50 protein-coding genes (2 of these 50 only partly in view) are annotated in these 56410 nt (G+C 71.5%); 26 read left to right on the forward strand and 24 right to left on the reverse strand.

Annotation, left to right across the window (positions count from 1 at the left end; genetic code table 11):
• Positions 1-1474: the 5' portion of an MMPL family transporter gene (locus AB0Q90_RS14375; RefSeq protein WP_363165154.1), read on the reverse strand. It extends 728 nt beyond the left edge of the window; the window shows 1474 of its 2202 coding nt (coding positions 1-1474); its start codon is at positions 1472-1474; its stop codon lies beyond the left edge, outside the window.
• A 264-nt stretch (positions 1475-1738) separates the two neighbouring features.
• Here AB0Q90_RS14375 and AB0Q90_RS14380 point away from each other — a divergent pair, with 264 nt between their 5' ends.
• Both AB0Q90_RS14380 and AB0Q90_RS14385 read left to right on the forward strand, forming a co-directional pair.
• The gene (locus tag AB0Q90_RS14380) at positions 1739-2692 is read left to right on the forward strand and encodes a hypothetical protein (RefSeq protein ID WP_363165153.1); all 954 of its coding nucleotides are present in this window, start codon (positions 1739-1741) and stop codon (positions 2690-2692) included.
• 133 nt (positions 2693-2825) lie between these two features.
• Positions 2826-2993, forward strand: a complete 168-nt coding sequence (locus AB0Q90_RS14385) for a hypothetical protein (protein ID WP_363165152.1) — start codon at positions 2826-2828, stop codon at positions 2991-2993.
• 7 nt (positions 2994-3000) lie between these two features.
• On the opposite strand, the gene AB0Q90_RS14390 is transcribed toward AB0Q90_RS14385, so the two are convergent.
• Complete coding sequence (locus tag AB0Q90_RS14390) at positions 3001-5889, reverse strand: tetratricopeptide repeat protein (protein ID WP_363165151.1); 2889 nt, start codon at positions 5887-5889, stop codon at positions 3001-3003.
• A gap of 59 nt (positions 5890-5948) precedes the next feature.
• Positions 5949-6398, reverse strand: coding sequence for a hypothetical protein (locus tag AB0Q90_RS14395; RefSeq protein ID WP_363165150.1), 450 nt, complete (start codon positions 6396-6398; stop codon positions 5949-5951).
• A 154-nt stretch (positions 6399-6552) separates the two neighbouring features.
• On the opposite strand from AB0Q90_RS14395, the gene AB0Q90_RS14400 reads away from it, so the two are divergent.
• From AB0Q90_RS14400 to AB0Q90_RS14410, 3 genes are all read left to right on the forward strand, one after another.
• Positions 6553-7281, forward strand: a complete 729-nt coding sequence (locus AB0Q90_RS14400) for a hypothetical protein (protein WP_363165149.1) — start codon at positions 6553-6555, stop codon at positions 7279-7281.
• The gene (locus AB0Q90_RS14405) at positions 7268-7924 is read left to right on the forward strand and encodes a Fic family protein (RefSeq protein ID WP_363165148.1); all 657 of its coding nucleotides are present in this window, start codon (positions 7268-7270) and stop codon (positions 7922-7924) included. The genes AB0Q90_RS14400 and AB0Q90_RS14405 overlap by 14 nt, the downstream gene beginning before the upstream one ends.
• Before the next feature lie 174 nt (positions 7925-8098).
• The gene (locus AB0Q90_RS14410; RefSeq protein ID WP_363165147.1) at positions 8099-9421 is read left to right on the forward strand and encodes a lipase family protein; all 1323 of its coding nucleotides are present in this window, start codon (positions 8099-8101) and stop codon (positions 9419-9421) included.
• Here AB0Q90_RS14410 and AB0Q90_RS14415 read toward each other — a convergent pair.
• The gene (locus AB0Q90_RS14415) at positions 9410-9928 is read right to left on the reverse strand and encodes a hypothetical protein (protein WP_363165146.1); all 519 of its coding nucleotides are present in this window, start codon (positions 9926-9928) and stop codon (positions 9410-9412) included. The two genes, AB0Q90_RS14410 and AB0Q90_RS14415, sit on opposite strands and share 12 nt — an antisense overlap.
• A gap of 97 nt (positions 9929-10025) precedes the next feature.
• Positions 10026-10622 (reverse strand): CGNR zinc finger domain-containing protein, encoded by a 597-nt coding sequence (locus AB0Q90_RS14420; RefSeq protein WP_363165145.1) that lies wholly within the window; start codon positions 10620-10622, stop codon positions 10026-10028.
• Positions 10623-10710: 88 nt separating this feature from the next.
• Between AB0Q90_RS14420 and AB0Q90_RS14425 the strand changes: the two genes are divergently transcribed.
• Positions 10711-11487 carry an MBL fold metallo-hydrolase gene (locus AB0Q90_RS14425; RefSeq protein WP_363165144.1) on the forward strand — a complete coding sequence of 259 codons (777 nt, stop codon included), beginning with the start codon at positions 10711-10713 and terminating at the stop codon, positions 11485-11487.
• Positions 11488-11524: 37 nt separating this feature from the next.
• On the opposite strand, the gene AB0Q90_RS14430 is transcribed toward AB0Q90_RS14425, so the two are convergent.
• A complete protein-coding gene (locus AB0Q90_RS14430) occupies positions 11525-11974 on the reverse strand; it encodes an FxLYD domain-containing protein (RefSeq protein ID WP_363165143.1) in 450 nt (149 codons plus the stop codon).
• 164 nt (positions 11975-12138) lie between these two features.
• On the opposite strand from AB0Q90_RS14430, the gene AB0Q90_RS14435 reads away from it, so the two are divergent.
• Both AB0Q90_RS14435 and AB0Q90_RS14440 read left to right on the forward strand, forming a co-directional pair.
• Positions 12139-12678, forward strand: coding sequence for a hypothetical protein (locus AB0Q90_RS14435; protein ID WP_363165142.1), 540 nt, complete (start codon positions 12139-12141; stop codon positions 12676-12678).
• A gap of 147 nt (positions 12679-12825) precedes the next feature.
• A complete protein-coding gene (locus AB0Q90_RS14440) occupies positions 12826-15123 on the forward strand; it encodes a LuxR C-terminal-related transcriptional regulator (RefSeq protein ID WP_363165141.1) in 2298 nt (765 codons plus the stop codon).
• Positions 15124-15355: 232 nt separating this feature from the next.
• On the opposite strand, the gene AB0Q90_RS14445 is transcribed toward AB0Q90_RS14440, so the two are convergent.
• Positions 15356-15733 (reverse strand): DUF6479 family protein, encoded by a 378-nt coding sequence (locus tag AB0Q90_RS14445; protein WP_363165140.1) that lies wholly within the window; start codon positions 15731-15733, stop codon positions 15356-15358.
• 67 nt (positions 15734-15800) lie between these two features.
• On the reverse strand, positions 15801-16613 hold the full coding sequence (locus tag AB0Q90_RS14450) for a carboxypeptidase regulatory-like domain-containing protein (RefSeq protein ID WP_363165139.1): 813 nt from the start codon (positions 16611-16613) through the stop codon (positions 15801-15803).
• A 234-nt stretch (positions 16614-16847) separates the two neighbouring features.
• Here AB0Q90_RS14450 and AB0Q90_RS14455 point away from each other — a divergent pair, with 234 nt between their 5' ends.
• Complete coding sequence (locus AB0Q90_RS14455) at positions 16848-18944, forward strand: reprolysin-like metallopeptidase (protein ID WP_363165138.1); 2097 nt, start codon at positions 16848-16850, stop codon at positions 18942-18944.
• Between the two features lie 26 nt (positions 18945-18970).
• Here the strand turns inward: AB0Q90_RS14455 and AB0Q90_RS14460 are convergent, their stop codons facing one another.
• Positions 18971-19159 carry a DUF397 domain-containing protein gene (locus AB0Q90_RS14460; RefSeq protein WP_363165137.1) on the reverse strand — a complete coding sequence of 63 codons (189 nt, stop codon included), beginning with the start codon at positions 19157-19159 and terminating at the stop codon, positions 18971-18973.
• Positions 19156-20001 carry a helix-turn-helix transcriptional regulator gene (locus AB0Q90_RS14465; protein ID WP_363165136.1) on the reverse strand — a complete coding sequence of 282 codons (846 nt, stop codon included), beginning with the start codon at positions 19999-20001 and terminating at the stop codon, positions 19156-19158. The genes AB0Q90_RS14460 and AB0Q90_RS14465 overlap by 4 nt, the downstream gene beginning before the upstream one ends.
• A gap of 140 nt (positions 20002-20141) precedes the next feature.
• Here AB0Q90_RS14465 and AB0Q90_RS14470 point away from each other — a divergent pair, with 140 nt between their 5' ends.
• On the forward strand, positions 20142-20582 hold the full coding sequence (locus AB0Q90_RS14470; protein WP_363165135.1) for an ATP-binding protein: 441 nt from the start codon (positions 20142-20144) through the stop codon (positions 20580-20582).
• Here the strand turns inward: AB0Q90_RS14470 and AB0Q90_RS14475 are convergent.
• Positions 20579-21544 carry a nucleoside hydrolase gene (locus AB0Q90_RS14475; RefSeq protein WP_363165134.1) on the reverse strand — a complete coding sequence of 322 codons (966 nt, stop codon included), beginning with the start codon at positions 21542-21544 and terminating at the stop codon, positions 20579-20581. The genes AB0Q90_RS14470 and AB0Q90_RS14475 overlap by 4 nt on opposite strands.
• A gap of 169 nt (positions 21545-21713) precedes the next feature.
• Here AB0Q90_RS14475 and AB0Q90_RS14480 point away from each other — a divergent pair, with 169 nt between their 5' ends.
• Entirely contained in the window at positions 21714-22499 is a 786-nt protein-coding gene (locus AB0Q90_RS14480; RefSeq protein WP_363165133.1) for a hypothetical protein, read from the forward strand.
• Positions 22500-22516: 17 nt separating this feature from the next.
• On the opposite strand, the gene AB0Q90_RS14485 is transcribed toward AB0Q90_RS14480, so the two are convergent.
• The 6 genes from AB0Q90_RS14485 to AB0Q90_RS14510 all read right to left on the reverse strand — a co-directional run bounded on the left by AB0Q90_RS14485 (position 22517) and on the right by AB0Q90_RS14510 (position 28801).
• A complete protein-coding gene (locus AB0Q90_RS14485; protein WP_363165132.1) occupies positions 22517-23443 on the reverse strand; it encodes an LAETG motif-containing sortase-dependent surface protein in 927 nt (308 codons plus the stop codon).
• Between the two features lie 350 nt (positions 23444-23793).
• The gene (locus AB0Q90_RS14490; RefSeq protein ID WP_363165201.1) at positions 23794-24435 is read right to left on the reverse strand and encodes a GAF and ANTAR domain-containing protein; all 642 of its coding nucleotides are present in this window, start codon (positions 24433-24435) and stop codon (positions 23794-23796) included.
• 223 nt (positions 24436-24658) lie between these two features.
• Positions 24659-25372 (reverse strand): TIGR03943 family protein, encoded by a 714-nt coding sequence (locus tag AB0Q90_RS14495; RefSeq protein WP_363165200.1) that lies wholly within the window; start codon positions 25370-25372, stop codon positions 24659-24661.
• A complete protein-coding gene (locus AB0Q90_RS14500; RefSeq protein ID WP_363165131.1) occupies positions 25369-26361 on the reverse strand; it encodes a permease in 993 nt (330 codons plus the stop codon). Before AB0Q90_RS14500 ends, AB0Q90_RS14495 begins: the two co-directional genes overlap by 4 nt.
• 71 nt (positions 26362-26432) lie before the next feature.
• Positions 26433-27776, reverse strand: a complete 1344-nt coding sequence (locus AB0Q90_RS14505) for a helix-turn-helix transcriptional regulator (RefSeq protein WP_363165130.1) — start codon at positions 27774-27776, stop codon at positions 26433-26435.
• A 251-nt stretch (positions 27777-28027) separates the two neighbouring features.
• Complete coding sequence (locus tag AB0Q90_RS14510) at positions 28028-28801, reverse strand: helix-turn-helix domain-containing protein (RefSeq protein ID WP_363165129.1); 774 nt, start codon at positions 28799-28801, stop codon at positions 28028-28030.
• 225 nt (positions 28802-29026) lie between these two features.
• Here AB0Q90_RS14510 and AB0Q90_RS14515 point away from each other — a divergent pair, with 225 nt between their 5' ends.
• From AB0Q90_RS14515 to AB0Q90_RS14540, 6 genes are all read left to right on the forward strand, one after another.
• Positions 29027-29692, forward strand: coding sequence for a DUF4097 family beta strand repeat-containing protein (locus AB0Q90_RS14515; RefSeq protein ID WP_363165128.1), 666 nt, complete (start codon positions 29027-29029; stop codon positions 29690-29692).
• A 22-nt stretch (positions 29693-29714) separates the two neighbouring features.
• Positions 29715-30671, forward strand: coding sequence for an ATP-binding cassette domain-containing protein (locus AB0Q90_RS14520; protein ID WP_365733160.1), 957 nt, complete (start codon positions 29715-29717; stop codon positions 30669-30671).
• Positions 30668-31453 (forward strand): ABC transporter permease, encoded by a 786-nt coding sequence (locus AB0Q90_RS14525; protein ID WP_363162679.1) that lies wholly within the window; start codon positions 30668-30670, stop codon positions 31451-31453. Before AB0Q90_RS14520 ends, AB0Q90_RS14525 begins: the two co-directional genes overlap by 4 nt.
• A 137-nt stretch (positions 31454-31590) precedes the next feature.
• On the forward strand, positions 31591-32832 hold the full coding sequence (locus AB0Q90_RS14530) for an amidohydrolase (protein ID WP_363162680.1): 1242 nt from the start codon (positions 31591-31593) through the stop codon (positions 32830-32832).
• Positions 32833-32899: 67 nt separating this feature from the next.
• Positions 32900-33310, forward strand: a complete 411-nt coding sequence (locus AB0Q90_RS14535) for a MerR family transcriptional regulator (RefSeq protein ID WP_363162681.1) — start codon at positions 32900-32902, stop codon at positions 33308-33310.
• 76 nt (positions 33311-33386) lie between these two features.
• Positions 33387-34223, forward strand: coding sequence for a carboxymuconolactone decarboxylase family protein (locus tag AB0Q90_RS14540; protein ID WP_363162682.1), 837 nt, complete (start codon positions 33387-33389; stop codon positions 34221-34223).
• Positions 34224-34253: 30 nt separating this feature from the next.
• Here the strand turns inward: AB0Q90_RS14540 and AB0Q90_RS14545 are convergent, their stop codons facing one another.
• Together AB0Q90_RS14545 and AB0Q90_RS14550 are read right to left on the reverse strand one after the other, a co-directional pair.
• Positions 34254-35321, reverse strand: coding sequence for a hypothetical protein (locus tag AB0Q90_RS14545; RefSeq protein ID WP_363162683.1), 1068 nt, complete (start codon positions 35319-35321; stop codon positions 34254-34256).
• 158 nt (positions 35322-35479) lie between these two features.
• Positions 35480-36703 (reverse strand): PP2C family protein-serine/threonine phosphatase, encoded by a 1224-nt coding sequence (locus AB0Q90_RS14550; protein ID WP_363162684.1) that lies wholly within the window; start codon positions 36701-36703, stop codon positions 35480-35482.
• Positions 36704-37040: 337 nt separating this feature from the next.
• Between AB0Q90_RS14550 and AB0Q90_RS14555 the strand changes: the two genes are divergently transcribed.
• The gene (locus AB0Q90_RS14555) at positions 37041-37484 is read left to right on the forward strand and encodes a hypothetical protein (protein WP_363162685.1); all 444 of its coding nucleotides are present in this window, start codon (positions 37041-37043) and stop codon (positions 37482-37484) included.
• Positions 37485-37544: 60 nt separating this feature from the next.
• Here AB0Q90_RS14555 and AB0Q90_RS14560 read toward each other — a convergent pair whose 3' ends face one another.
• The gene (locus AB0Q90_RS14560) at positions 37545-38120 is read right to left on the reverse strand and encodes an SH3 domain-containing protein (protein WP_363162686.1); all 576 of its coding nucleotides are present in this window, start codon (positions 38118-38120) and stop codon (positions 37545-37547) included.
• Between the two features lie 153 nt (positions 38121-38273).
• Between AB0Q90_RS14560 and AB0Q90_RS14565 the strand changes: the two genes are divergently transcribed.
• From AB0Q90_RS14565 to AB0Q90_RS14575, 3 genes are read left to right on the forward strand one after another with little or no spacing between them, the layout of a single operon-like run.
• Complete coding sequence (locus AB0Q90_RS14565; protein WP_363162687.1) at positions 38274-39122, forward strand: hypothetical protein; 849 nt, start codon at positions 38274-38276, stop codon at positions 39120-39122.
• 24 nt (positions 39123-39146) lie between these two features.
• The gene (locus AB0Q90_RS14570; RefSeq protein WP_363162688.1) at positions 39147-40115 is read left to right on the forward strand and encodes an endonuclease/exonuclease/phosphatase family protein; all 969 of its coding nucleotides are present in this window, start codon (positions 39147-39149) and stop codon (positions 40113-40115) included.
• A gap of 7 nt (positions 40116-40122) precedes the next feature.
• Complete coding sequence (locus AB0Q90_RS14575) at positions 40123-42066, forward strand: FUSC family protein (RefSeq protein WP_363162689.1); 1944 nt, start codon at positions 40123-40125, stop codon at positions 42064-42066.
• Between the two features lie 29 nt (positions 42067-42095).
• Here AB0Q90_RS14575 and AB0Q90_RS14580 read toward each other — a convergent pair whose 3' ends face one another.
• Entirely contained in the window at positions 42096-44165 is a 2070-nt protein-coding gene (locus AB0Q90_RS14580) for a PhoX family protein (protein WP_363162690.1), read from the reverse strand.
• Between the two features lie 225 nt (positions 44166-44390).
• Between AB0Q90_RS14580 and AB0Q90_RS14585 the strand changes: the two genes are divergently transcribed.
• The 3 genes from AB0Q90_RS14585 to AB0Q90_RS14595 all read left to right on the forward strand — a co-directional run bounded on the left by AB0Q90_RS14585 (position 44391) and on the right by AB0Q90_RS14595 (position 48391).
• Positions 44391-46040, forward strand: a complete 1650-nt coding sequence (locus AB0Q90_RS14585) for a VWA domain-containing protein (RefSeq protein WP_363162691.1) — start codon at positions 44391-44393, stop codon at positions 46038-46040.
• A 144-nt stretch (positions 46041-46184) separates the two neighbouring features.
• On the forward strand, positions 46185-47903 hold the full coding sequence (metG, locus tag AB0Q90_RS14590) for a methionine--tRNA ligase (protein WP_363162692.1): 1719 nt from the start codon (positions 46185-46187) through the stop codon (positions 47901-47903).
• Positions 47904-48025: 122 nt separating this feature from the next.
• On the forward strand, positions 48026-48391 hold the full coding sequence (locus AB0Q90_RS14595) for a PH domain-containing protein (protein WP_363162693.1): 366 nt from the start codon (positions 48026-48028) through the stop codon (positions 48389-48391).
• A 17-nt stretch (positions 48392-48408) separates the two neighbouring features.
• Here AB0Q90_RS14595 and AB0Q90_RS14600 read toward each other — a convergent pair whose 3' ends face one another.
• The 3 genes from AB0Q90_RS14600 to AB0Q90_RS14610 are packed head-to-tail and all read right to left on the reverse strand — an operon-like array spanning position 48409 to position 51541.
• A complete protein-coding gene (locus AB0Q90_RS14600) occupies positions 48409-50199 on the reverse strand; it encodes a carbohydrate-binding domain-containing protein (protein WP_363162694.1) in 1791 nt (596 codons plus the stop codon).
• Positions 50196-50960 carry a polyphosphate polymerase domain-containing protein gene (locus tag AB0Q90_RS14605; protein ID WP_363162695.1) on the reverse strand — a complete coding sequence of 255 codons (765 nt, stop codon included), beginning with the start codon at positions 50958-50960 and terminating at the stop codon, positions 50196-50198. Before AB0Q90_RS14605 ends, AB0Q90_RS14600 begins: the two co-directional genes overlap by 4 nt.
• A complete protein-coding gene (locus tag AB0Q90_RS14610) occupies positions 50957-51541 on the reverse strand; it encodes a DUF4956 domain-containing protein (protein WP_363162696.1) in 585 nt (194 codons plus the stop codon). The genes AB0Q90_RS14605 and AB0Q90_RS14610 overlap by 4 nt, the downstream gene beginning before the upstream one ends.
• Before the next feature lie 231 nt (positions 51542-51772).
• Between AB0Q90_RS14610 and AB0Q90_RS14615 the strand changes: the two genes are divergently transcribed.
• Positions 51773-53284 (forward strand): polysaccharide pyruvyl transferase family protein, encoded by a 1512-nt coding sequence (locus AB0Q90_RS14615; RefSeq protein ID WP_363162697.1) that lies wholly within the window; start codon positions 51773-51775, stop codon positions 53282-53284.
• Positions 53285-53379: 95 nt separating this feature from the next.
• A protein-coding gene (locus AB0Q90_RS14620) for a VCBS repeat-containing protein (protein WP_363162698.1) crosses the window boundary here: on the forward strand, positions 53380-56410 show its 5' portion. The gene runs 71 nt beyond the window's last position; only the first 3031 of its 3102 coding nucleotides appear in the window; its start codon is at positions 53380-53382; the stop codon falls past the right edge of the window.

Consider the following 56410-nt stretch of genomic DNA (forward strand, 5'->3'; position numbering starts at 1 on the left):
GCCGCTCGCCGCGGATCGTCGACACCAGGTCCTTGGTCTGCTCGTCGGTCGGCGCGGTGGTCGGTACGACGGAGAAGACGGCGGTGTCACCGGCCTCGTTGAAACGGGCGGGCGAGACGGAGACGACCCCGTCCGTGGCGCCGATCTCCTTGGAGATGGTGGCCGCGGCGGCCTCCGGGTCCTCGGCCCCCTTCGCGTCGACGACGACGGTCAGCGGCCCGTTGAACCCGGGTCCGAAGCCCTCGGCGAGCGCGTCGTAGGCCCGCCGCTCGGTCGTGGACGTGGCCTTGGCCTCGTCGCCGGGCATGCCCAGCTGGAGGTCCGTCATCGGCACGGCGAGCGCCCCGAGCCCGACCACGCCGAGCAGCAGCACGGGGACGGGACGGCGCAGCACGAACCGGGCCCAGCGGGTGCCGCCGTTGTCCTTGCCGGTCTCCTCGATACGGCCGCGGCGGCGGGACTTGCGCGAGAGCACGGCGTTCGGCCAGAAGCCGAGGAGGGCCGGGACGAGCGTCAGCGCGATCAGTACGGCGACGACGACCGCGCCCGCGGCGGCGAGCCCCATCTTGGTGAGCATCGGGATGCCGACCACCGAAAGACCGGCGAGCGCGATGACGACGGTGAGTCCGGCGAAGACGACCGCGGACCCGGCCGTACCGGCGGCGAGCGAGGCGGCCTCCTGCGGTGCCACCCCCTTGGCCCGCTCCTCCCGGTACCGCGAGACGACGAACAGGGCGTAGTCGATGCCGACCGCCAGGCCCAGCATCATGGCCAGCGTGCCGGTGGTCGTGGACAGTCCGAGGGCGCTGGCCAGTGCCGTGATCGTGGCCATGCTCACGGCCACGCCGATGATCGCGGTCAGCAGCGGCAGCCCGGCGGCGGCCAGCGAGCCGAAGGTCACCAGCAGCACGACGGCGGCTATGGCGACACCGATGATTTCGGCGGCGCCGCCCGGCCCGCCCTCCTCGCTCACGGCGTCCCCGCCGGCCTCGACGGTCAGCCCCGAGTCCTCGGCCCCGTGGAGGGCGTCCTCCAGGTGCGTCCTGCTCGCGTCGGTGAGGTCGGCCGGGACGACCTTGTAGGTGACGGTCGCGTACGCCGTGGAGCCGTCCTCGCTGACGGCACCCGTCTTGAAGGGATCGGCGGCGCTCGCGACCTGCGACCCGTCGCCGAGCTCGGCCACCGCCGCCTCGATGGCCTCCTTGTTCTCGGTGGCGGTGACCTTCTCACCGCCGGGAGCGACGAACACGACGCGGGCGGTGGCACCGTCGGCGGTGGTCCCGGGGAACCGCTCCTCCAGCAGGTCGAACGCCTTCTGCGACTCGATGCCCGGCATCGAGAACTCCTCGTCGGCGGCGCCCGGCGCCTTGGCGGCCCCCAGTCCCACGGCGGCCAGGACGGCCGCCCAGACCAGGGCGACGTACCAGCGTCGCCGGAAGGCCAGACGGCCCAGTCGGTAAAGGAAAGTAGCCACGGCAGGAGGTCTCCACGTGTGGGTCGGCCGGATGCCGAACGTCCCCTCCAGGCTGTCCGGGACCCCCCTGCCCTGTCGTCGTCCGGCTGCCGACACTCTCCGGTACTGAGAACGCAGTACGACGCGTCCGACGAGTCCCCCTCCGGTACTACGGAACGGGCACTCCCGTCACCCTCCCCGAGGAGAACGTTTCTTCGCTCCCCGAAAGAGTGATCCCATCCCATAGGCCGGAGACCTGGCTCGTGGTGGCTCTACGTTCCCCGCATGGTCACATCACCACATGAGGCCTCGCACCGGATCTTCCAGGACCGGCCCGAGCTCCTCACCCCCGTCTTCAAGGTGCTGGACATCCCGCTTCCCGAGAAGGGCACCTTGGACGTCATCACGTTCCCCGCCGACGCGACGGAACACCGGCCGCTCGTACGCCATGTGGACAGCGTGCTGCGGGTGGGCCCGTCCGACGGGGAGCCGTTCCTGGTCGCCGTCGAGACGCAGTTACGACGAGAGTCGGGGAAGGAGTCGAGCTGGCCGTACTACGTGGCGTATCTGCGCGCGAGATACAAGCTGCCGGTGCTGCTGCTCGTCGTGTGCCACGACCGTGCCACGGCGAAGTGGGCAAGCGGGCCGCACGCACTGGGAGCCCGCGGCTGGGTCGCCCAGCGGACGTACCCCCTCGTCGTCGGACCGGACAACCTGCCGGTCGTCACCGACGAAAGGACGGTCGAGGAGAACGTCGCCATGGCCGCCTTCTCCGCCATGGCACATAGCAGAAGCCCTCAAGGGCTGGCCATACTGGAGCCGTTGGCCCGCGTGCTGGCGGGGATGGACAACAAGAAGGCCGCCAACTACTTCTACGACATCCTGGACCAAGGCCTGGGGAAAACCCGCGCCGGGGCCAAGTGGAGGGAAATCATGAGCTTCGTCAGCTACTTCCCCGGGCGGGGCACTGTGCGCGAGACGGCGTACCTCGAAGGCAAGACCGAGGGCGAGGCGAAGGGAGAGGCGAAGGGAGAGGCGAGGGGCGAGGCGAGGGGCGAGGCAAAGTCCGTCCTGCGGAATCTCACCAACCGCGGCATCCCTGTCTCCGAAGACGTCCGCGCACGCATCTCCTCCTGCACCGACCTCGACCTCCTGGACACCTGGCTGGACCGGTCGGTCACGGTGACACGGGCGGAAGAGCTCTTCGCCGACGACTCGGAGAGCGACGGCACCGCATAAATCAGAGGCGGAGAGGTCGGTTCAGGCAAAAGCACGGAGGCAAACCATGGGTTTCGTCAGCTACTTCCCCGGGCGGGGGACCCTACGCGAAACGGCGTACCTCGAAGGCAAGGCCGAAGGCAAGGCGAGGGGTATGGCGAAGTCCATCCTGCGGGTTCTCACCGCACGCGGCATCCCCGTCCCCGACGACACCCGCGACCGCGTCACCACCTGCACCGACCTCGACCTCCTCGGCACCTGGCTGGACCGGTCGATCACCGTGGCACAGGCCGAAGACCTCTTCGCCGACGGGCAGCCCTGACCCCTCCTCACTTGTCCGGCGGGCCGGGAGGCTCCGTGCTCTCAAGTCGGCCGAGTCGGCGGCTTGTTCGTGCCAGGTCGATCAGCATGGACGTGAGGCTCGACCTGGCCTCGGGCACCAGCCGCATGTACTCGACCGCCTGCTGGTAGGCGGTGTGCGCGTCGTACAGATTCTCCCGGGCCTTGTGCATGTCGCCGATCTTGGACAGCACGGTGGCGTACGCGCCGGCGTCGGCCTTGGCGTCGAGTCGGGACAGCGAGGCGTTGAAGGCTTCCATCGCCGCGTCGTAGGCGCTTTGGTCGCCGGCCTTGCCGAGCCTCTCGTAGGCCAGGCCCACGTTGTGGAACTGCGTGGCGGCCTGCTCGCCCGCCGCCGCCCCGGCGAGTACCTGCATGCTCTCCTCCAGTTGGGCGCGTGCCTCGGGCGCCCGGCCGCAATCGAGGAAGCAGTGCGCGAGGTCGACCATGGTGATGACCAGGTTGACGGGGTTGTTCTCGTTCCTCTCGTACGGGATCACCTGCTGGTAGTAGTCGATCGCCTTCACCGGGTCGTTCGCGGCCCGGTACGTTTCGGCGAGGTCGTACAGAATGAAGCTGTACGACTTCGGCGACTTCTCGGGATCCGTGAGGTCCCGCGCCTCCTTGAAGAGGTCGATGGCCTCTGCGAACCATCGGTGTGGGCTGGTGCTGTTGTCGTCCGGCATGGCGGAAACCCCCTTGATGAGCTTTCGGGCGCGGTCCTGCAACTCGTAGGCGAGGTTGTCGCGGGTCACCAGGGTGTCGCTGTGGTCGGGGCCGAGCACTCGCTCGAAGTCCGACAGCAGTTGGCGGTACGCCTCGATGGCACGTGCCTTGTCCCCGGCCTCCGACCACCAGTACGCCAGGCGGTGCCGGGTCCTCAACGTGTCGTGATGGTCGAGGCCCAGTACGCGCTCCCGGATCACCAGCATCTGTTCGAGGTCGGTGAGGACACCCCGCACGTCCTGCGAGGCCGCCCGGGCATCCACGAGCGACTCCCTGATGAAGAGCATGTCGATGCTGTCGGCCCCGAGCACCCGCTCCGCCTCCGGGAGCATCCGCTCGAACTCCGCTACCGCACCGGACAGGTCCCCGGTCTCTCCCCGGTACCGAGCGAGATTGCGCCGCGTGGTGAACACATCGGGATGCTCCTGGCCCAGAACCCGGATGCGGTCCGGGAGCAGCTGTTCCAGGGCCAGCACGGCACCTTGCGGATCGCCTGCGGCGGCCCACCACACGGCGAGGCCCCCGCGGGCGTCCAGGGTCTTGCGGTGCTCCGGTCCCAGTACTCGTTCGTTCACGACCAGCAGCTGCTCGAACCCCGTGAGCGCCCCGAGCAGGTCACCCGCCAGAGCCCGTACATAGGCGAGTTCCTCCCTGACGGCCAGGGTGTCGGTGTGCTCCGGCCCGAGCACGCGTTCCGACTCCGCCAGCAGGTCTTCGAGGCCGGTGATCACCTCGGCCGGATCGCCGGACTGTGCGCGCAGATCTGCCCACCGCCTGCGGGCGATGAGCGTGTCGGGGTGGCAGCGTCCGAGCCGGAAGTGGGCCAGGTCCCGCAGTTCCGCAAAGTAGTCGGTGCCGGCCGAGAGTTGGCCCCAGTTCTCCAGGCTGTCGCCCGCGCGGAACAGCACCGGATGGACGCCGGACGCCCAGAGTGCGTCGCCCGAAACCGAGCGCAGCGTCGCGGTGTTGGAACGCAGGGACTGCCCGAGGTCGACGTCCCGTTCGGCCTCGGGCCACGCCGCCGCCAGCGCGTCCGCCGCCGTCCGGACGGTGCGACGCCGTTCGTCCTCCGGCTTGGACTCGTGGACAGCCCGCTGGACGAGCTGATGCGCCCGGACGGCTCGATGTGCGGTAGTGGGTGAGTAGTTGATCAGACTCAGGTCGTGCAGGGTGCGCAGGACGGCGATCGCCTGTGTCTCGGACACGGGCGAGCGGTTCCGGCCGAGGTGAGCGAGGGCGGGCCCGCCGGTCAATACGGACTGCGGTATGCCGCCCGGATCCAGCACCGAGATGATCTCGAACATGGTGCGTGCGAGACCGGTCGGAGGGGTGTTGTCGGCACAGTCGAACGACAGCGACCAGGCTGTTGCCACGGTGGCGCGCTGATGGTCGGGCAGCCAGCCGTGCCGGCCGAACAGCGCCGCGAACTCGCCCGCCACATGGTCGGCCAGCTGCCGCCGGTACCCCACGCAGCTGACTCCACCGCCGCCCAGCATGTAGGCGCCCGCCTGGGACAGGGCCAGCGGCAGGTACCCGAGGTCCCGGGCGACACCGGCGATCTCGTCGTCGGTGTCGCCGCGCCCGGCCAGGATCTTCTTCAAGTAGGCGACGGACTCTTCCTCGGTGAACGTCCCGACCTCGATACTGTGGCGCCCGAAAACCGGGCTGGTCAGGACGGGGTTGCGGCTACGCGTCGTCACCAGAGTCCGGCCGACGGGGCTGGCCGGAGGCCACAGGCCGTCCATGTCGACGGGCCTCCCCTGGTCGTCCAGCTCGTTCAGGTCGTCCAGCACGATCAACCACCTTGTGGGTACGTCCCCTTCGCCCGCCGGTGACGGCCGCTGCGGCGACGAACGCAGCCAGGAAAGGAAGTCGGCCGCGGCCGATTCGGCGTCCCCGGTCACGGTTCCGTAGATGGTGGCCGCGGCCTGGGCGTAGAGCGCGACGATCGCGGGGCGGCTGGTTGCGGTGATCCACACCAGGAGATCGAGTTCGCCGCTGTTCCACAGCGCGGTGGCGTAGTGCGTGGCGATCTGGGTCTTCCCGACGCCACCCATGCCCGTCACGACCTGCGTGAGTACGGCCGTACCGCCTTGAGCCATGGCCACCGCCAGCCGTCGGCTCTCCTCGCGCTCCATGAACGTATGGGACACCGGTGGCAGCGTGCCGACCGGACTCGACCACCCGAGCGGGCTCAGATGCGCCGGACCAGTCAGCCCTGGTTCTGGTCCGGCGGCCGAGGGACCGGGTGGTTGTGGATGGTCACGGGCCCGTTGACCGTCCCCATGGGCGAACTCTGGGGCCCCGAACTCCAGGCGGCCGACCATCCGGCCCTGCCCCGGCCCCACTCGGCGTCGAGCCGGCGCAACCTGTCCACCGCCGCGCGGCGCTCCTCGACGCCGAGCGACTCCAGCCAGCGCACGAAGAGAGTTGTCAGGGCCTGCGTCTGAGCGGCCCGGATCCGCTCGGCCTCCGCGAAGTCGCCGAACCTCAGCGCGCTTCTGGCCTGGTCCAGCTGCACGAGCTCCGTAAGCTGATCACCCCCGCGCCCGAACCAGCCCGCCACCCGTTCCCGTACGGCAGTCCATCCGTCCGTGGCCGCTGCCCCGACCACCGCCGCCCCGCCCGCCGCGGCAAGTTGCATCAAGACCTGGTCGAGCATCCCCCGTCCCCCCCCTTCGCGCGAAGGTTCCGTGCCACGAAGGTAGCGCTTCGCCCCCGGGCCTGAACACGGCTCGGTCGCAAGGCAGTTGGACGTATCGATTCACCGCAAAAATAGGGGGTGGAGACAGCGGTCCGGACGGAAGAATGATCCAGTGCAGAACTGGCTCGAACACACACTGACCTGGGACCAGGTCGACCCGGCCCGGCATCCGTTCCCCTGGGACGCGGACGAGGAACGGCAAGTCCTCCTGCTGGCCGGGGAAGTTCTGCCGGTTCAGTACCCGGGCCAGGAGCCGCGTGAGGTGCAGTACCGCAGTGCGGATGTGCTGAACGCCCTCTTCGTCGGGCGGTACGGGCTGTGGGCGCGGCACTGGAGCTGGGGTGTGGGTGAGGGTGGCGGCGGTGGGGTGGTCGGGAGTTGGTGCTGTCCGCCGCATTCCGTGACCACGCCGGAGGAGACCGCCCGGCGGGCCGTGGCCGCGCTGGTGGAGTGGCGGGAGTGGGTGGAGGAACTCGCCGGGAGGTTCGAGGAGTTGGCGCCGCCGCCGGGGGCGGATGCCGAGGCGCGCAGTTGGCATATCGAGCGGGCCGCGGTGCGGCTGGTGACGCGGGTGGTGGACCGTACGGGCGCGCAGTGCGGGTGGTACGGGATCTGCCGGGTGACGTTGGCCTGGTTTCTCATGTCGACCGGCATGAGCACCGTCGCGGCCTGGGCGGCGGTCGAGGAGGCCGTCGGCGGGAGGTTCGCGAGCTGGACCACGCCCGCGAACACGCTCGTCGACTCCGTCGGTGAGCGGCTGGCCGTCGGGCTGACCGGGGAGCTGCCGTACCGCGACCACCGGGAGCACAGCGACCTGGAGGAGTTGCATGACCGTGGTTGAGACCGGCGATTCGCTGGCCGTCTGGCGCGAGGTCAGGGAACAGGTCGGGTGGGCGGGCATCGGCGGCGGGGAGACGGGGGCGGTCGTCCCGGCCGTTGACGGGTTCGTCGCCTGGTGCGAAGGGCCGGTGCGGCGGCGGGATCCCGCGCGGGCCGGGCGGCTGCGGGACGCGTACGCCCTCGTACGCGCCGATGCCGCCGCGCGCAGGCCGCTCACGTTCACCATGCTGGCCCGCTGGCAGGGCATGGTCCTCGGGACGGGAGTGGTGCCGTTCCGGACGGGTGACGCGTACGCGAAGGGCGGGCGGGAGCGGTACGGGCTGACGCCGCACACGGCCTCGGACTTCGGCCGCTGTCTGGAGGGCAGTGCCGAGCCCGGCACACCGCTCGCGGCGCGGGCCGCGCGGACCTATCTGGACGTGGCCTTCTTCCACCCCTTCGCCGACGGCAACGCCCGTTCCGCGCTGCTCGCGCTCACCTTCGTGCTGGCCCGGGAGGGTGTGGTGCTCGGTGAAGTGGGCCCGCTCCAGACGACGCGGTACGCGGACGACCCGCTGGGCGCCGCCGATCTCGCGGAGCTGGTCGGCGTACTGATCAGAGCTTCCGCATGCGCGGTGCGTGACCGCGCGGAGCGCTGTCATTAGACACTGAGTCAAATTACCGAACCGTAACCTACCAGCCAGTACCCGAGGTAACTCCCCAGTAGGTACGGTCCTCGCGAGCCAACTTGGGGCACGGGCGCCCTCTCGGGACGACCGGGCGTGCTGTGCCGCCGTACCTCAGCACCTTCCTGCCCGCCGCTCCACAGGAGGTTCGCCATGCCCGCACGCAGACGGTTCGTGGCAGCAGCGGTCGCCGCTGCCGCCTGCCTCGGCACCCAGGCCCTGTCCGGCACCGCCACGGCGGCCGACGAGGTCGTGTCCCGGGGCGTCACCATCCCGGCCTTCTACAACCCGCCGGCCACCCTGCCCGCCGCCGACGGCACACTCGTCCGCACCGAACCGCTCCCGCTCGCCCTGCACCTGCCCAGCCTCGACGGGCCGCTCCCGGGCAGGGCGACGCGGCTGATGTACAAGTCCACCGATTCCAACGGGCAGCCCGTCGCCGTCACCGGCGCGTACATCGAGCCGACCGCCGACTGGGACGGCGAGGGACCGCGGCCCCTGGTCGCCCTCGCGCCCGGCACCATGGGGCAGGGCGACCAGTGCTCCGCGTCCATGGGCCTGGAGCACCCGTTGCAGCTCAACGGCGAGACGGTGTCCGTCGGTTACGAGGACCTCGCCGTCTACCGGCTCCTCGCCAAAGGCGCCGCGGTCGTCGTCACCGACTACGCCGGCCTCGGCACGACCGACCGGCTGCACACCTACGTCAACCGCGTCGACGAGGCACACGCCCTGCTCGACGCCGCCCGCGCCGCCCGCTCGGTCGACGGAGCCTCCGTCACCGCCGCCTCCCGCGTCGGCCTGTTCGGCTACAGCCAGGGCGGCGGAGCCAGCGCCGCAGCCGCCGAACTCCAGCCCTCCTACGCCCCCGACGTCAACCTCGCCGGAACCTACGCCGGAGCACCGCCCGCCGACCTGACCGAGGTCACCCGGGCGATCGACGGCAGCGAACTGGCCGGCGCCCTGGGCTGGTCGCTCAACGGCTTCCTCCAGTCCGACCCGTCCCTGCGGCCCATCGCCGACGCCCACCTCAACTCCACCGGCCAGGCCGCGCTCACCGACCTGTCGACCATGTGCATCGGCGACGCGATCTTCCGCTACGGATACGCCAAGAGCACCAAGTGGACCACCGACGGACGGACCGTCAGCGAGATCATCGCCGCCACACCCGAGCTCCGGGACTTCCTGGACACCCAGCGCATCGGCAGGCTGAAGCCGGCCGGTCCGGTCCGGGTGGCGACCGGCATCAGCGACAACCTCGTCCCGCACGCCCAGGCCCGCCGCCTCGCCACCGACTGGTGCGACAAGGGTGCGAACGTCAGCTACGAGGCCGTACTCCTGCCGCCCGTGGGCAGCGCCCTGCTCAACCACGCGGCCCCGCTCCTGACCGACCAGGGCGCGGCCGTCTCCTGGCTGACGGACCGCCTGAAGGGCAAGCAGGCCCGCTCCAACTGCTGGAGCATGCCGCTACAGCCCTGACGTACTGCGTCCCCGGGCCCGGTGCCGCTTGGCGTACGACCAGGTCACCGCCGCCATCAGGCCCGGGATGGCGAACAGCGGGGCGAAGGTGACGGCCCAGACGGTCTGGGCCGTCCCGCTCGTCATGTACGTCTGGCTCTCGACGGTGAAGGCGACCACGAGTTGCCACAGCGCCACCAGGACGAGGACACCCGAGACGGTCCAGGCCAGTGCGGCGAGGGCCCGTGGGCGCAGCGGCCGCCACCGGTCGCTGACGAGCAGCAGCGGGAACAGGGCGGCCAGTTCGGCGAGAACGGAGAGGCCGACGACGTAGGCGATGCCCCAGCCCGGGATGTCGAAGACGTCGCGCAGCACCCGGTCGCTGTATCCCACGTAGACACCCGAGGCCATGGCGATGCGCCACAGGCCGGAGGGGAGTGCGCACAGAGGGATCGCGTGGGCGGCGCGGCGCGCCCACACGGGTGCCGTCGCGTCGAGCGGAGCGGTCGCTGTCGTCATGGCCCCCATCCTGGCCAGGGCCGCGGCGGCCGCGCTTCCTCCCCTGCGGCCGACCCTCTCCGCCCCGCGGAGGAGGGCGCCCGCACCGAGGGAGGAGCCGGCTCGGTCAGTCTTCCTGGGGCTGCGTCCGCCGCGCATAGGCGCGGGCCGCCCGCGCCCGGTCCCCGCAGCGTGTGGAGCACCAGTGGCGGCGGCCGTGGCGGAGCAGGTAGCGGTTGCAGGGCGGGGACCCGCAGGCCGTGAGGCGCTCGGCGTCGGGGCCGGTGAGGAGGTCGGCGGCGTCGGCCGCGAGGACGGCCAGGGCGTGTTCGAGGATCTGGTCGACCGGGTGCGCGGCGGACCGGTACAGGCCGCGGGTGATGTCCCAGTGCAGCAGGGAGGCGGCCGGCGCCCGGGTGAGCGCTTCGTTGACCGCGGCCAGCGCGTCCGCGGGCGCGGGGACCCCGGCCAGCCGGGAGGCGAGCAGCGCCCGGATCTGCTCGCGCAGTGATCGCAGGCGGGCCGCGCACATCTCCTGGATGCCGGACTCGGCCGGACCCAGACCGTGTTCCCGCAGCCACAGGTTGGCGGTCGCGGGCGTGCCCAGGAGGTCGATGAACTGCCCGCCCGGCAGCGCGACGGCGCTGTTGGCGAAGTCCAGGGCCGGGTACTGCTCCGCGCCCGGGGCGGGCGGCAGCGCACCCGTGTCGGCGGTCTCCCTCATGAATCTCATGGTACGCCTTGCGCCCATCCGTGAGAAAGGGCTACGGTCTCTCACGGATAGACAAACTTCATCCGTGAGGAGCAGGCCCATGTCCACCACTCCCTTCCCCGTCCACGTTCTCGGCGGCCCCACCGCCTTCTTCGAGTACGGCGGCCTGCACTTCCTGACCGACCCGACCTTCGACGACGCCGGCGGCGAGTACGGCCGCCCCGGCCGCCCGACCCTGACCAAGACGGCCGCCACCCCGGTCGCCCCCGCCGAGCTCGGCCGGATCGACGTCGTACTGCTCTCCCACGACGAGCACGCCGACAACCTCGACCACTCCGGCCGCACCCTGCTCGCCGACGTTCCGCTCACCCTCACCACCCCCGGCGGCGGGACCCGGCTCGGCGGCACCGCCAGGGGACTGGCGGACTGGGAGACGGTGGAGCTGGACCGCCCCGGCGGCGGCACCGTGACCGTGACGGCCGTACCGGCGATCCACGGCCCCGGCCCGCGCGAGCAGGTCGAGCCGGTCACCGGCCAGGTCGTCGGCTTCGTCCTGACCGGCGAGGGCCTGCCCACGGTCTACGTCAGCGGCGACAACGCCTCCCTGGACGCCGTCAAGGAGATCGCGAACCGCTTCGGCCCGGTCGACACCGCGATCCTCTTCGCGGGCGCCCCCCGCTTCCCCGTCGTCTTCGACGGCGCCCCCCTCGTCCTCGACAGCGCCCAGGCCGCCGAGGCCGCCCGGATACTCGACGCCCGCCGCGTGGTGCCCGTGCACTACGACAGCTGGGCCCACTTCACCGAGGGCCAGGACGTACTGGTGGAGGCGTTCGCCGCCGCGGGGCTGACCGGGCTGCTGGATCTGGGACAGCGCTGAGGTTCGTGCGGGCGGGCGAGGCTTCCTGACGCCCGCCTCAGTACCGCACCGCCCGCTCCACCTCCGCCTTCACCTCGCCGCTCAGCTCGCGGTGGCTGCGGGCCGTGCCCTTCTTCGACTCCCCCGCCGGGACGTCGGAGACGGTGACGACGACCGCGTCGAGGAGGTTGCCGTCCTCGTCGGTGAAGTCGACCCGTACGGCGAAGGACTTGGCCGAGTCGGCGGTGTTCTCGGCGGTGACCTCGACGGTGGTGCGGCCGTCGGAGGCGGCCGGAGTGCCCAGCGACACGGCGTCCTTGGCGTCGACGCCGTTCTTGATGTCGTCGAGCTCGTCGCCGGCCTCGGACGCGAGGGACTCCGCCGCCGACGCGGCCTTGCTGACGACGCTCGACGGGGTGTCGTCCTCGGAACAGCCGGTCAGCAGGGCCGATCCGGCCAGTACGGCGGCGGCCGCCACGGCCAGACAGCGGATCCGACAGCCGGGCATGGCGCCTCCAGGGGTGTGCGTACGGCACGGGTTCCTCCATTGAAGATCCGCACACGTCGGCCCGCATGCCGGCCCGTCACCCGATCGGCCCACCCCCGTGGTGAGGGCACCCGTCCGCGCGGATGGTGGTCGCAACGACGGACAACAGGAAGCGGGGTACGCCCATGACCCAGCAGCCGCACGCGACACAGCCGCCGACCGGCGGAGAGCAGTCCTCCCAGGTGTGGGGGGAGTCCCACCGCGCGGCCGGACCCGCACCCGACACCGGCGGCTACGGCGGACCTCCCGGGGCCGGCTCCGGCTGGCGGACCGGCGGCATGGTCTTCGCCGGCGTTCTGATGCTCGTCAACGGCTGCCTGGCGATCCTCCAGGGGATCTCCGCGATCGCCGAGGACGACGTCTACGACCGCATCGGGGACTACGTCTACAAGATCAGCCTCACCGGCTGGGGCGTCATCCTGCTCTGCCTGGGCGCCGTGGCCGCGGTGGTCGGCTGGGGCATCCTCCAGGGCGCCTGGTGGGCGAGGATGACCGGTATCTTCCTGGCCTCTCTGAGCATGGTGTTCCACTTCCTCTTCCTGCCCTACCAGCCCGTCTGGTCGGTCCTCATGGTCGCGATCGACTTCTTCGTGATCTGGGCCCTGGCCACGGCTCCCGAACGCCCTGACGCCTCATCGCGCGGTACCGCTTCACCGGCGAAGTGATCCGCTCCGGGGCCCGGCCGCCGTTCTGAGTAGCGGAGCGGGGCCCGGCGTACGTCGCCCGGATTTCCGCTTGCCGTTCACGCAGGGCAGTCGGATGACTACCCTTTGTCGGGTGGCGGACGTCCACGGGACGGCGACGGGGGCGGCATGGGATTCGGCTTCGGGCAGCGGCGCGGCGGGCAACTCCCCGTGGAGCTCACCAGTTTCGTCGGCCGGGCCGACGAACTCGACCTGATCCAGGGGTCCTTGGGACGGTCGAGGCTGGTCACCCTGGTCGGCCCGGGCGGCGTCGGCAAGAGCCGTACGGCGCTGCGGGCCGCCGGTCTTGCCGCCGAGCGGTTCGCCGACGGGGTACGGCTCGTGGAGCTGTCCGCCCTGCACGACCCGGAGTTGATCCCGGCGACGCTGGCCGGGGTGCTGGAGCTGCCCGAGCAGTCCGGGATGAGCACGCTGGACGCGGTCGTGGAACATCTGCGCCGGCGCCGGCTGCTGGTCGTCCTCGACACCTGCGAGCATCTCGTCGACGCGTGCGCCATGCTCTGCGACATCCTGCTGCGCGAGGCGGCCGGGCTGAGCGTCCTCGCCACCAGCCGGCAGCCGCTGGACGTGCCCGGCGAGCACTGCGTGCCCATCCCCCCGCTGCCCGCCGAGGACGCCGTCGACCTGTTCGTGCAGCGGGCCGCCGCGGTGACCGGCGGCGGCCCCCTCACCCCGGCCGACCGCGAGCGCACGCTGGCCCTGGCCGACCGGCTCGACGGCATCCCGCTCGCCCTGGAACTGGCCGCCGTACGGCTGCGTGCCGTGCCGCTCGCGGAGCTGGTCGCCAGGCTCGACCGCCGCTTCGAGGTGCTCACCGGCGGCCGCCGCACCGCCCTCAGCCGCCACCAGACCCTGCGCACGGCGATCGGCTGGTCGCACGAACTGTGCACGCCCCAGGAGCGGTTGCTGTGGGCGCGGCTGTCGGTGTTCGCCGGTTCCTTCGAGCTGTCCACCGCCGAACGGGTCTGCTCGGACGCCGAGTTGCCCCCCGAGCAGGTCGTCGAGGCGCTGATCGGGCTCGTCGACAAGTCCGTCGTGCAGCGCATCGGCGAGGACGGCGGCCGCTACCGGCTGCTGGACACCATCCGCGAGTACGGCGCCGACATGCTCACGCACACCGGCGGCGCCGACGCCGTACGCCGGCGCCACTTCGCCTACTACGAGGAGCTGGCCGGACGCTTCTGGGACGAGTTCGTCAGTCCTGCCCAGGTCCGGCTGTTCCGCGCGTTCCGCGACAACGTCGCCGACGTCCGGGCCGCCCTGGAGTACGGTCTGGCCACCGAGGACCTGGTGGCGGACGCCCTGTGGCTGGCCTCGCGGCTCATGCCGTACTGGCGGGCGGCGGGCACCCTGTCCGAGGGCCGGTACTGGATCGACAAGGGCCTCGACCGCACTCCGCAGGACTGCCCCGAGCGGGCCTGGGGGCTGTTCATGACCGGCGAGAGCGGGGTGTGGACGGGCGACCTGGAGATCGCGCTGGAGCGCTTCCCGCAGGCGCTGGAGGTGGCCCGGCGGGCCGGTGAGGTCCGGGTGGAGCTGTTCGCCGAGGCCTACATCGGCGCGCTGTCGGCGCTCGGCGGGGACGTGGAGGCGGGGCTGGCCGCGTTCGAGGAGTGCCGCGCGAGGATCCTCGCCACGGGCGATGTGCTGGGCATCGGCGTCGTGCACTACGAGGGCGCCCTGCTGCGGGCCGTGCTCGGCGACACCGACGGCGCGATCGAACTGTGCCGTACCGGACTGGAACACCTGGAGGGCACCGGCGACCGCCAGCTGTACGGCTCCACGCTCGCCGCGCAGGGCGTGGTGCTGGCGCTCACGGGGCACTACGAGGAGTCAGCGGGGCTGCTGCGCCGCGGCCTTGAGGCCGCGAGCGAGATCGGCGAAGTACTGGTGGCCGCCCTCGCCTGTCTGGGCCTGGCCTGGCACGCGGCACGGCAGGACCGGCCGGTGCGGGCCTGCTGGCTGCTGGGGTACGCCGAGCACGCGCGGCGGCTGAGCGGCGACCCGGTGACCCTGCTGCCGCGGCTGCTGGAGGAGCAGGAGACGGTGCGCAAGGAGGTGCGGGCGACGCTGGGCGCCGAGGAGTTCGAGCGGTGGCGGGAGACGGGCGCCCGGATGTCGGGGCGGCAGGTCCTGGACGCCGTACGCGCCGACGCGGACGAACCGCCGGGGTCGGGGGAGACCGGGGAGCCACAGGTCCGGCCGGCCGTCCCGGGGCGGCCGCTCGCCGATGTCCTGACCCGGCGCGAGCGCGAGGTCGCGGCGCTGGTGGCGCGGGGGCTGTCCAACCGGGAGATCGCCGAGCGCCTGGTCATCTCCAAGCGCACGGTGGACGCGCACGTCGAGCACATCCTCGCCAAGCTCGGCATCACCTCGCGCACGGAGATCCCCGCGGTGAGTACCTAGGTATCCGGGGCCCGGCGTTTAGGTGTACGGATCTTCGCCGGAACGTGCCGGACCACTCCCCCGGGCACGCCAAGCTTGAACTGCCGCCGGGGACCGGACGTGCGGGTCGCCGGCAGTGCTGGTCAACCCCACGGCTGTCATGGCAAGGGCGCCCGGCACGGACCTCCCCGGCGGCGACACCCCCCGAGTGGGGCTGCCCCTGGTCGGCGGGGCAGCCCCCAAGGGGCAGGACCTATACGTGACCGAGGCCGCCGCTGCCGAAGGATCCGCTGGATCCGGGCAGCCAGCGCTTGCGGTGCTGGTCCTTTCCCGTCCTGCTTCCGGAGTGATGGAGCTGGTACGGCATGAGCCGCTCGCGGCCCTCGGCGTGCGGGACCTCGTCGGGCTCGCGCATCTCCCTGATCTCGTGCACCGCACCGCCTTCGGGCAGCTTCGGCTGCTCCTCCGGGCTGGGGTGCGGCAGCTCCCGGTCCATGACCCTCATGCCGAACTGCACGGCCCACACCAGTGCACCGGCGATGAACAGGCCACCTGCGAAGGCGGCGATCACGTTGAGTACTTCACTCGACGTGGCCGCTTGAGCCGCTGCTACAAACGTCGTCGTACTCATGCCCCAATTATCACCCGATCGGCCGAATAGGCTCCTCGGCGGCGCAGGACAATGGGACAGGCCCCGACTACTGCGCGTTCACCCCGTCCCGCCCCGGCAGCACGCCCCCCGCGCTGTCCGAGAGCGTGGACGGCGTCCCCTCCACGGTGACCGCGATCTGCTCGCTCATCGCGCTGACGCCGTTCAGCGTCGCCGTCGCCTGGAGCAGGCCCGGGCCGGGGGCGAGCGGCTGGGCGGGGACGCAGGACCAGGTGCCGTCGGTGGCGGCGGTCGTGGCGCACACCTCGTTCTCGGCCGCGTCCCGGACGGTGACCTGGGCGCCGGGATAGGCGGTCCCGGCCGCCTCGGGCCGCGCGCCCAGCGGTACGCCCGACGCGGGGCGCAGCAGCGTCGGCGCGGGCAGGCCGACGGTCACGGCGCAGCTGCCGCGGTCCTTCTGGGCGCCGTGCGCGTCGGTCAGCACCATGGCGCAGCCGGTCAGCCGGGTGCCGGGCACCGCGTCCGCTGCCACGGCCAGCACGAACGGGAAGGTACGGTCCCGCCACGGCTCCCCCGCCGAGGAGCCGGTGAAGGTGTACGTGCCGCTGCGCCCGCCGGAGGCGACGGCCCCCCGGTAGCCGCGGGCGTCGAGCGGGGTGCCGGTGACCTCGGCCCGTGCGGGTGCCGTGAGCGTCAGCACGGAGCCGGAGCCGAGCCGGTCCCCGCTGTATCCGGCGACCTCGACCACACCCTGCCGGCCGGGCACGACGGTGACGGCGCCCCACAGGTCACGGCCGCCGTGCGCCGAGGCCGGGCCGCCCGGTGTCACCGCCAGGGCGATGAGCAGCACACAGGCGACGGCAAGCCCGTTGCGGGCGGTGGACTTCCTCGACCTGCTCATCGTCGGCAGAGCTCCTCGCACACATCGGCGGCACGACATCACTGCGTTCGATTCTTGCGGCCCGTTACCCCTGGTGACGCGCCCGGCTCGGCCGTACGGACGAGCACCACCCGTCCGGCGGCGGGCCCACCCCCGCCCCCGGGTGATTCCGGCCCGCACTCGCGCAGACCCACCGCTCGCCCAGTCAAAGATCAACAGCGGAATCGTCCGATGATCAGCCAGGAAGGCGCATACATGACCCGTCACAGACCGGCACCGCCCCGCGCCCGTGCCGTCCGCTGGGCCGGCGGTGTGGCCCTGGGCGCGCTCGTGCTCGCCGCCGCGCCGCCGCCGGCGTCGGCCCAGCAAGCCCCCGCCCCCGCCGCGCTCGGCACGTCCGTGATCACGCCGCCGCAGTGGCCGTATCCCGGCGAGACCGCCGACTCCGGCGAGGAGCACGGCCAGGAGGCGGTGCGGCTGCGGGAGGCGGTGGTGCGCGAAGGCGCGCTCGCCCCGATCTGCGGGCCCTCGGAAGCGGGCCGCGAGGCACGGTTCCCGCTGTTCGACGACACCGTGGTCGAGGTGGCCGAGAAGTACCGGGAGACCATCGACGGGAATCTCGTCTGGCACGGCGAGGTCGAGGGCACCGGCGACCAGACGGTGATCGTCACCCTGTCCGGCGGCTGCGACGACGAACAGGGCAACGAGTACCTCAGCGCCCACTTCATGCTGGGCGGCTCCGTCTACGACATCTCCCCCGACGGCCCGGGCCGGGTCACCGTCAGCGAGGTCACGCCCGTCACGGACGAGGACGACCACGACCCCGTACCGCCGATGTCGCGCCCGGCGGCGCCACCGGCCCCGGACAAGTCCCGTGCGCCCAGGGCCAAGTGCAAGGGCAGCGCGAAGATCGCCGTCATCGACACGCTCGTCGCGTACTCGCCCAAGGCCCGCACCGAGGCGGGCGGCGACAGCCAGATGAAGACGCTGATCGCCAAGGCCGTCTCCCTCGCCAACGACGCCTTCGCCACCAGCGACATCGATGTGCGCGTCCGGCTGGTCGGCACCTCCTACGTCTCCGTCCCGGCCGCCTACGACACGCAGTCCGGCGCCTCCCTCCTCGCCTTCGCCTCCGGGGACGACGGGGTCGTCGACACCCTGCCCACCCTGCGCGACAAGTACGGCGCCGACCAGGTCAGCGTCATCACCGGCGGCAGCGCGATGGGCGGCATCGGCTACACCCCGGAGCAGCCCGGCCCGAGCTGGGCGGACTGGGCGTACACCGTGGTCGCCCGCAACGCGATCACGCACTACTCCTTCGCCCACGAGATCGGCCACAACCTCGGCGCCAACCACGACTGGACGACCGAGCCGAGCCAGCCGAACAACGGCGCCGCCGGCTACTTCCCCAAGAAGGGCGACTGGTCGACGGTGATGGCGTACGAGTCGAGCTGCCGCACCTCCACCAAGGGCAGTTGCGGCCGCATCAACCGTTTCTCCAACGGCACCCAGAAGTACCGGGGCGAGAAGCTCGGCACGTCACTGACCGCCACGCACGCCGCCGACTCCTCCCAGTTCTTCGAGACCTCCGGCAAGGCCGTCGCCGCCTACCGCACCGCGAAGACCGACGACTCCCTGTGCGCCGTGACCACGTCGGTCAGCCCGAAGGGCAAGGGCAGCGTCACCCCGGAGACGAAGGGCCCGTACGCGCAGAACGCCAAGGTCTACTTCACCGCGAAGGCCGCGAAGGGCTACGTCTTCAACTACTGGACCCTCGACGGCAAGAAGCAGTCGTCGAAGAGCACCAAGTTCCAGGTGTCGATCGCGTCGAAGGACCACACCCTGAAGGCCACCTTCAAGAAGGGGACGACGGCCAAGTCCTCAGTCTCGACGAAGACTTCGGGCAGCGGCACGGTGAAGTCCACGAAGTCCGCCAAGCGGGCCCCCGTCGCCGAGGGCACCACACTGCTGTACGAGGCCGTCCCGGCGGCGGGCTGGAGCTTCGCGGGCTGGCGGCTCGACGGCTCCTACGCCGGTGACGACGACGACATCCATCTGGAGGTCGGCGAGGACGACTCCGAACTCACGGCCGTCTTCGAACCGCACGAGCACGGGCTGGATGTGCGCGTGGAGGGCGGCGAGGGCACGATCGCCCTCTCCCAGCCCGGCCCGTACGCCGAGGGCGACACCGTGCACGCCACGGCCGACCCGGCCGACGGCTTCGTCTTCGTCGACTGGCTGCTCGACGGCGAGCCCTACGGCGGCGACGAGAGCCGTGAGCTGGGCGAGACGGCGGTGTCCTTCGCGGACGACCGCGGCCACACTCTGACGGCGCTGCTCCAGCCGGAGTGACCGACCCCGGCCCTCGCCTGGCGCCCCTACCGGCCCGAGGCGTACGCGACGAAGTCCGCCCAGGCCGTGGGCGGGAACGTCAGGCGGGGGCCGGTGGTGTTCTTGGAGTCACGGATGTGGATGGTGGTGGGGGTGGGGGCGATCTCGATGCAGTCGCCGGGTGCGCTGCTGTCGCTGTAGCTGCTCTTGAACCAGTGGAGTTCCGTGGCACTCATAGTCTCTCCAGCACTTGCTCGATGAAGGCCAGCGACTCCCCGGGGGTGAGAGCCTGCGCCCGGATCATTCCATACCTCAATTCAAGGATACGAAGATCCCTGAGGCTGGAGACCGGACGACCGTTGAACGCACCGTCGGAACGCCCAACCCCCGTGCCATCAGCGAACTTCAGCACCTGGACCAGACCGTCCATCCCGGCATGGCCTTCTCTGTCGGTCGGCATGACCTGAAGCGTGACGTTCCACAACTGCCCTAGCTCAAGCAGGTGTTCGAGCTGCTGGCGTAGCACCACCTTCCCACCGATGGGGCGTTCCAGCGTCACTTGTTCCTGGACAAAGCTGAGCGTCGGAGCGGGATCCCGCTCGAAGATCGACTTCCGAGCCATACGCGCGACCGTCTGCCGCTCCACCTCGCCGGGCGAATACGGGGGCTGCCGCGTCCCATACAGCGCCCGCGCATACTCCGAGGTCTGCAACAACCCCTGGATGTTGTGGTTGCTGTACTGCATCAGGTCGACCGCCCGGTCCTCCAGCGCTTTCAGCTCCCGCACCTTCATGGGATACCGGGCCTTCTTCATATCGTCCATGAACCACCGGAGACGCCCCCCGGCGCTCAACTGATCGTCCGCCTGGTCCAGAAACTCCGGCCGAGGAATCCGCGCCCCCCGCTCGATCTTGCGGATCATGTCCTCGCCGTACCCCATGGCACCGGCGAAGTCGGCCACCCGCATGCCACGGGTCTCCCGGCAGGACCTCACCAGCCGCCCCACCGCCTCCACCAACGGCGCGACCTCGTCTCCCGGTTCGAGGTCCCAACCCGCCTCGTCCACGCCCTCGTTCATCGCCACCCACCTCCAACGCGCACCCGTACCCGCACAACACGCAAGACAGCCGAGACAACGCGAGACAACGACAGGACAGTCCGAGCACGCACCGGCGTCATCGCAGCTCAAGGCAAGCACGGTCCGCCACGCTGAGTGACATGGACCAGGAGACCGTTGCCCCTGAAAATCAACTCACCCACCACATCCGCAACTTCAGCATCCCCCTGTCCCCCACACCCCGAGGCGCCCGCCTCGCGCGCCTGCTCGCCGTAGAGCAACTGCGGGCATGGGAGCTGCCGTCGGACCCAGCGGAGCGAATCGTCGCCGAGCTCGCCGCCAACGCGGCCACGCACGGACGCGTGCCGGGACGCGACTTCCGGCTCACGCTCTACGTCGTCGGCGGCGTCCTCCGTATCGAGGTGACGGACACGCGTGGGGACCGGCTGCCGTATGCCGGAGACGTGAACCCCACCGCCGAGTCGGGCCGTGGGCTGATCGTCGTGGATGCCCTGGCGGACCGGTGGGGCGTGGCCGTGGGGCCGCCGCCCCGTAAGACGGTCTGGGCCGAGGTGGGCGTCGCGGTCGCGACGGCCTACTAGACGCCTTCCACCGCCGACAGCCACAGCTTCACGTACCGCTGCACGTCCACGTCCAACGCCACGTCCACCAGGGTCTGTTCGCGTTCACCCTCGTGGATCTCGGACTCGCCGGGGCGGGGGCGGCGGTCGACGACGGTCTGGCCGCGGGTGGGGCCGGGGGCCAGCGAGACCTCGACCGGGAGGAGTTCGGTGGTCAGGCCGCCCGGGTCGACGACCGCGCAGACCGCGCCCGCGTCGCCGATGCCGCCGCCGGGGTCGTCGCCGTCGGCGTCCGGAGTGGCGGGGCGGTGGGAGAGGAGGTCGCCGGCCAGCCGGAGGGCCGGGTCGGAGCTTGCGCGCAGGCGTCGTACGTCCGCGCCCGGGACGACGACCTGCGTGAAGACGTCCAGGCCGTACATCGTGATCGGCACCCCGGCGGTGAGGAGGATCGCGGTCGCCTCCGGGTCGTGCCAGACGTTGAACTCGGCGACGGCGGTGGCGTTTCCGGTGGCGACGGCGCCGCCCATGAACACAATCCGCTCGATGTTGCGGACGACCTCCGGGTGCGTACGCAGCAGGAGCGCGATGTTGGTGGCGGGGGCGGTCGGGATGAGCGTGACCGGGCGGGGCGAGGCGAGGATCTCCTGGCGCAGCAGGCTCACCGCGTCCATGTCGACGGGGCGGCGGGTCGGCGCGGCCAGCCCCAGGTCGCCCATGCCGTCCTCGCCGTGCACATGCCGGGCCACGCGCACGGGCTCGATCAGCGGGCGCTGGGCACCCCGGGCGACGGGGATGTCACCGGCCCCGGCGCACTCCAGCACGGTCAGGGTGTTGCGGACGACGCCGTCGACGTCGGTGTTCCCCGCCACGCAGGTCACCGCGCGCACGTCGAGAGCCGGGTGCCGTACGGCGAACAGCAGGGCCAGGGCGTCGTCGACACCGGTGTCGCAGTCGATGATCACCGGGATGGGCTGACCGGTCACGGCGGGCTCCCTCTTCGACGGGCATCTGTACGGCTTCGACATTACGCACCCTGCCCCCACCCGGCCCTGCCCCGCTCACCCGGACGGACCGGCGCACTGGTGGACACCTCCGCTCGATGGTGCCTTGAAAGCACGCACTTCGATCTTGGCAGCCCCAGGAGGCCCACCCATGCCCCGACCCCCGGTCCGCGTCCTCACCGCCTCGGCCCTCGCCCTGGGCGCACTGCTGACCGCGACCGCCTGTTCCGCGGGCGGGACGGAGGCCGGGACGGCGGCCAAGTCCCCCGCGGCCTCGCGCACTCCCTCCCCGAGCGCCGCGCCGCCGTCGCCGTCGGCCGCCACCACCCTCAGCGAGGCGCAGGCGCAGGCGGCGCTGATCACCGAGGCCGATCTGGGCGAGCCGTGGTCGGCCACGCAGGGGGCGGCCACCTGGCGGGACGGCATGCTCAAGGCGAGCACCGACAACGCGGACTGCCGGCGGCTGCTGGACGCCCTGTACGCCGAGAAGCTGTTCGGCGCGGACGCCCGTGCGAGCGCGGTGACCGGCCTCGACGACGACTGGGACGGGGCCCAGATGCGCTACCAGGTCGTCGCCCATCCGCCGGCGGAGGTGGACCGCACGCTGGCCTGGCTGAAGAAGCTGCCCAAGAAGTGCGGGGAGTTCACGGCGGTGACCGGCACCGGCGCCCTGGAGTGGGTCGAGGTCGCCGAGACGGAGCTCCCGGAGGTGGGCGACGCCCGCCAGGGCCTGCGCGTCACGGTGGCCGCCGCGACGGAGGACGGCGACGGGCCCGTGCTCACCCTGGACCTCGCCGCGGTCCGCGTGGGCGAGGACACGATCGTCCTCACCAACGGCGGCCTCGGCGAGGTCCCCTCCGACGCCACCTGGGCGGCCACGGAACTGGGCGCCGAGCGGCTGGCGGAGGTGCGCAAGCAGGGGCGGGCGCAGGTCTGACCGCGCCCGCCCGGGTGCTACGACCGCGAGGCCCGCCGGCGCCGCGTGGCCAGCACGATCGCCCCGCCGCCCGCGAGCAGGACCGCCGCGCCGATGGTGATCGGCAGGGTGCTGCTGTCGGCGCCCGTCTCCGCGAGGTCGCCACCGCCGCCGTCCGGGGTGGGAGCCGGGGCGGTGGTGGACTCCGAGGCGGACGGGGTCGGGGAGGGGCTGTCGGTCGACGAGCTCGGCTTCGGCTCCTCCGGGGTCTCCGACGGGGTGTCCGAGTCCGGGGTGGACTCGCTCGGCGTCGGCGTCGGGGTGGCCGGCGGCGTGGACTGCGTCGTCGTGCAGTCCTTCGTGCCGCCGTTCCAGGCCGCGATCAGCTTGTCCTTGATGACCGGGCGGTCCGGGCCCTTGGGCAGTTCGCCGTGCTCGAAGCCGTCGTTCGCGTCCAGGTTGCCGTCGAACTTCACCGCGCCCCGGTAGAGGTCGACCTGCGCGAAGCAGCCCGCGTCGGGCACGGCGATGTCGAGGGAGTCCGTCTGGCCGGGCTTGACCGTGACCGTGTCGAAGTCGACGAAGATCTGCTCGCCGGAGGTGGCGAAGGTGGCGCCGTGGGCGAGGTAGGAGGCGAGCGAGGCGGTGCAGGTCGTGGCGTCACCGGCGGCGCGGACCTGAATGTGCACCTTGCCGTCGTCGGTCGGCTTCAGGTTCTGGTCGTCGACCTTGACCGAGTCGAAGAAGTCGGTGCCGTTCAGCGAGAACTGGCAGCGGTCGTTGGCGGTCTCGGTGCCCGCGCCGGTCCCGGGCTGGTACTGGCCCCCCGACTTCCAGCCGTCGCCGCCCGGAGTGCCGGTGGCAAAGGCGCCGGAGGCTCCGGCGACACTGGCGGCGCACAGGGCGAGCGACACGGCGCCCGTCCCCAGCAGGCGTCGTGCGATGACACGTCTCGCTATCGACATGCGGTTCCCCATCTTGATACGAGCAGAGCCCGGGTGACGGCAGGCGGGCAGCGCGCCATGGCGGCGGGGCCGTGCCGTTCCGGGGGGTGGTCGAAAGAAACACTGGGCTCATTGGTCATATGCGCCACAGCGTGAGGCCCATGGTGGTCATGACCTGTTTCCCTGTCAACCAGCGGGAACAGCACGGAAGTTCGAGCACCCTCACCTTTTCGCCACAGAAGGAATCTTCCGCTCCGCACGGGGTCGGCGGTGAGCGGATCCGCCGGATTTCCCGACCACCCCGGGCACGACCACCACACCCGCCGTCTCGGCGACCGGCGACTTCGTCGACGTGCAGTAACGGCGTACGTTCACTCCCGTTCCAGCCGCACCCGGTGCCCGACCACCTCCCGGGCCACCTCCGTCGCCGTGCGGCCGTGGGAGTAGGCGTGGGCGCGCAGGCGGGCCAGGGCCTCGTCGGCGGCGACGCCGAGCTGGGCCATGAGCATGCCGATGGCCTGGTAGAGGCGGTCGTGCTCGGCAGCCAGGCCGTCCAGCCAGCCGTCCTCCGGGTCGGCGTCCGCCGCTTCGCGCGAGAGCGCCATCAGGGCCACCGTCATGGACGCGGCCAGGGCGCGCGCGGTGCGCAGCTGCTCGGCGGTGAGCCCGCCGGGGGTGTCGCGGTAGAGGTCGAGCGTGCCCACGCACACCGTCTCGTCGCCGAGCGGCAGCGAGTACGCGGCCTGCACCCCGGCCGCCGTCGCCAGTTCGGCGAAGAACGGCCAGCGGTCGACGTCCTGGCCGCCCGTCAGATCGCAGGCGAGCACGGGCGCCCTGCTGCGCACGGCGCTCTGCGCCGGCCCCTCGCCCAAGGTGGCCTGGATCTCCGTCACATACGCGGCCTGCGGGCTGCTCGCGCCCAGCTGCACCGGCAGGTCGTCGCTGTACAGCGAGACGCTGGCACCGGTGACCGGGAGCAGCTCGGCCGCGACGGCACACAGCCGGCGTGGCATCTCGCGGACCGCCGACCGGCCGGCGTGATCGGGATCGTGTCCTGCGCTCCTGGGAGGCACGGCAACCGCCTCCTCACACGCCTCCAGCGCGGTCTCCCTCGTCGACTCCGCCCGACTACCCGCAGCCCACCTGCCGAAACCCGGCGTACGCACCCCGTGCGCCGGGCGCGCCAAGCGCCCCTTGAGGGCGTTGCCGAACCGCAGTGGACTTCACCCGGCCTGCTCAGCGCTTCTCGTACGGGTTCGCCGGCTGATCGATCCGCCGGACGGAGGCCGCGTCGAGAACGGGCGGCCACGCGTCGTCGCTGCCCAGCTCGCCCTCGGGCCGCCAGGTGCCGGTGACGGTGATCCAGGTGTCGTCCGGCGGAGCGTCCGCCCCACGGATCTCGACCTTGCTCGTGGTCACGTCGGCGGCGCAGCAGGAGACCAGGAGCCGGGTGACGTACCAGGCGCCGTCGGCGTCGTGCGTGACGAACCCGGTCAGCCGGACCGTGCGCCCCTTCAGCGACCGTTCGCTGTCGTAGACCGCCCGGGAGGTGAACTCGCCGAGGGGCAGCTCGACCGGGTCCGCCGAGGGCAGCGCCGGGAAGGTGCCGATGCCCTGCGCCGCACGGTCGGCCGCCTCGCGTTCGGCGCTGTAGGAGCCGAGGGCGGGCGGCGGGAACAGCAGCAGGGCGAGGGCCGGGAGGGTGAGGAGCCAGGCGACACGGGGGCCGGCGGGGCCGTGGTGGTGGCCGTGGCCGTCGTCCTCGTACGCCCCCTGCCGTCGCGTCATCGCCGACACCGCGCCCAGCAGCACCAGGGCCACGCCGGACACGATCAGGTACGGACGCAGGCCGGGCTGCACGTATCGCAGGTACAGGTCGCTGAAGAGCGAGATCCGCAGGACAGCGCCGCCGGTGAGCAGCAGCAGCGCGGCCGGTCCGTAGCGCCTCACAGCAGCCACCACCCCACCAGCGCACTGCTCGCCACCGCGACCACCCAGGTCGCCGAGGCGAACCGGACGGCGAAGGCCCGTCCGAAGGTGCCGGTCTGCAACGCGATCAGTTTCAGGTCGACCATGGGGCCGACCACCATGAACGCCAGCCGTGCGGTCGGCGAGAAGCCGGACAGGGACGCGGCGACGAACGCGTCCGCCTCGCTGCACACGCACAGCACCACGGCGAGCAGCGCCAGCAGCAGGACGGACGCCCAGCCGGGAACGTCCAGCAGCGAGCTCGGTACGGCGATGTCGAAGGTGGCCGCCGCTGCCGCGCCCACCACGAGGAAGCCGCCCGCGTGCAGGAAGTCGTGCTGGAGTCCGGCGGTGAAGGCGCGCAGGCCTCCGCTGTGCGGGACGTGGCGGGGGCGCGGGCGCAGCCACTCGGCGCGGCCGAAGCGGGCCCACAGCCAGCCCATCACCACCGCCGCGGCCAGTGAGGCGAGAAGCCGGCCCAGCACCATCTCGGGCTGTCCGGGGAAGGCGACGGAGGTGGCGACGAGTACGACCGGGTTGATCGCGGGCGCCGAGAGGAGGAAGGCGAGGGCCGCCGCGGGGGCCACGCCGCGCCGCATCAGGCTGTCGGCGACCGGCACGGAGGCGCACTCGCAGCCCGGCAGGACGACCCCGGCCGCCCCGGCGACCGGGACGGCGAGGGCCTGGTTGCGCGGCAGCAGCTTGGTGAACACCCGCTCGGGCACGAACGCGCCGATCGCCGCCGACACCACCGTGCCGAGCAGCAGGAACGGCACGCCCTGGACGGCGATGGCGGTGAACACCGTCCACCAGGCGGCGACCGGCGGCGTGTACAGGTCGAGCGCGAGCATCGGCCCGAGCACGGAGAGGACCGTGGCGATGGCGAGCAGCGCGGTGCCGCCGACGACCGCGTAGACCAGCGCGCGCACGCCGAGGCGCAGGCCGTCGGCCACTGTCCGTTGGTTCTCCACGCGCCTGTCCCGCTCGTCCGGATGCTCCCGCGCAGGCTAACCGGTCCCGGCTGTGTCCCGGCCCGGGATCCTCACAGAGGAGGCTGTGCGGGCGCGGGCCCGAGGGTGGTCGTACCGGGCGCCGTACGGTGCCCGAGCCCCGTCCGGTACGCGTCCAGCGCCGCCTCCACCCGGCCGGTGCGGCGCAGCAGGTCGCCCAGCAGCCGGCACAGGTCGGCCAGGTCACCGGCCGCGCCCGCGCGCTCCAGCAGGCTCAGGGCGCGGACGTAGTGCTCCTCGGCGGCCTCGGTGTCGCGGGCGTCCTCGGCGATGATGCCGAGCAGGCGGTGGGCGGCGGCGGAGTGCAGGGCGCCCCGTTCGGGGCTGAGCTCGCTGAGCACCTCGTGCAGCAGGTCGGCGGCCTCCGCGGACCGGCCGCGGCGGTGCAGTACGTCGGCCAGCTCGACGGCGACCTGGCTGGTGTAGAGGGCGGCCCGCTTGGCGGAGAGCATCTCCCGGGCCTGGCGCAACTCGGCCTCGGCGCGCTCCAGTTCGCCGTTCTGGGCGCAGACGTAGCCGCGCATCCAGTGGCAGTTGGCGAGTTCGGTACGGATCTGGAGGCCGCGGTAGAGCTCGGCGGCCTTGGCCAGGGAGGCGTCGGCCTCGGCGATCCGGCCCTCGGCGAGCAGGGTGCGGGCGACCGAGCGGTGCATCCGGGCCACCAGGGCCGGGTCGCCGGCCTGGGGAGCGAGGGCGAGGGCGAGTTCGGCGGCCTGGGCGGCGCGGGCGTGGGCGCCCATGTCCATGTAGGGGCCGATGACGCTGGCGTAGAGCAGGAGCAGCGCGTCGGGGTCGTGCAGTCCGCCGCGGTTCAGCTCGTCGAGGGTGGACTCCAGCAGGTAGACGGCGTACCGGAGTTCACCGGCCAGGTAGTGGGTGACGGCGCGGCCGCGCAGGGCGGGGACGCGGGCCGTCAGGGGGGCGTCGGCGAGGGCCTCCTCCGCCTGTTCGAAGTGGCGGCGGGCGGTGTCCAGGTCGCCGGTGTCGATGCCGCACTCGCCGAGGCCGAGCAGGGCGGCGGCCCGCTCCTCGGCGAGCTGGTGGCCCTCGGCCTGGGTGAGCACCGCCGCGAACGCCTCGGTCGCCGCCTCGGTGGCGCCGGTGGCCAGGGTGCGCTGGGCGCCGGTCAGCTGCAGCCGCAGCTCGGTGGCGAGGCGGGCCGGGCGTCCGGTGGTCAGCTCGTCGTAGGCGATGCCGAGCCGCTGGGCGATGTGCCGGAGCGCCTCGTCGGAGGGGCGGACCCGGCCGGCCTCCAGGGTGGAGATGTACGCGGGCGTGTACGCCGGTTCCGCCAACTGCTTCTGGGTCAGCCCGCGTTCGGCCCGCAACTGCTGCACCCTGCGCCCGATGGTCAACGGGTCGTCGCGGTCCGACATCGCCCAACTCCCCTGGTGCCTCTTGCCGTTCGACTCCGACAGCCCCTAGGTTAAACCGCGGATTAAGTCTGATTACCAGGAACGCTTAATACATCACGTCAACACCGCTGCTGCGAGGTCGCCGTGCTCGAACGCACCAGCACCACCGAGCGTTACGCCCGAGGCATCGTCGCCGCCGTGGTGGCCGTCGCGACCCTGGTCCTGGCGGCCAACGCGGGCCCGGCCCGCGCGGCGGACCCGCGGCCGGCCACTCAGTCGTCGGTGTCGTCCGGGTCCGATTCGGGCCGCACTTCGGACTGAGCTCCGGGCTGAGCTTCTGGCTGTACGTACAGGATGTCGCGGGCCTGTTCCGCGGCCCGCATGATGCTCTCGCCGACGAAGTCCATGAAGCGGGCGATGTTCTCCAGACGGACGGCGGCCGGCGTGCCGGGGCCGAGGACGCCGACGCCCTGCCGTGCGGTCTCGGCGAGTTCGGCGTTGGACCGGGCGGCGGCGACCATCGAGTCGTACCAGACACCGGCGTTGATGAGGTAGCGCTCGCGGCGGCCCTCGCCGCGCTCCCGGGCGACGAGGCCCTGGCCCTCCAGGAACGTGATCGCCTTGGAGACGGACGCCGGGCTGACCTGGAGGCGCTCGACGAGTTCGGACGCGGTCAGACTGCCCGCGTCGGTGGTGAACAGGGCGGTCATCACCTTGGACATTATCTTCGGCACGCCCTGCTTCATGAGGAGCGTGGTGAACGCCTCCTCGTACTCGGCCACCGCCTCGGCGTCCCGCCCGTGGGCCAGTTCGGGCGCCTTCGCCACCCGGGGCGCGGTCTGCCTGCGCTGGTGGGCGCGGCGCTCGGTGGCGCGGTGGGCCAGGTCGGCGCGGTAGCCGCTGGGGCCGCCGTTGCGCATCACCTCACGCGTGACGGTCGAGGTGGGGCGCTCCAGACGTCTGGCGATCTCCGCGTAGGCGAGGCCGTCGGCCAGCCCCAGCGCGATCTGCTGGCGTTCCTGCTGGGTGAGTCTGCCTCCCGGCATCGCGGTCTCCTTCGTGGTTCTCGGGTGACGGCACCATAGCGTTCATTCCCACACCATTGCAACGCACCGGGCGCGTGTCGTTGCGTTGAATTCACATCCGTTGCAATGATTTCCGGGCTTCCACCTGCGGAGATACCCATTCCGCGCAACGACATGCTTGCCGCATCCGCGAACGCAACGTAGCTTTTCCATCGTCGGAAACAGCAGCGAGCACAGGAGAGAACAATGCAGAACTTCAACACCCCCGCCCCGATCTCCACCGTCCTCGACATCCCCGCCGGACGCATCCAGTTCATCGCCGCCGACCGCACCGACACCACCGTCGAGGTCCGGCCCGCCAACCCCACCAAGAGCCGCGACCTGAAGGCGGCGGAGAAGGTCGAGGTCGCCTACGCCGACGGCGTACTGCGGATCAAGGCCCCGGAAGCCAAGAACCAGTACTTCGGCCCCTCCGGCTCCGTCGAGGTCACCGTCCAGCTGCCGGCCGGCTCCCGCGTCGAGGCGAAGGCGGCCGCCGCCGAACTGCGCGGCGTCGGACGCCTCGGCGACATCGTCTTCGACGGCGCGGACGGCGCCGTCAAGATCGACGAGGCCGCGAGCCTGCACCTGACCGCCTACGGCGACGTCTCGGTCGGCCGCCTCAACGGCCCCGGCGAGATCAGCACCCAGAAGGGCGACATCCGCATCGGCGAGGCGGTACGCGGCACGGTCACCCTCACCACGCAGATGGGCGACGTCTCGGTCGGCGCCGCCCGCGGAGTCTCCGCCTCCCTGGACGCGGGCACCGGCTACGGCCGCATCAACAACGCGCTCAAGAACGCCGACGGCACCGCCGCCCTGACCATCACCGCGACCACCTCCCACGGCGACATCACCGCCCGCAGCCTCTGACTCTCCCGAAGGAGCCCCTCTCATGACCAACCTGGCCATCGCGGCACACGGGTTGCACAAGTCCTACGGCGACAAGGTCGTCCTCGACGGCATCGATATCACCGTCCCGGAAGGCACGGTCTTCTCCCTGCTCGGCCCCAACGGCGCCGGCAAGACCACCGCCGTCAAGATCCTCTCCACGCTCATCGGCGCCGACGCGGGCGACCTCCGCGTCGGCGGCCACGACCTCGCCACCGACCCGCAGGCGGTCCGCGCCTCGATCGGCGTCACCGGCCAGTTCTCCGCGGTCGACGGCCTGATCACCGGCGAGGAGAACATGCTCCTCATGGCGGACCTGCACCACCTGCCCAAGCAGGAGGGCCGCCGGGTCGCCGCCGAACTGCTGGAACGCTTCGACCTGCTGGACGCCGCGAACAAGCCCGCCTCCACCTATTCCGGCGGCATGAAGCGCCGCCTCGACATCGCCATGACCCTGGTCGGCAACCCCCGGATCATCTTCCTCGACGAGCCGACCACCGGCCTGGACCCGCGCTCCCGCCACAACATGTGGCAGATCATCCGCGAACTCGTCTCCGACGGCGTCACCGTCTTCCTCACCACCCAGTACCTGGAAGAGGCCGACGAACTCGCCGACCGCATCGCCGTCCTGAACGACGGAAAGATCGCCGCCGAAGGCACCGCGGAGGAGCTGAAGCGCCTCATCCCCGGCGGACACGTCCGCCTCCGCTTCACCGACCCCGACGCCTACCAGTCCGCCGCCACCGCCCTGCGCGAGACGACCCGCGACGACGAGTCGCTGTCGTTGCAGATCCCCTCCGGCGGCAGCCAGCGCGAGCTGCGCGCCATCCTCGACCGGCTGGATGCCTCCGGCATCGAGGCGGACGAACTGACCGTGCACACCCCCGACCTCGACGACGTCTTCTTCGCCCTCACCGCCGGCGCCGACGTCCCCCACCAGTCCAAGGAGACCGTCCGATGAGCACCTTCTCCCTCGCCGTCCGCGACTCCTCCACCATGCTGCGCCGCAACCTCCTGCACGCCCGGCGCTACCCGTCGCTCACCCTGAACCTGCTGCTCACGCCGATCATGCTGTTGCTGCTGTTCGTCTACATCTTCGGCGACACGATGAGCGCGGGGATCGGCGGCGGGGACCGCTCCGACTACATCGCCTACCTCGTCCCCGGCCTGCTGCTGATGACCATCGGCTCCACCACGATCGGAACGGCGGTCTCCGTCTCCAACGACATGACCGAGGGCATCATCGCCCGGTTCCGCACGATGGCGATCCACCGTCCGTCGGTCCTCGTCGGCCACGTCGTCGGCAGCGTGCTCCAGTCGATCGTCAGCGTGGTCCTGGTCGGAGCCGTCGGCGTGGCCATCGGCTTCCGCTCCACCGACGCCACGCTGCTGGAGTGGCTGGCGGCCTTCGGACTGCTGGCCCTGTTCGCCCTGGCGCTCACCTGGATCGCCGTAGGCATGGGCCTGATCAGCCCGAACGCCGAGGCCGCCAGCAACAACGCCCTGCCCCTGATCTTCCTGCCGCTCATCTCCAGCACCTTCGTGCCGGTCGACGCGATGCCGGGCTGGTTCCAGCCGATCGCCGAGTACCAGCCCTTCACCCCGGCCATCGAAACCCTGCGCGGCCTGCTCCTCGGCACCGAGATCGGCCACAACGGCTGGCTCGCCCTCGCCTGGTGCCTCGGCCTCGCCGTCCTCGGCTACTTCTGGTCGACCTCGAAGTTCAACAACGACCAGAAGTAACCGCCATGACAACGCGGGCCGCACCCGCACCCCGTCCCACCCCAGGGCGGCGTACACCGACACCACGTCGGAGTGCGCCGCCCCGTTCGTATGCGACCGAGTGGTGGCGCGGACGCACGGATGACACCCTGACCGCCATGACGTCTGCTGCCTCCCGCACCGCACTGGACCTCACCGCCGACCTCCCGCTGCCCGCGCTGGAGGACTTCTACCGGGATCTGCACCGGCACCCCGAACTGTCCTTCCAGGAGCACCGCACGGCGGGCCGGCTGGCCGGGCGGCTCAGGGGGGCCGGGTACGAGACGGCCGAGGGCATCGGCGGCACCGGAGTGGTCGGGCTGCTGCGCAACGGTGACGGGCCGACCGTGCTGCTGCGCGCCGACATGGACGCGCTGCCGGTCACCGAGCTGACCGGACTGCCGTACGCCTCGCGGACGGACGGCGTGATGCACGCCTGCGGGCACGATCTGCACGTCACCTGGCTGGTGGGCGCGGCCGAGGCGCTGGCCGCGGGGCGGGACGCCTGGGCCGGGACGCTGCTGGTGGTCGGGCAGCCCGCCGAGGAGTCCGGCGGCGGCGCCGCGGCGATGGTCGCGGACGGGCTCTACGACCGCTTTCCGCGCCCGGACGTCCTGCTCGGCCAGCATGCCGCGCCGGGACCGGTGGGCCGGATCGCGCACGTTCCGGGGCTGATTCTGTCGGCGACCACGGACGTCGAGATCGTGGTGCACGGGCGGGGCGGGCACGGGTCCAGGCCCGAGACGACCGTCGATCCGGTGGTGACAGCCGCCTTCCTGGTGACCCGGCTCCAGACCGTCGTCAGCCGGGAGCTGGCCGCACGGGAGCAGGCCGTGCTGACCGTCGGCCGGATCGAGGCGGGCACGGCCCCCAACATCATCCCCTCCACGGCACGTATCTCCCTCAACCTCCGTACGCACTCCGAGGAGGTCCGGGACCGGATGGTCGCCGCCATCCGCCGTATCGCCGAGGGCGAGTGCCTGGCCGCGGGCTGCCCGCGCGAGCCGGAGGTACGGATCGGCGGCGAGTTCCCGGTGACGGTGAACGACGCCGCCACCGACCGCCGGACCGCCGCCGTGCACCGGGAGGTCTTCGGCGCGGACGCCGTGTTCGACCCGGGCCCGGCGATGGGCAGCGAGGACTTCCCGCATCTCGCGGACGGCAAGGTCCCGTACTCCTACTGGTTCGTGACGAGCACTCCGGACGAGGTGTGGAACGCGGCGCCCGGCGAGGACGTACTGGCACGCTCCGAGTCCGTGCCCAGCAACCACAGCCCGAACTTCGCGCCGGACCTCGCCACCGTGACGCCGGGGGTGCGGGCGCTGGTGTCGGGAGCGCTGGCCGTGCTGTCGGGGGCGTGACCCGGCTCCCGGGCATGCCTCGACGTTCCCTTGCGATGAAGCGCGCTTCAAGTCATACGGTCGTCGTGTGGCGACCGACCGGATCGACGGGACTCTGAGCATCGGCGAGACGTCCGAGCTGACCGGACTCAGCCCTTCCACTCTCCGCTACTACGAGCGCATCGGGCTGATCGACGGGGTGAAGCGCGGGCCGGACGGACGGCGCCGTTATCAGGCGGCGGATCTGGCCTGGATGGCGTTTCTGCTGCGGCTGCGGACGACCGGGATGCCCATCCAGGGGATGTTGGCCTTCGCGGAGCTGCGCCGGGGCGGAGACGCCACCGCACGGGCGCGGCTGGAGCTGTTGCGGAGGCACCAGGCGCAGGTCAGGGAGGAGTACGAGGCCGTCATGCGCAGCCTCGACGCCATCGACGACAAGATCGCGCACTACGAACGGCTGGTGGAGGAGCGGGATGGGGACAGCGGACGAGAGGCGTGAGGTACGGCGGGGGGACGAGGCGGGCAGGGGCAGGCGGGCCTTCCTGCGGTACGGAGCTGTGGGAGGGGTCGGCGCGATGGCGGCCACCCTGACGCCGGGCGTGGCGGTTGCCGACAGCGCGAATGGCGGGCCGTCCGAGCGGTACGTGCGGGGCGCTGCCCGTATGAAGGAGATCGCCGGGGAGGACGCCCTCGCCACGGTGGAGGCGCTGGAGGACATCGCCCCGGACCTGGGGCGCTTCGTGGTCGAGTTCGCGTACGGCGATGTGCACGCACGGCCCGGACTCGACGTGGCGCAACGGCAGTTGGTGACCATCGGCGCACTGACCGCCGCCGGGGACACGGCCCCGCAGTTGCGGTTCCACATCGGCGCGGCGCTGCATGTCGGACTGGACGCGGCGCATGTGGTGGAGGCGCTGATCCAGCTGGTTCCCTTCTCGGGGTTCCCGCGGACGCTCAACGCGCTGGCCGCCGCGCGTACCGTGTTCGAGGAGCGAGGCGTACGCGTCGAGCCGATTGTGGTCGAGCCCGGCGGGGACCGTTACGCGCGGGGCGAGGACAAACTGCGGGAGGTCGACGGCGAGCACGGCGTCGAGGTGATCGAGTCCCTGAACGACGTGGCGCCGGATCTCGGCCGGTACATCGTCGAGTTCGTCTTCGGGGACGTCTACCCCCGGCCGGGGCTCGACCTGCGGCAACGGCAGCTTGTCACGCTGGGCGGACTGATCGCCTTCGGCGATACGGCACCCCAGCAGAAGGTGCACTTCAACGCCGCGCTCAGGGTGGGACTCACACCGCAGCAGGTGATCGAGACGGTCATCCAGGCCGTCCCGTACACGGGGTTCCCCCGCGCGCTCAATGCCGTCGGTGTCCTGCGCGAGGTCTTCGAGGAGCGCGGGATCCGCCCCGTCTGACCGGTACGAGCAGTCGGGCCGGCTTCACGTTCACGGACTGAGCGGGCGCAGCGAGCTCAGCCGGTGCAACTGCTGCTGGACGTGGTCCAGCGCGCCCTGCCGACGGCCCGGCACGCGGGCACGCAAGTCGGCCAGCGCGGACCCGAGTTCACGGGCCCGCGCCGGGTCCGTGATACACCCCCACTGGTGGTGGGCCCGGTCGACCGCGGACTCGACAGCGGGGTCCTCCGGCGACTGCCCGGCACTCAACCGGGCCCCGGCGACGGCCAGCCAGGTACGGCAGCTGCGGACCGCGTCGCCCGCGAACATCGCCAGATCCGCGCGGACTTCGGTCCAGTGCAGGGCCTCCGGGGAGCCCGGCCCGTGCGCCTGTACGGCGGCCTGCTCGTGCCGGGCGGCGAGGTCGTCGGCTTCGCTGTGGCGGCCGGACTGCACGGCAGCGGTGATGACCGTGTGCGGGTCGGCGACCGACCCGGGCACCCCCAGGACGAGGTCCCCCTGTCCCTCGCCGCCCAGCCGCGTGAGCGCCTGCTGGTGCAACTCCGCGAGCGCGGGACGCCGCCCGCTGCGCAGGATCGTCGCCACCGCCTTCATGTACGAGGGCACCGCGACCGTACGCCGGTTCGGCGGCGGTGCGATGCGTCCGTGAACGGCGACGTTGTTGCCCACCTCCAGCGGCCGGGTCCGCAGCTGCTCCCACGTCTCGGCGTCCGCGTGCAGGTCGACCACCAGCGCCGTCGTGCCCGGCGCCCGCAGCCGCAGCTCCTCGCGGAACCAGTGCCACGGGAACGCCGTGTAGCGGACCGTCGACGGCGTGGTCCGCGCCAGCGCCAGGTGCATCAGCCGCTGGCGGCGGTCGAGTTGGAGCTGGCCGGTGACGAACACGGTGAGCGGGCCGGGGGCCGCCGCGGCGGCGCGCAGCCGGGTCAGCACGGCCTGCGGTTCCAGCGGGTCGGCGAGTTCCACGACGTTCGCGGTGTCGGTACCGGCCAGCACCGCGGGCGGCACCGCCGCGAGGACGGGGAGCACGGACGCCGCGTCCACCAGACAGCCCTTGCCCGCCGGCGAGGCGGCGAGCAGCAGCACGGTTCCGGGCATCGGTCCCTCCCCATCCCCCGTCGATCACGTACGGATGCACGGTAACCGCTTTTGCAAACTACGGTGCGGCTGCGCCCCATAGGGGCGCGGGGCTGTATCGAAATGCGGCTCCGCCGCGCGGGCGCGACCAGCCACGACGGCGTCGCACCCGAGAGCGTTCAGTCCGGCCGCACCGCAAACACCGTCGTATCGTCGGCCAGTACACCGCCACAGTGCCGCAGGGTGCCGTCGCGGACCAGCGCGACCAGCAGACGGGGCTCGGCGAGACGAGGGTCGGCAGCAACGGCGCGGGCGACCTCGTCGGCCATCGGATAGAAGGCGCCGTCGGCATCCCTGGCCTCGGTCACGCCGTCCGTGGTCATCAGCACCGTCTCGCCGGGGGCGAGGCTGGAGCGGCGCACGGGCGGCGGGCCGGGGCTGCCGGCGAGTTCGGCGAGGCCGAGCGGGAGCCCGTCGCCCGGCGGCAGCGGCCGTACCCCCGCCGGGCCCACCACCAGTGGCGGTTCATGGCCGAAGACGACCGACTCGACCGTGCCCGGGGCGTGCGCGGGGAAGCCCAGCAGGACGGCGGTGGCGAAGCGGTCGCCGTCCGGCCGGCCCAGGGCCACGACATGGCCGGCGTGCCGGGTCATACGGATCTCCAGCCGGTCGGCGACGGTGGCCAGATCCGGCTCGTGGTACGCGGACTCGCGGAACGTGCCGAGCAGCGCGGCGGCCGTCTCGACCGCGCCGAGGCCCTTTCCCTGTACGTCGCCGACGAGGACGCGGGTGCCGTGCGGGCCGGGCTGGATGTCGTAGAAGTCGCCGCCGACGCGGGCCTCGACGTCGGCGGTGAGATAGACGGCGGCGTGGTCGAGGCCGCCCCAGCCCGGTGGCATCGGGCGCAGGACGGTGCGGCGGATGGTCTCGGCGACGTCGCGCATGTGCAGCATGCGGCGTTCACCGCGTACGCGTACGGCGCAGGCGAGCGTGGCCAGGATGCCGCCGACGGCGACGAGGATGAAGTCGGGCAGGCCGGTCTGGTACTGGTGCGGCCAGGCGCTGTCCACGCTGACGTACGTGATGAGCGCGAGCACCGCGTACAGGGCCGTGCCCCAGACGCCGCAGATCGCGGCGGCGATGCCGGGTACCAGGACGATCCAGGAGACGATCCGGAACTCGCCGGTGGTGTTGAAGTCGGCCACCGCGATCGCGACGAGCAGCACGAGCGGCGGCACCCAGGCGACGCTCCGGCCGTGCACCCGGAGCAGCTGGTGCCGGCGGGTGACGTCCTTCTGCCCGACGGCACGGGGGAGTGAGGCGAGCGGCCCATGCCGGGCGCTCCGCCCACTGACCGGCCGCAAGACCCGCCCCGGGGTGCCCCCGCCGTTCACGGCCCTCATGCGCTTCAGCGAAACATGGGGGGCGCGGCGCCGCACGTCGTCCAACGACGGTTCTCGCCCGGGTGGTGCGAAGCTGCGGGCGCGTGGGGGCTGATCGCGCAGTTCCCCGCGCCCCTAAAGGGGCGCTCAACCTGCGGGCAGCAGGCGGTGCCGATGCAGCCGCTGAGCCTGCGGGCATGCGGGCCGCCTGGGGCGGCACGGGTGGGCGCAGGCGGCACCCCGTTAGCGCCGGGCTGCGCGACCCACCCCCACGCCGGCCCCCACCCCCCGGACTTGCCAGCCGGCGGCTCCAGGTGTGCTCTGGAAGCCGGGGGGCGAGGAGAGAGGAGTGCTTCTCATGGCTCACGCGGCACCGGCACCCGGCACCCGACCCCGGGCACCACGCACACCCGACATCTTCAGCGCACGCACCCACCACGCCGTGGCAATGGCGACACCCGTCGTCCTGGGGCTCGTCTACGGCTACTGGGCGGCAGCCAACCGTCGCGACGGCGGCGAAATCACCGGCTGGAACATCCTGTTCGGCTTTGTCACGGCGCTCGCCTTCGCCGTCGCCTACATCGGCGTACGCGCCCTGGCGCCACGGCTCAAGCGCGAGCTGCACGCGCTGCTGTGGACGGCCTTCGCCGGCTGCGCGTTCGGCTTCCTGTACAGCCAGACCGGGGCGACCGTGCTGCGGTCCACGGTGATGTCGCTGGCGGTCTCCGCGGGCGTCTTCGCCGTGCTGTTCTACCGCTACTACACCCACGAGGACGCCGAGGGACACCGGCTCCCGAGCTGACGGAAACACGCGTGGGCCCCGGCACGACCGCCGGGGCCCACGCGCTCCCTCACCTTCCCCTCACCAGCCGCCCAGCCAGCTCCATGCGCTGGACGACGATCCGGACGCGCTCCAGCTCCACGACCCGGAGGCGCTCCAGGAACCGGAGCCCGACGCGCTCCAGGACTCGGACTCGGACGCGCTCCAGGAGTCGTTCCAGAACGGGTCCTCCCAGTTGGTCCAGGAGCCGTCCTTCCATTCGGGGCACGGATCGGAGCAGGTCGGCACCCGGTGCCCGCCGGTGTCCACGAAGGCGGCGCTGGCCCAGGCCTGGGCGCCGACGAGCCAGTACCAGTACGGGTTGCCGTTGACGCTCTGCCCGATGACCTTGCAGTCCACCCGGTCCTGGCTGCCCGGGGACAGCCAGCCCACGGCGGGCGAGTGAGTGGTGGGCGCCTGCCTGACGTTGAGCTTGGTGTGGGAGACGACAGTGCCCCAGATCGGACCGCCATGACCGCCATGGCCGCCACCGCCGCCGCGTTCTCCGTCGGCATACGTCGGCGGGGCTGCCGCGGCCGTACCCGCTGTCGCGGCGACCAGGGAGCCGCCTGCGAGCAGGGCCACGGCCAGGGTCCGCAGAGCCGGAGTGGTGCGCATGATCGGCCTCCTTTCCCCAGCACCAGGAAACACCCGTTCGGGTGAACCCTCCACCGGAGAGCGGAGTCCCCAGTTCCGCCAAGGGGTGCGGGCTTGCGCCCATACGGCCGTCCAGCGCTGGCGCACCCCGCCCCCGCCGTCTTGCCTGGAACCGTGCCCTCCCGCCTGCGGAACGCCGTCTCGGCCGCGCTGATCGCCCTGGCCTGCCTCCTGCTGCCCTTCGGCGCACTGGCTGCCTGGGCGTCCTACGGGCTGGCCGACACCGGCCGGTACGTCACCACGATGGCCCCGCTCGCCGCCGACCCTGCCGTACGGGACGCGGTCGCGGACACCGTCGGTGACGGGATCGTGCACGAGGTGAACGTCGACCCGCCCATGCGCCCCTTCGTGCAGGACGCCGTGCGCTCCTTCACCCGCACCGACGCCTTCCGCACCGCGTGGGACGCCGGCAACCGGGCGGTCCACGACGCCGTCCTGCGCGCGGTGCGGAACGACGACACGGGCGCCGTCACGGTCGACCTGGCCCCGGTCGCCGCCGAGGTCAGAACCCAACTCGTCCACGACAACGTGCCGTTGGCGCACCGCATCCCCGTCGAGCACACCGAGGTCGCCGTCCTGCCACCCGGCGACCTGGCCCAACTCCGCAAGGGCTTCCAGCTGCTGGAGGTCGCCGGTTTCTGGCTGCCCGTCACCGCCGCCGTCCTCGCCGTCGCCGGGATCGCGCTCGCCGCCTGCCGCCGCCGCGCGGTCACGGCGACCGCCCTCGGCACGGCCCTCGGCGGCGCCCTCCTCGGCCTCGCCGTCGCCATCGGCCGCCGGCTCACCCTCACCGACCTGCCCGAACAGGTCCACCGCCCCGCCGCGGGCGCCGTCTACGACGCGCTCACCGCCACCCTGCGCACGGTCTCCTGGCTACTGGTCGCCGTCGGCCTGACCGTCGCCCTCGGCACCTGGCTGCTGAGCCGCCACCGGCAACCTTCCGCGCCGTCCTCCCGTCTTTGACAGGGGCGGGCGCGAGGAGGGGAGTTGGACACTGTGGCTGCCGGAGGGCGGCGGTTCCTCGTCCTGGCCGCCGCGCTGCTTCTCGCGGGCATCAGCGTCGTCGTCGGCTGCCGTGTCGCCGACACCGACGCGATCACCCCCGTACCGCAGCTCCTCGCCTTTCTGCCGTGGCTGCTCGTGCCCACCGGACTCGGGCTGGCGTGCACGGTGTTCGCGCGGTGGTGGGCCGGGACGGTGTGGGGCGTGGTGCTGCTCGGGCTGCTGGCCTGGTTCATCGAGCCGTACGGCACGGCCGGCACCCCCGAGGGGCGCCCCGTCGCCTCCTTCCGGGTGCTGGCCGCGAACGTCGAGTTCGGGCAGGGCACCGACTCGCTCGTCGCCGCCGTCCGCCGCGCGAAGCCGGACGTGGTCTTCGTGTCGGAGTGCGAGTACGTCTGCGACGCCCGTCTGAAGGAGACGCTCGGCGCCGACTACCCGTACCGGGAGGCCCGGACGGCGGGCGGCTCCGAGGGATCGACGATCCTCAGCCGCTTCCCGCTCCGGCCCACCGACGGCGTCTCCGGCACGATGGCCATGCCCGGCGCCGTCGCGGACGTCGACGGGCACACCGTACGGTTCCAGCTCGCGCACCCCATGCCGCCGCTGCCCGGCCAGGTCGGCGTCTGGCGCCGGGAACTGGGCGGCCTGCGCGACTTCGCCGCGGCCGACGAGCGGACCCCGACCGTCCTCGCCGGCGACTTCAACGCCTCCCAGGACCACGCCGCCTTCCGCCGCCTCCTCGACGCCGGTCTGCGCGACGCGGCCCGGCTGACCGGCGCCGACCGCACCCCGACCTGGCCGGCCCGCACCGCTCGGGTGCTCGGCGCGCAGATCGACCACGTCCTGGTGTCCGAGGAGTTCTCCGCGCGCACCGCCCGTTTCCTGGACCTCGACGGCACCGACCACCGTGCGCTGCTGGTCGACCTCACGCTGCACGGGCCGGATGACGTGTAATAGGCGCATGTCCCGCGAGTTCCCCATCGGCCTCACCCCGCCCGACTGGCTGGTCAGGAACCTCCAGACACAGCAGGCGCCGGTCAACCGCGCCGCCGTCGCCCGCGCCGCGATCGCGATGTCCCTGCCGCTGGCGATCGGACTCGCGGCCGGCGAGCCGACGTACGGCGCGCTGGCCTCCATGGGCGCCCTGTCCGGCGTCATCGGCGACACCGCCGACGCCTACCGCATGCGGCTGCTCAACATCGCCGTCCCGCAGCTCTTCGGCGCCATCGGCATCACCCTCGGCTCGCTGGTGTACGGCCACGGCTGGATCGCCGTCGCCGTCGTCACGGCCGTCGCGCTGATCTCCGGGATGATCTCCACGATCGGCGCGGTGGCCTCGGTGTCGGGACTGCTCCTGCTGCTCAACTCCGTGGTCGGCGCGGGCCTGCCGATGCCCGGCGAGTGGTGGCTGGCCCCGCTGCTGATGACCGGCGGCGGCCTGCTGGTCCTGCTCCTCGCCCTGCTGGCCTGGCCGCTGCGCGGCGGGGTCCCGGAGCGGGCGGCGGTGGCGGACACCTACCGCACGGTCGCCGCGCTGCTGGAGGCCACCGGCAGCCCGGAGTCCTACGACGACATGCGCCACGCCGTCACCCAGTCCCTGAACCAGGCCTACGACCTCGTCCTCGCCCGGCGCACCCGCCACCACGGCCGCAGCCCCGAACTGACCCGGCTGCTGGCCCAGTTGAACGCGATCACCCCGGTCGTGGAGGCCGCCCCCGCCGCCCACCTGAACGGCAGACCGCTGCCGGCGGAACTCCCCGAGGCGGTACGCCATCTCGCCCAGGCCGTGGAGACGGGCTACACCGGGCCGACAGGCCTGAAGCTGCCGACCCCTGCCGGCGAAACCGCACGCGCCGTCGACCACGCCCTGCGCCACGCCGCCGACGTCGTCGCCGCCCCCGACGTCGACCCCCGAGGCATCGACGACCGCCTCGGCCGCCCGGCGGCACTGTCCATCCGCGCCGCCCGCGCCGCCCGGAACGTCACCCTCTCCGCCAACTCCTGGCGCTACGGCCTGCGCCTCGCCCTGTGCATCGGCGTGGCCCAGGTCCTGGTGTCGATCATCCCCGTCCCCCGCTCCTACTGGGTGGCCCTGACCATCACCTTCGTGATGAAGCCCGACTTCGGCTCGGTGTTCTCCCGGGCCCTGCTGCGGGCGCTCGGCACCGTGGCCGGCCTGGTCGTCGCGGCGGCGGTGCTGGCGGAGGTGCCGAGGGGCTGGTGGGACGTACCGGTGATGCTGCTGCTGGCGCCGCTGATCCCCCTGCTCACCCCGCGCGGCTACGGCTATCAGACCGCCGCGATCACCCCGGTGATCCTGCTCCTGTCCGACATCCTGAACCACGAGGGCACGGACCTGCTGCTGCCCCGCCTGGTCGACTCGCTGATGGGCTGCGGCATCGCCCTGGTCGCCGGCTATCTGCTCTGGCCGGAGAGCTGGCACACCCGGGTCGGCGACCGCCTCGCGGACGCGGTCGCCGACACCGCGCGCTATGTGGAGGGCGCCTTCGGCACGGCCCCGGTCGACCCGCCGGCCCGCGCCCGGATGCGCCGCCGCCTCTACCGCGACCTGTCCACGATCCGTACGGAGTTCCAGCGCGCGCTCACCGAGCCCCCGCCCACCGGCCGGCGGGCCGCCGCCTGGTGGCCCCTGGTCGTCGCCGTCGAACGCATCGTCGACGCGACAACGGCGGCGAGGGTCCGCGTCAAACACGGCGCCCCGCCACCGTCCCCGGCCGAGGTCACCCAGATCACCCGCCAGCTGCACGAACTCTCGGAAGGCCTACGCAGGGCCGAGACCCTCTACGCCGTCCGGACGGACCTCACGGGCCCGCCCGGCAGCGTCCTCGAACCACTGCGCCAGGAGGTGGCGGCGGCGAGGGCGATCACACAGCCGACGCCGTAGCCGCCACCACTGTCCGTGTACGGCGCCGGTCAGACGCCGATGTTGCGGCCGTCCTTGCGCCACACGGAAACAACCGCCGGACGGACGTACGTGCCCGGCCCGTCGGGCCAGGTGCTCGCCGGGTTGGCGACATCCGCACCGTCGATCTCACCCGGGTGCTGCACGGCGACCAGCACCCGCCGGTCCTGCACGATCGGCCCACAGGTCTCCGCACCGGTCGGCACCGTGAGGAACTGCTTCAGCTCGCCCCGCCGCTCACCGCGCGTAGCGACACCGAAGAGGCCGTCGTGCGAGCCGAGCTGGTTGCCGTCGGTGGAGATCCACAGGTTGCCGTACGAGTCGAAGGCGACGTTGTCCGGGCAGGAGATCGGGCTGACCTTGTCCTTCGGGAAGCCCGCGAAGTAGGTCGACGGGTCGTTGGGGTCACCCGCGACGAGGAACAGGCTCCAGGCGAACTTCGTCGAGTCGGCCCGGTTCCAGCGCTCGGTCAGCTCCAGGATCTGCCCGTGCTTGTTGCCGATGCGCGGGTTGGCCTCGTCGACGCCGGCGTAGCCGGTGGTGCCGCGGCGGGAGTTGTTGGTGAGGGCGACGTACACCTTGCCGGTGTACGGGTTGGGCTCGAAGTCCTCGGGGCGGTCCATCTTGGTCGCGCCCACCTTGTCACCGGCGAGGCGCGTGAAGACGCAGACCTCCTCGGCCGTCATCCCGTCCACGTGCGAGACGGCACCCTTGGCGGTGGCGGTGACCAGCGGGATCCACTCGCCGGAGCCGTCGAACTCACCGTCGCTGGGCAGCTTGCCGGTGCCGTCGATCTCGATGGCCGGGGAGTCGCCGGTGATCTTGGCGACGTAGAGGGTGCCCTCGTCGAGGAGGGTCATGTTGTACTCGCGTACGGCTCGCGACGTGCCCTTCTGCATCCGCTTGCTGCCGACGAACTTGTACATGTAGTCGAAGCGCTCGTCGTCACCGGAGTAGACGACCGGACGGCCGTCGTCGGTGAGCCGCACGGTCGCGCCCTCGTGCTTGAAGCGGCCGAGCAGGCTGTGCTTGCGGGGCGTGGACGTCGGGTTGTACGGGTCCAGCTCGACGACGTAGCCGAAGCGGTGGGGCTCGTTGGGCTCCTGGGCGACGTCGAACCGCTTGTCGAAGAGCTCCCACTTGCGCTCGGAGCCGGTGGCCGGCATGCCGTAGCGCTTGTCGGTGGCGCGGGTGGCGTTGGCGAAGTACTGGTTGAAGTTCTCCTCGCCGTGCAGCGTGGTGCCCCACGGGGTGGTGCCGCCGGAGCAGTTGTTGAGCGTGCCGAGAACCTTGGTGCCGGTCGGGTCGACGGAGGTCTTCAGCAGAGCGGACCCGGCGGCGGGGCCGGTGACCTTGAACTCGGTGGTGGCGGTGACGCGCCGGTTGAGCTGGTGCCGCGGCACGGCGGTGAGCTTGCCGGTCTTCGCGTCCGCCTGGACCACGACGACGGACAGGCCGTGCGCCGCCCAGGCGATCTCGACCTGCTCGCGGGTCGGGTTGGCGTCGTCGTAGCCGCGGAACATCAGGATCTCGTCGGTGTACTCGTGGTTCGCGACGAGGAGCTGACGGCCGTACTCACCGGGGAGCGGCAGCAGGGAGAGGAAGTCGCAGTTGTACCCGAACTGGCCGGCCTGCGCCTTCGCGGTCTGGTTCTCCGGGTCGAAGGCGGGGGCGCCGCGCAGGATGGGCTCGCCCCAGCGGATGACGACGTTCTGGCCGTAGCCCTCGGGCACGGTCACGGCGTCGGCGGTGTTGGGAGCGACAGGGGTGAACCGCAGACCGCGCGCCCCGCTGCCCGACCCCGGCTTGGACGTCGCTGCCTCGGCGGCCTGCGCCGACGGCGCCCCGCCCACGGCGCCGGCGGTACCGGCAGCGGCCGCGACGGTCACGACGGCGGCGGCACGCATCATCGAACGGCGGCTGAGGGCGCCGGCTATGACGTCGCCGACGTACGGGTTGGCGGTGGTGTTGGGCACCTCGTGGAAACAGGCGTCCCCACACCGGAACCGGCAGGTCATGGCGGAACGCCCGCCTTCGTGCGAACCGGACGACGTTCTGATGAGCGGCAGCGGAATGCGCATTTTGTTCTCCCCTTGCTTCCCCTTGTATCCAGCGAATCGGACGCTAGGAGCACGTTTGTGCGGGAGCGGGGACATGCAGTAAACGGCGGGTGAACTACAGGTAGCTGTACGGGCGTTGGCACCGTGGGACGCCCCTGCCCAAGATCACCACGCGGGACGGCTAACCTTACGTGTCCGTCCTGGCCAGGGATTGACGGGCTTCAACTCATGCGAAGGGTTGCGCACATGGGCATTCTCACTCTCCTGCGGAACGCATTCGGCCGGTCACGCAAGCAGCGTGCCACCGCCGAGGCAGAGGGTGCGGCAGCAACCCCGTCACAGACACCGGAACCGACGATCCCGTCACCGTCCCCGGAACCGACGGCCCCGGCAGAGTCCCCGGACCCGGCCCCCACCACCCAGCTCCCGGACCCCCGCCCCGCGGAGTCCCCCGAGCCCTCGGAACACGACCTGGTCACAGCAGCCTTCGACAACATCACGGTCCCGAGGCAGACGCCTCCGGCGGAAGAGCCGAAGGCGAAGCCGACGCCGGACGTGAAGGCGGAGCCCGAGGCGGAACCGACGCCGGACGTGAAGGCGGAGGCCGAGGCCGAGGCGGAGCCGACGCCGGACGTGAAGGCGGAGGCCGAGGCCGAGGCGGAGCCGACGCCGGACGTGGAGGCGGAGCCCACCACCGTGCCGGAGCTGGAGCCGGAGGTGACGGCAGAGCCCACCCCCGAGCCGGAGGCTGCCGCCCCAGAGCCCACACCCGCAGCCGAGGAGCCGACACCGGAACCGGAGGCCGAGCCGGAGACTGAGGTTGAGGCCGAGGCGGAGGCCGTGGCGGAGGCCGTGGCGGAGGCCGTGGCAGAGCCCGAGGCCGTGACGGAAGCTGAGGCCGTGGCAGAGCCCGAGCCTGCGGCCGAGCCGGAGGCGGAGGCCGAGGCCGAGCTGGAGACCGTGACCGAGGTTGATCCCGAGCCGGTGGCTGCCGAGGTCACCCCCGAGCCGATCACCGAGGTCGAGGCCGAGCCGACCACCACCCCCGCAGCCGCCGACGGCGAACCCGCCCCACAGGGGCCACCCGCACCCGACAACGAGACCAGCACGGGTGGTGCGGGTGGGAACGAAACGGCCGAAGGCGAAGCCGAGGCCGTGACGGAAGCTGAGCCCAAGGCGGAGACCGAGCCCGAGCCTGCGGCCAAGGCCGAGGTCACCCCCGAGCCCGAGCCGGAGGCTGAGGCCACAGACCCCGCCCAGCCCACCGCCGCCACCCTCGCCCCCGCCCACAAGGCCGCCACCACCGCCCTGAAGCAGCACGACCTCACCGGCACCCGGGCCAAGACCTACCTCGTCCTCGACCGCTCCGCCTCCATGCGCCCGTACTACAAGGACGGCTCCGCCCAGGCCCTCGCCGATCAGACGCTCGCCCTCGCCGCCCACCTCGACCCCGAGGCCACGGTCCACGTCGTCTTCTTCTCCACGGAACTCGACGGCACGGGCGAGCTCACCCTCACCGACCACGAGAACAAGATCGACGAGCTCCACGCCGGCCTCGGCCGCATGGGCCGTACCAGCTACCACGTAGCCGTCAACGAAGTCGTCACCCACCACGAGAAGCATGCCGACCCCGGCACCCCCGCCCTCGTGATCTTCCAGACGGACGGCGCCCCGGACGCGAAGACCCCCGCCACCCAGGCCCTCGCCGAGGCGGCGAAGACCCACCCCCACATCCACTTCGCCTTCGTCGCCTTCGGCGAGCACGACAACAAGGCCTTCGACTACCTCCGCAAACTGAAGACCGGCAACACGTCCTTCTTCCACGCGGGCCCGACCCCCCGCGAGCTCACGGACACCGAGCTCTACCAGGGCGTACTCGCGACCTGGAAGCCGTAACCAGCCACAGTCGGCCGCAACCGGCCGCAACCGAAACACCAGGGCCGCCCCCTTCCCACCCCTTAAAACGGGAAGCGGGCGGCCCACCCGTGTCGGCTACGATTTCAAGGTTCGTAAATCGACCGACCTGGGAGCAGCCAAGCCATGGCTCGACACCTCATCACCAGCGCCCTTCCGTACATCAACGGGATCAAGCACCTGGGCAACATGGTGGGGTCCATGCTCCCGGCGGACGTGTACTCCCGGTACCTCCGCCAGCGCGGCCACGACGTCCTCTACATCTGCGCCACCGACGAGCACGGCACCCCCGCCGAGCTGGCCGCGAAGGAGCAGGGCCTGCCCGTGGACGCGTTCTGCGCGCAGGCGCACGACGCCCAGAAGGCGGTCTACGACGGCTTCGCGCTGGCCTTCGACTACTTCGGCCGCAGCTCCTCCCCGCAGAACGTCGAGATCACCCAGCACTTCGCCCGCCGCCTCAACGAGAACGGCTTCATCGAAGAGCGCGCCATCCGTCAGGTGTACTCCCCCGCCGACGGCCGCTTCCTCCCGGACCGCTATGTCGAGGGCACCTGCCCCCACTGCGGCTACGACAAGGCCCGCGGCGACCAGTGCGAGAACTGCACCCGCGTCCTCGACCCGACGGACCTGATCAACCCGCGCAGCGCGATCTCCGGCTCCACGGACCTGGAGGTCCGCGAGACCAAGCACCTCTTCCTCCTCCAGTCGAAGCTGGAGAACGAGGTCCGCGAGTGGGTCGCCCGGCACGACAAGGACTGGCCGCACCTGGCCTCCTCCATCGCCCACAAGTGGCTGACCGAGGGCCTGCACGACCGCGCCATCACCCGTGACCTGGACTGGGGCGTCCCGGTCCCGGCGGACACCTGGCCGGAGCTGGCGGCGGAGGGCAAGGTCTTCTACGTCTGGTTCGACGCCCCGATCGAGTACATCGGCGCGACGAAGGAGTGGTCGGACCAGGACCCGGAGAACCGCGACTGGAAGTCCTGGTGGTACGAGGCCGACGACACCGTCCGCTACACGGAGTTCATGGCGAAGGACAACGTCCCCTTCCACACCGTCATGTTCCCGGCCACCGAACTCGGCGTACGCGAGCCGTGGAAGAAGGTCGACTACGTCAAGGCCTTCAACTGGCTGACGTACTACGGCGGCAAGTTCTCCACCTCGCAGAAGCGCGGCGTCTTCACCGACCAGGCCCTGGAGATCCTCCCGGCGGACTACTGGCGCTACTTCCTGATCGCCAACGCCCCCGAGTCGGACGACTCCTCCTTCACCTGGGAGCACTTCACCGCCACGGTGAACAAGGACCTCGCCGACACCCTCGGCAACTTCGTCAACCGCGTGCTGTCCTTCTCCCGCAAGCGCTTCGGCGACGACGTCCCCGCGGGCGGCGAGCCGGGCGAGGCGGAGGCGAAGCTGGGCGAGGAGATCGCCCGCCTTCTCGCGGAGTACGAGACCCAGATGGAGGCCCTCCAGTTCCGCAAGGCCGCGGCTGCGCTGCGCGCCCTGTGGTCGGCCGGCAACTCCTACCTGGAGGAGAAGGCCCCCTGGCTGGAGATCAAGACCGACAAGGACGGCGCCGCCCTCACCCTGCGCACGGCGATGAACCTGATCCACCTCTACGCGGTGGTCTCCGAGCCGTTCATCCCGGCGACGTCGGCCGCGATGCGCCAGGCCTTCTCCCTGCCGGAGGACACCGCGGCCTGGGTGAGCGCGGACGAGGCGAAGTCCCTCACCTCGGTCCCCGCCGGCACCCCCTTCACCGTTCCGCCGGTCCTGTTCGCCAAACTCACGGACGAGGACCTGGAAACGTACAAGGAGCGCTTCGGAGGCGTCACCGCCGAGTAACAGGTACCGGTGGGCCCCTATCGGTGATCGCCCCCCACGCGCTATACATCGTGAAGATCATGTGAAGCCAGTGACTTACTGGGACATGACTTACATGTGAGCCAAATGTGGGGGGCACAGCCATGGCACTTTTCGGCAACGCGAGCACCATCAACCCGGGCCAGGCCGCGCAGGACTTCGCGCGTCTGCTCGGCCAGGGTGAGCAGGTGCAGGCCGCGTACCAGCTGGTGCGTGACGTCATCATGTTCACCGACCGTCGGCTGATCCTGGTCGACAAGCAGGGCATCACCGGCAAGAAGGTCGAGTACCACTCGATCCCGTACCGCAGCATCACGCACTTCGCGGTGGAGACGGCCGGCACCTTCGACCTGGACGCCGAGCTGAAGATCTGGATCTCCGGCAACTCCGTCCCGGTGGAGAAGACCTTCACCAAGGGCGTCGACATCTACGAGGTGCAGGCCATCCTCACGCAGTTCGTCGCGCGCTGAGCACCAGGCACCAGGCCTTAGCGCCGCGGGCCGCCCCCGAAGCCGCCTTCGGGGGCGTCGCCCGCCGTCACCGTCGCGACCTGGTCCGCCCCGTCGAGGCCGCCCGAGGCACGCATCCCGCCCGTGTCCGCGCCCGACGCCGAGCCGCCGGAGTAGATCGTGTACTCCTTGCCGCTCTCGACCGCCGACGACGAGAAGACGACGTTCTGGATCGTCTTCGAGGTGACGTAGGTGGCGACGACCTCGCCGTCCGCGTCCACGACGTGCAGTGTCGTCCCGGCCGCCACCGACGCGTCGAGCGTCGCCGACAGCCAGCCCTGCGCGGACTCGGAGTCCGGGGCCACGACCATGCCCGCGCTGCCGGACGCCAGCAGCACACCGCCGCTGACCGTGAACGAGCCGTTGACGTCGAGCGCGCCGTTGCCGCCCGACTCCGGGCCGTTGACCACCAGCGTGCCGCCGGTGATCTCCGCCGTGCCGTTGGAGTCGAAGCCGTCGCCCTCCGCGTCGATGACGAGGGTGCCGCCGGTGACCTCGGCCGTGTAGTCCCCGGCCTCCTCACCACCGCCGGGGCCGCCCCCGAAGCCACCCTGGTCCTCCGACGAACTCGCCTCGCTGCCCGACGCGTTCACCCCGTCATCGCTCGACTTCACCGTCGTAGAGCCGCCGCTGACCAGGATGTCCTTGCCCTCCAGGCCCTCGTTCGAGGTCGTGATCTCCAGCTTGCCGCTGCTGATCACCAGGTCGCCCTCGGCGTGCACGCCGTCGTCGCCCGCGGCGGCGGTGACCTTCGCGCCGTTCAGATGGACGGCGGAGTCGCTGTGCAGGGCGTCGGCGGAGGCGTCCACGGTGACCGTGCCGGACTCCAGGACGGTGATCACCCCCGACTTCAGGCCGTGCGCCGAGGAGTCGTCGGCGGCCTTCGCCACGGAGGTCAGGCGACCGCCCGTCACCACCAGGTCGGTGGCCGCGTCCACACCGTCCCCGCCCGCCGTCACCTTCACCGTGCCGCCGGACACCGCGACGAAGCCCGCGTCCGCGTCCTCGTCGTTGTCGGACTTCACACCGTCGCCGCCCGCCGTGACGGTGACCGTCCCGCCGTTCACCACCGCGTAGTCCCGGCCGCGGATGCCGTCGTCGGCCGTCTCGACGGTGACCGTCCCGGAGTCGACGACCAGGCCGTCCTTGCTCGCGATGCCGTCGTTGCCGTTGCCGTGCACGGTGAGCGAGCCGTCGCCCGCGATCGTCAGGTCCCCGGCGCTGAACAGGGCAGCGTTCGCGTCGGCGTTCTCGGCGTAGGAGTCGGTGTCGGCGAGGGAGTTGTCGCTGCCGTCGGCCAGGACGACCACGAGTTCCTTCGCCTCCGTCGCCGCGATCGCCGCGCCGGAGGATGAGGTGATGTCGACGCCGTCGAGGATCAGCGTGACGCTCGTGTCCGGGGCGTTGACGACGATCTGCCCGTCGGTCAGCTTCCCGCTGAGCCGGTAGGTGCCGCCGGTGGTGACGGTCACCGTGGACCCGTCGGCCCTGGCGCCGTCGCCGTCCACCGACGCGGAGTCGCCGTCGAGGGTGATGTCCACGGCGGCGGACTCGTCGGCGTCGCTCACCGTATGGACGTCCTTGTCGGCGCTGAGAACGGCGGCCGCGTCCTGGCTGCCGTCCGCGGCGGTCGTCGACGTACTACTACCGCTCGAACTCGCCGTAGAAGCGGTGCTGTTGGAGTCCGAGGAGCAGCCGGCCAGGGCCGCCGTGCCCAGGACGACCGAGGCGAGGCCGGCTACGGCCTTCTTGCGCAGGTGGGTTCTCACGCGGGGCTCCCGTCGAGTGCGGTGGGAAAGTGGCGGCGCAGCACGGGCAGCCACCGGTGGGCGGGGAGTTCGGGACGCAGGGCAGCCAGGCCGGTCCCGTACTTGGAAACGGGGACCGGCCGGTGTTTCAGCGACCAGAGCAGCCGGTCGGCGCCGGACCCGGCACGGCCCGCCTTGGTCTCGACGATCGCGCGGTCCGGGGCGCGCAGCCCTGCGCTCCCGTCGGGCAGGGTCCAGGCCGGAGAGGTGTCGATGGTGAGTCGGCTGCCGCCGGCCGGCAGGAAGAGGGTGGTGCGCCGGTACGTCGTCGTCAGCGTCGGCACCAGCCGGAACCGCGCGGAGTCGATCCCGGCCCCGGAGAGCACGCCGTCGACGAACTCCCGGGGTGCCGGGCCGAGTTGGCGCAGATCACCATCGTAGGGAATGCGGTCCTTGACGGTCGTGCCGCGCGGGCCGCGGGTCTTGACCTCCAGGAAGTGCAGGCCGGAGTCGAGGTAGGTGCGGATGCGGACCTTGAAGCGGCGGCGCCGGCGGCGGGCCGCGGCCAGGTAGCCGTCCAGCTCCGGGGTGTCGAAGTAGAGGGACCGGTAGCCGAACTGCCGTACGCCGTCGATCTCAAGGACGCGTGCGTCCTTGCCGAGTCCGGTGAGCACCAGCGGCAGCTCGGTGGCCGGCAGCAGGTACTTGCGGTCCACCCGGGTCAACAGCTCGGCGCGGGCGACGAGTTCGTCCAGGCCGATGGGGCGCAGGGTGTCGGTCACACCCGTACCCCCTGTCCGGTGCGGGCCGCGGCGAGGTAGCGCACGTCGACGTGGGTGATGTCGTTGACGAGGTCGACGCTTCTGACGGAGAGGTTCAGCACCCGGCCGCCCAGCAGGACCTCCAGGTGCGCGCGCAGGGCGTCGTCGTCGGTGTAGGCGGAGTCCAGGCGCAGGGTGCGCTGCTGGTGCCGGGGGAAGAGGCGGGGGTGGTCGCCGACGTACAGGGTGGCGACGATCAGCACGGTCAGCGCGACGGTCAGGACGCTCACCTCCTCGGGGAGCCCGGTGAGCAGGCCGATGGCGAGGGCGGAGAAGTAGTAGGCGATCTCGTGCTGGGCGATCTCGTACGACCGCAGCCGGATGATCGACAGCACTCCGAACAGGCCCATGCCCAGACCGATCCCCACGGACGTGGAGCTCAGCGTCATGGCCACGGCGAGCACGCCGACATTGACGCCGAGGAAGGCGGCCACCAGGTCGCGGCGGTGGTGGCGAGGGAAGTACACGCCGAAGACGAGGGCAGCGACGGCCAGGAGGTCGGTGCCGACGAGTACCAGCTGATGCAGGGCCGTTGGGGTCATGCCAAAGACGATCGGGGCGCTTGCTGTGCAAATCCCCTGAGTTCCCTTAAGGGACCTTGAGAAGTACGGAAGGGGATCAAGAAGGAACCCCGATGCGGATCGAAGGTGAACGGTTTCACTCCCTCCTCGTTCACCTCATTTGCTTCACTTTTCATTTACTTGCATATAACGTTCGTCTTCCCCTATGACCACTTCGTCGGACCCGCGACGCAGCAGCAGCCAAGGAATGTCGTGAAGCGCATACTGATCCGCTCCGGAAAGAGCCCCCTGCGGGTCGCCAGCCCGACGGAGTTCATCCACCAGGACCTCATCGGGACGAACACGGGCAATCTGCTCTTCAGTGACTCCGCCCACAAGATGCTGACGACCCCGGACACCGAGGTCACGTCCAACGGCATCCGCACCAACCACTCCGCCGAGCGCGCCGCGGAGATCAACGAGCAGTACGACGTCTTCGTCGTCCCCCTCGCCAACGCCTTCCGCCCGCAGTTCCAGGCCTCGCTGGACCGGCTCTCCAAGCTGATCGAGCAGCTCACCATCCCGGTGGTCGTGTTCGGCGTCGGCGCCCAGGCCACCGACGACTACGCGACCGACATGCTCAAGCCGATGGAAGCCTCCGTGAAGCGCTTCGCGCGGGCCGTCCTCGACCGCTCCGCGTCCATCGGCGTCCGCGGCGAGCTCACCGCCCGCTACCTCAGGGACCACGGCGTCCCGGCCGACAGCATCGACATCATGGGCTGCCCGTCGATGTTCCTGTACGGCGACACGTTCCCGGAGATCCGCGCCACGGAGATCACCGCCGACTCGCGCATCGCGATCAACATGTCGCCGAACGCGCGGCCCGTCGGCCCCATATCCGGCATCGCCGACTACGGCCACGCGCGCTACCCGAACTTCACGTACTACGCGCAGAACACCGTGGACGCGGAGCTGCTGCTGTGGGGCGACACCACGCCCGAGTCCGGCGCCCGGGACCCCTTCCCGAAGATGCTCACCCACAACCTGCTGCGCGAGAACAAGGTGCGCATGCCGCTGGACCCGGCGACCTGGATCGACGAGCTGCGCGGCTACGACTTCGCCTACGGCACCCGTATCCACGGCAACATCGCCGCCCTGCTGGCCGGTACCCCCGCCGTCGTCCTCACCCACGACTCGCGCACCCTTGAGCTGTGCCGGTACTTCGACATCCCGCACCGCCAGCTCTCCGGGCTGTCCGCCGACACCGACCCGCGTGACCTGTACGAGGCCGCCGACTTCTCGGCGATGATCAAGGGCCACGGCGAGCGGTTCGAACGCATCACCGCGTTCCTCACCCGCAACGGCCTGGACAACGCTTACCAGCACGGCGACGGCGGTGCCGCGTACGACGCCCAGGTCGCCTCCCTTCCCCTGCCGCCCTCGATGCAGGTCTGGGACGGCACGGAGGACGGCCAGACGCGCTACCGCATCGCCCGCCTGCGCGAGCAGATCACGGTCTCCGAGACCAAGCTCACGACGAAGCTCACCGCGGCCACCAAGAAGAACGACGAACTGCGCACCAAGCTGACCGCCGCCGAGAAGCGTGCGGCGAAGACGGCCGAGCAGCTCGACGCGGCCGTCAAGCAGCTGGAGGCCACCCGCAAGCAGCTCGCCGCGATGGAGCGCCGCGTCACCGGCATCGAAAAGCGCGTCCTGGTCCGCCTCGGCCCGGCCCTGCGCCGCCGCAGCCGCAAGATCGCCGGCTCGGGCGGCAACAAGGGCTGACCTGGGCGGACGGCGAATCCGTTCACACATCAACCTCTGCTAGCATCCCGCCACTTGTGCGAGGGCGAGGGCCCTCGCAGGGGAGGGATTCTCACGTGGGCAGACACGCCCTGAGACGGGGCGGTCTGGCCGCTGCCGTCTCCTCGCTCGCGGTCGCCGTCGCGGCCGCGTCCGTGGTTGTGGTGTCGGAGGGTGGTGGCTCGGCCGAGGCGGCCGAGGCCACCACCACCGCGATCACACTGACGGACCCGAGCTCTACGACTCCGCGCACGGATCGCCCGTACGTCGACGGCGACACCGGTTTCCTGCACTGGCAGACCGGCCGCACCGGACTGCTGTGGACCGACTACGCCACCGGCGAGACGGTGACGGTCGAGAACGCGAACGGTGTCTACACCCCGATCGCGAACTGCAAGTCACTCGGCTGGGACTGCTACAACGGCTGGTACGGCTCGGACAGCGACCTCGTCGCTCTGCCGACCACCACGTCCGACCAGTACGCCACCTTGTGGGACCCGGCGACGGCCACCTCCAGGACGGTGGGCTGGAACAGCGGCCACGGGTACTACCGGGCCCTGGCCGGGAAAACGATCGTCACCACCTACTCCCTGATCGACGAGGTCGACGGCGAGTGGCGTACCCGCAGGGTGACCGGTGACGAGGCGAGCGTGCAGACCGGAAACGTCCTCGCGGCGGACCCCTCCGGTGTCTTCTGGTCTGACAGCACCTACGGCGAGCTCAACTACATCGACATCGAGTCGGCCGTGAACACCACGGTCTTCACGGACACCAGCACCAGCCCGAAGTACGTGATGAGCGCGGACCGCATCGGCTGGTACGACGGTGGCGAACTGCACCTGAAGTCCCGTACGGACCTCACCGCCGCCGAGCAGGTGGTCACGCTGCCCGCGCCCGCTGAGCTGGACGGCGACCCGGTCCTGGTCGGCGACTGGCTGCTGCTGCCGCTGTCCTCCAGCGCCCTCGGCTCCAAGCTCCTCGCGGTCAACGTCAACGACCCCTCGCAGCAGCAGACCCTGCTGGCGAGCGCCGAGAAGTACACACTGGAGTCCGGTGACGGTGGCGCGCTGGTCACCGGCGGCACCGGCGCCACCGACTGGTGGGTGCACCGGGTGAGCCAGGCCGAGGACGGCACGCTCAAGCTGGAGAAGGTGTACCAGTCGCCGGCGGTGGAGACGGCCAAGCGCGGCATCGCGCTCAGCCGCGGCAGCCTGCGCGTCGTCGACAACGGCCGCTACACGACCCTGCGCAGCCTCACCACCAACAACTCCACCGAACTGACCGCGTCCGACGCCGTGGACAGCGCCCAGCTCTCCTCCACCGCGGTCTGCCCGTACGAGGGCAGCACCTGCATACCGCTGTGGGGCAACACCGGCACCGAGCCCGACGACGTGTACCTCAACACGTTCTACGACGGTGACGAAGGCGGCAGTGGTCTGGAGAAAGCCGACCGGGTCAACTCCATCGCGGGCAGCGACCTGGACTTCGGCACCGCGGGCGGCAGCATCGTCGACGTCTCCGACGACTACGCCGTCTACAACTCCGGCGGCACGACCCCGGCGCAGTACGTCGGCGAGTTCGGCCAGGGCCAGCAGCTGAAGCGGTCCGTCCGCGCCGCCGCCCTGAACGGCCCCACCCTGTGGAGCGCCACCACCACCGCCGGCAAGCTCACCTCGTACAGCATCCCGCTGGCCAAGACGCTCACCACGGTGACCGTCCCGGGCCTGGCCTGCGTGCCGAGCGAGCTCCAGGCGGCGGGCCGCTGGGTGTACTGGGCCTGCGGCACGGCATCGGCGGGCGTGTACGACACGAAGGCCGGTACGTCGACGGCGGTCGCCCCCGGTGACGTCCTCCTCGGCGACGGCTTCACGGTCCGCCACGACCACACCACCCGCAAGCTGGTCCTCACCGAGGCGGCCACCGGCACCACGCGGGTGATCGCCTCGGGCCTGGCCGCCAACGATCTGACGACGGACCGCCGTTACCGCTGGACGGTCGACGAGTACACGGGTCTGGTCGCGTGGTTCGACGACTACGAGCGCACGCACGTCACCACCACGGGCATCACCCCGTCCGCGGTGACGTCCTTCGAGACGTCGGCCAACGACTACGCGGCCCCGGGCGTGCCCTTCGAGGGCAGCTGGCTGCTGTCCCGCCCGGTGACCTCCTGGTCGCTGACCTTCACCTCCGTGCAGAGCGGCGCGAACGGCAAGGAGACCCGCACGATCACCGGCGGCACCACCGCGGACCGGGTGTCGGCGACCTGGAGCGGCAAGACGGCGAGCGGGACCTACTTCCCCACCGGCGCGTTCACCTGGACCCTGAAGGCGACCGGCCTCGGCACCTCCACGGCGAACACGGTGGCCACCGGCAAGAGCTACCTGGAGCGAGGATCCGCGGTCCGGCACGACTTCGTCAGCCCCGACGGCCCCGACGGCCGGGGCGACCTGCTCACGCTCAACTCCTCCGGCGGCCTGACCTGGCACGCCGGCACGGGCACGGGCAAGTTCGGCGACAAGAAGACCGGCACCGGCTGGCCGACGACCGTCAAGGCGATCCCCTTCGGCGACCTGAACGGCGACCGCTGCAACGACGTCCTGGTCCGCTACAGCAGCGGCGCCCTGCGCCTGTACAAGCCGGCCTGCAACGCGACGCTGAAGCCGTCGACGTCGTACACCACGCTGGCCACCAGCGGCTGGACCCAGTACGACGTGCTGACCTCGCCCGGCGACCTGACCGGCGACAGCCGCCCGGACCTCCTGGCCCGCAACGCCTCCACCGGCGCGGTCTACCTCTACAAGGGCACCAGCACGGGCAAGCTCTCCGCCCGCGTGAAGCTCTACGACAACTGGAAGACGTACAAGAAGATCGTGGGCGTCGGCGACATCACCGGCGACGGCAAGCCCGACCTGCTCGCCCAGGACAAGTCCAACACCCTCTACCGCTACAACGGCAAGGGCGACGGCACCTTCACCTCCCGCACAAAGCTGTTCACCGACTGGGGCAGCTCGTACAACGCGGTCGTGGGCGTCGGCGACATCACCGACGACGGCAGACCGGACCTCATCTCCCGCGACACGAACGGCAACCTGTACCGCAACAGCGGTG

Source organism: Streptomyces sp. NPDC079141, from assembly GCF_040686775.1.
Taxonomy (GTDB): Bacteria; Actinomycetota; Actinomycetes; order Streptomycetales; family Streptomycetaceae; genus Streptomyces.

Excerpts from the sequence above, each read along its gene's own strand:
- AB0Q90_RS14380 (WP_363165153.1), top strand. The coding sequence starts at position 1,739 with ATGGTCACATCACCACATGAGGCCTCGCACCGGATCTTCCAGGACCGG.
- AB0Q90_RS14385 (WP_363165152.1), top strand. The coding sequence starts at position 2,826 with ATGGCGAAGTCCATCCTGCGGGTTCTCACCGCACGCGGCATCCCCGTC.
- AB0Q90_RS14395 (WP_363165150.1), bottom strand. The coding sequence starts at position 6,398 with ATGCTCGACCAGGTCTTGATGCAACTTGCCGCGGCGGGCGGGGCGGCG.
- AB0Q90_RS14405 (WP_363165148.1), top strand. The coding sequence starts at position 7,268 with ATGACCGTGGTTGAGACCGGCGATTCGCTGGCCGTCTGGCGCGAGGTC.
- AB0Q90_RS14410 (WP_363165147.1), top strand. The coding sequence starts at position 8,099 with ATGCCCGCACGCAGACGGTTCGTGGCAGCAGCGGTCGCCGCTGCCGCC.
- AB0Q90_RS14415 (WP_363165146.1), bottom strand. The coding sequence starts at position 9,928 with ATGGGGGCCATGACGACAGCGACCGCTCCGCTCGACGCGACGGCACCC.
- AB0Q90_RS14420 (WP_363165145.1), bottom strand. The coding sequence starts at position 10,622 with ATGAGGGAGACCGCCGACACGGGTGCGCTGCCGCCCGCCCCGGGCGCG.
- AB0Q90_RS14425 (WP_363165144.1), top strand. The coding sequence starts at position 10,711 with ATGTCCACCACTCCCTTCCCCGTCCACGTTCTCGGCGGCCCCACCGCC.
- AB0Q90_RS14430 (WP_363165143.1), bottom strand. The coding sequence starts at position 11,974 with ATGCCCGGCTGTCGGATCCGCTGTCTGGCCGTGGCGGCCGCCGCCGTA.
- AB0Q90_RS14435 (WP_363165142.1), top strand. The coding sequence starts at position 12,139 with ATGACCCAGCAGCCGCACGCGACACAGCCGCCGACCGGCGGAGAGCAG.
- AB0Q90_RS14440 (WP_363165141.1), top strand. The coding sequence starts at position 12,826 with ATGGGATTCGGCTTCGGGCAGCGGCGCGGCGGGCAACTCCCCGTGGAG.
- AB0Q90_RS14445 (WP_363165140.1), bottom strand. The coding sequence starts at position 15,733 with ATGAGTACGACGACGTTTGTAGCAGCGGCTCAAGCGGCCACGTCGAGT.
- AB0Q90_RS14450 (WP_363165139.1), bottom strand. The coding sequence starts at position 16,613 with ATGAGCAGGTCGAGGAAGTCCACCGCCCGCAACGGGCTTGCCGTCGCC.
- AB0Q90_RS14455 (WP_363165138.1), top strand. The coding sequence starts at position 16,848 with ATGACCCGTCACAGACCGGCACCGCCCCGCGCCCGTGCCGTCCGCTGG.
- AB0Q90_RS14460 (WP_363165137.1), bottom strand. The coding sequence starts at position 19,159 with ATGAGTGCCACGGAACTCCACTGGTTCAAGAGCAGCTACAGCGACAGC.
- AB0Q90_RS14465 (WP_363165136.1), bottom strand. The coding sequence starts at position 20,001 with ATGAACGAGGGCGTGGACGAGGCGGGTTGGGACCTCGAACCGGGAGAC.
- AB0Q90_RS14470 (WP_363165135.1), top strand. The coding sequence starts at position 20,142 with ATGGACCAGGAGACCGTTGCCCCTGAAAATCAACTCACCCACCACATC.
- AB0Q90_RS14480 (WP_363165133.1), top strand. The coding sequence starts at position 21,714 with ATGCCCCGACCCCCGGTCCGCGTCCTCACCGCCTCGGCCCTCGCCCTG.
- AB0Q90_RS14485 (WP_363165132.1), bottom strand. The coding sequence starts at position 23,443 with ATGTCGATAGCGAGACGTGTCATCGCACGACGCCTGCTGGGGACGGGC.
- AB0Q90_RS14490 (WP_363165201.1), bottom strand. The coding sequence starts at position 24,435 with ATGCCACGCCGGCTGTGTGCCGTCGCGGCCGAGCTGCTCCCGGTCACC.
- AB0Q90_RS14505 (WP_363165130.1), bottom strand. The coding sequence starts at position 27,776 with ATGTCGGACCGCGACGACCCGTTGACCATCGGGCGCAGGGTGCAGCAG.
- AB0Q90_RS14510 (WP_363165129.1), bottom strand. The coding sequence starts at position 28,801 with ATGCCGGGAGGCAGACTCACCCAGCAGGAACGCCAGCAGATCGCGCTG.
- AB0Q90_RS14515 (WP_363165128.1), top strand. The coding sequence starts at position 29,027 with ATGCAGAACTTCAACACCCCCGCCCCGATCTCCACCGTCCTCGACATC.
- AB0Q90_RS14520 (WP_365733160.1), top strand. The coding sequence starts at position 29,715 with ATGACCAACCTGGCCATCGCGGCACACGGGTTGCACAAGTCCTACGGC.
- AB0Q90_RS14525 (WP_363162679.1), top strand. The coding sequence starts at position 30,668 with ATGAGCACCTTCTCCCTCGCCGTCCGCGACTCCTCCACCATGCTGCGC.
- AB0Q90_RS14530 (WP_363162680.1), top strand. The coding sequence starts at position 31,591 with ATGACGTCTGCTGCCTCCCGCACCGCACTGGACCTCACCGCCGACCTC.
- AB0Q90_RS14540 (WP_363162682.1), top strand. The coding sequence starts at position 33,387 with ATGGCGGCCACCCTGACGCCGGGCGTGGCGGTTGCCGACAGCGCGAAT.
- AB0Q90_RS14545 (WP_363162683.1), bottom strand. The coding sequence starts at position 35,321 with ATGCCCGGAACCGTGCTGCTGCTCGCCGCCTCGCCGGCGGGCAAGGGC.
- AB0Q90_RS14550 (WP_363162684.1), bottom strand. The coding sequence starts at position 36,703 with ATGAGGGCCGTGAACGGCGGGGGCACCCCGGGGCGGGTCTTGCGGCCG.
- AB0Q90_RS14555 (WP_363162685.1), top strand. The coding sequence starts at position 37,041 with ATGGCTCACGCGGCACCGGCACCCGGCACCCGACCCCGGGCACCACGC.
- AB0Q90_RS14560 (WP_363162686.1), bottom strand. The coding sequence starts at position 38,120 with ATGCGCACCACTCCGGCTCTGCGGACCCTGGCCGTGGCCCTGCTCGCA.
- AB0Q90_RS14575 (WP_363162689.1), top strand. The coding sequence starts at position 40,123 with ATGTCCCGCGAGTTCCCCATCGGCCTCACCCCGCCCGACTGGCTGGTC.
- AB0Q90_RS14580 (WP_363162690.1), bottom strand. The coding sequence starts at position 44,165 with ATGCGCATTCCGCTGCCGCTCATCAGAACGTCGTCCGGTTCGCACGAA.
- AB0Q90_RS14585 (WP_363162691.1), top strand. The coding sequence starts at position 44,391 with ATGGGCATTCTCACTCTCCTGCGGAACGCATTCGGCCGGTCACGCAAG.
- metG (WP_363162692.1), top strand. The coding sequence starts at position 46,185 with ATGGCTCGACACCTCATCACCAGCGCCCTTCCGTACATCAACGGGATC.
- AB0Q90_RS14595 (WP_363162693.1), top strand. The coding sequence starts at position 48,026 with ATGGCACTTTTCGGCAACGCGAGCACCATCAACCCGGGCCAGGCCGCG.
- AB0Q90_RS14610 (WP_363162696.1), bottom strand. The coding sequence starts at position 51,541 with ATGACCCCAACGGCCCTGCATCAGCTGGTACTCGTCGGCACCGACCTC.